The organism is Curtobacterium sp. PsM8 (genome assembly GCF_030433875.1).
GTDB lineage: Bacteria > Actinomycetota > Actinomycetes > Actinomycetales > Microbacteriaceae > Curtobacterium.
Window position 1 is genome coordinate 1 of record NZ_JARUXD010000022.1, and the last position, 48954, is coordinate 48954.

The window sequence follows — 48954 nt, forward strand, 5'->3', positions numbered from 1 at the left end:
GCCCGTGACCAGCTGGTCACGGGCCTCCCGTCATGTGGTCAGCGCGGTGCGCGGACCGTCACCGCACTCAGCGGGCGGTGCGGGCCCCGGCGCGCGGCAGGACGATGCCGAGCAGGATCATCGCGACGGCGAGCACCAGGTGCAGCACGTTGTCGGCGACGTTCAGCGGCACGAAGTTCGCGGCGCTGGCCATGCCGGCCGTGAACAGGCCGTAGATGAAGAGCACGGCGTAGACGATGCCGCCGATGAGCAGGTACTGGCGGGCGAAGCCGTGCGAGCGGGCGGCGAGCAGGCCGACGATGCCGAACAGCAGGTGGACGATGTTGTGCAGGACGGACACCTGGAAGATGCCGAGCAGCTTGGCCATCGAGTCGTTGCCGCCGACCGACATGGTGCCCATGTCCATCGTCAGGCCGGGGATGAAGCCGGCGATGCCGACGATGATGAAGACGACACCGAAGAGCAGCGCGCCCTTCTGGGTGAGCGTGGTGCCGTAGCCGGAGCGTGCGGATGCGTTGGTGGTCATCAGGGGAACCCTTCGTCAGGAGTCGACGCGGTCGGTTGCCATGCGCCTCGCAGGACATTCGGAGTGGACCAGCAGTCGGTTTGGTGGGAGAACCCAGCAGTACACGAGAAGGGGGCGTCAGGACCGGACCAGGCGCTTGATGGCCAGTGTGGCTTCCTGGATCTTCGCTTCGGCCTCGTCGCCACCCCGGGCGACCGCGTCGGTGACGCAGTGGCGCAGGTGGTCCTCGAGCAGCCCCATCGACACCGCCTGCAGTGCCTTCGTCATCGCGGACACCTGGGTGAGGATGTCGATGCAGTACTCCTCGTCCTCCACCATGCGCTGCAGTCCGCGCGCCTGGCCCTCGATCCGGCGCAGGCGCTTGCGATAGTCGTCCTTCGCGGAGATGTAGCCGTGGTGGTGCGTGGTCTCCGCTGTCTCTTCGCTCATCGGGAACAGATCCTCGTCGTCGGCGTTACGGTAGGGGTACCCCCTGAGGGTATGCGAGCAGCGTACCCGTCCGACGGGTGACACGAGGAGGACCGGATGACCGACCAGCAGACCGCGATCTACGGCATCGACGGCATGACGTGCGAGCACTGCGTCATGAGCATCGACGAAGCCTTCCGGGAGCTGCCGGGCGTCACCGACGTGCGCGTCGACCTGGTCGCCGGCGGCCGTTCCACCGCGACCGTGACCAGCACCGAGCCGCTGGACGACACCGCTGTCGACGCCGCGGTGGACGAGGCCGGCTACACCCTGGCGGAGCGCTGAGCCCGGTGGCGACGACGACCCCGGCTCCGGTCGAGCTCGCGATCGAGGGCATGACGTGCGCCTCGTGCGCGAACCGCATCGAGCGCAAGCTCAACCGGATGCCGGGCGTCTCCGCGACCGTGAACTACGCCACCGAGACCGCGACGGTCTCGCTGCCCGACGGCACCGCGGTCGACGACGCCATCGCCACCGTCGAGCAGGCCGGCTACGGCGCCCGCCGCCCCGAGCCCGCGCAGCCCGACGTGGACGCCCTGGCGCCCCTCCGCCGACGCCTGGTGGTCTCCACGGTCCTGGCGGTCCCGGTCGTCGCGCTGTCGATGGTGCCGGCGTTCCAGTTCCCGTGGTGGCAGTGGGTCGCACTCGTGCTCGCCGCCCCGGTGGCGACCTGGGGGGCCTGGCCCTTCCACCGCGCCGCCGCCCTGAACGCCCGCCACGGATCCGCGACGATGGACACCCTCGTCAGCCTGGGCATCGTTGCCGCCGGGCTCTGGTCCCTCTGGGCGCTGGTGTTCGGCGGTGCCGGCGGACCCGACATGCACATGACCTTCGCGTTCACCGCCCCCCGCGGTGCCGCCCCGGAGCCGTACCTCGAGGTCGCGGCCGCCGTGACGGTGTTCCTGCTCGCCGGCCGGTACGCCGAGGGCCGCGCGAAGACCCGGTCGAGCGCCGCCCTCCGCGCCCTGCTCGCCCTGGGTGCCAGCACGGCCCGGGTGCTCCGTGACGGCCGCGAGGTCGAGGTCCCGGCCGCGTCCCTCCGCGTCGGCGAGCGGTTCGTCGTCCGCCCCGGTGAACGCATCGCCACCGACGGCACCGTCGTCGACGGCACCAGCGCGATCGACACCAGCGTCATGACGGGGGAGAGCGTCCCCGTCGAGGTCGGCCCGGGCACCGCGGTGACCGGTGCGACCGTCAACGTCGGCGGCCTGCTCACCGTCGAGGCCGTCCGGGTCGGCGCGGACACCGAGCTCGCCCGGATCGGCACGCTCGTGACCCAGGCGCAGACCGGCAAGGCCGACGTCCAGCGCCTGGCCGACCGGGTCTCCGGCGTCTTCGTCCCCGTCGTGCTCGGACTCGCCGCCCTGACCCTGGTCGGGTGGCTCGTGCTCACGGGTGACGTCGAGGCTGCCCTGACCGCCGCGGTCGCGACCCTCGTCATCGCCTGCCCCTGCGCGCTCGGGCTCGCGACACCGACCGCGCTGCTGGTCGGCACCGGTCGTGGGTCGCAGCTCGGCATCCTGATCCGCGGGCCGCAGGTCCTCGAGGCCACTCGCCGGATCGACACCGTCCTGCTCGACAAGACCGGCACGGTCACCACCGGCACGATGCGCGTGACCGAGGTCCTGCCCGCCGCGGGCGAGGACGCCGACGCCGTCCTCCGTGCCGCGGCCGCCGCCGAGTCCGGGTCCGAGCACCCGATCGCCCGCGCGGTCGTCACCGCAGGCGCCGCGGGCACTGACCGCCATGGCTCCGAGGCCCGTCCCGAGTCCTTCGCATCCACCGCCGGACTCGGTGTCCAGGCGCTCGTGGACGGCGTGTTGGTCCTGGTCGGCCGCCCGTCCTGGCTCCGCGATGCCTGGTCGGCCACCATGCCCGGGTCCCTGTCCACCGCGGCGACCGAGACCGAGACCGCCGGACGGACCACCGTCGCCGTCGCCTGGGACGGCCGGGTCCGCGGGCTCGTCGTCGTCGAGGACACCGTCGCGCCCGGAGCCGCCGAAGCCGTCCGTCGGCTGCACGAGCTCGGCCTCGACACCATGCTCCTCACCGGCGACGCCGCCGGGGTCGCGGAGCGCGTCGCTGCCGAGGTCGGCATCGACCGGGTCACCGCCGGCGTCCGACCCGAGGACAAGTACCGGATCGTCACCGAGCTGCAGGCGGCCGGCCGGACCGTCGCGATGGTGGGCGACGGCGTGAACGACGCCGCCGCACTCGCCGCCGCGGACCTCGGCATCGCGATGGGCACCGGGACGGACGCCGCCGTCGAGGCCGCCGACATCACCCTGGTGCGTGCCGACCTCCGGGCCGCGGTGGACGCCGTCCGGCTGTCGCGCCGGACCCTCCGCACCATCCGGACGAACCTGTTCTGGGCCTTCGCCTACAACGTCGCCGCGATCCCGCTCGCGATGGCCGGGCTGATGAACCCCGTCATCGCCGGGGCCGCCATGGCGCTGTCGTCGGTCTTCGTGCTGACCAACAGCCTGCGCCTCCGCCGGTTCCGTTCCGTCGACGGGAGCGCCCGGTGAGCGGGCACAGCGACGACATGAGCGGCCACGGCACCACCACGTGGTCGATGGCAGCCCAGGCCACCCTGCACTGCCTGACCGGGTGCGCGATCGGCGAGGTCCTCGGCATGGTGATCGGCACCGCGACCGGGCTGCACAACGTCGGCACCGTGGTGCTGTCGATCGTGCTGGCGTTCGTCTTCGGCTACGCCCTGACCATGCGCGGGGTGCTCCGCTCCGGCCTGTCGCTCGGCGCCGCACTGCGGGTCGCGCTCGCCGCCGACACCGTGTCGATCGCGGTGATGGAGGTCATCGACAACACGGTCGTGGTCGCGATCCCGGGTGCCCTCGACGCGCAGCTCGACCAGTGGTTGTTCTGGGGCTCGCTCGCGCTGTCCCTCGCCCTGGCCTTCGTCGTCACGACCCCGGTCAACCGGGCGTTGATGCGCCGAGGGCTCGGGCACGCGAAGGTGCACGCGCACCACTGAGCGCACCACCGCACCGATGACATGACGGGAGGCCCGGTACCAGCTGGTACCGGGCCTCCCGTCATGCGGTCAGCGCGTGTGTGCCGTCCGGTCAGGCGTCGGAGTCGCCGTCGGCGGCGTCCTCTTCCGGGTTGAAGTGCGAGTCGTCACCGGTGAACCCGGCCGCCACACCGCCGGGCTCGTTGGGGACGGTCCCGTCGTCGCCGAGTCCGTCCGGCTTCGGCGTGCCCTCGGGGTCGTGCGCCGTGGTGTCGTTGCTCATCGTGTGCTCCTTCGCAAGTGCTGACCGGACTCGGATCGGGCTCAGAAGGCGGGCGTGCCGCCAGCGACCGTGATCGTGGAACCGGACTGGTAGCTCGATTCTGGACTGACCAGGTGGACGTACGCCGCGGCCAGCTCGGCCGGCTGACCCGGTCGGCCGTAGGGCGCCTGCTGCCCGAAGGTCGACACCGTCTCGGCGTCGTCCGAACCCGGCTGCAGCGGCGTCCACACCGGACCCGGCGCGACCGAGTTGACGCGGATGCCCTTCGGCGCGAGCTGCTGGGCGACCGCCTCGGTGAAGAGCTTGATCGCACCCTTCGAGACGGCGTAGTCGATCTTGTCCGGCGACGGGGTGGACGCCTGGATCGAGCCCGTCGTGACGATCGTCGAGCCGGGCTCCAGGTGCGGGACCGCGGCCTTCGTCAGCCAGAACAGCGAGTAGATGTTCGTCTTGAAGGTGGAGTCGAACATCGACGTGTCGAGGGTCAGGATGTCGTCGTTGCTGTCCATCCGGCCGGCGACCATCACCAGGGTGTCCAGGCCGCCGAGCTCGTCGACGCCCTTCTGCACCAGGTCGATGCAGTACTGCTCGTCCGAGATGTCACCGGGGAACAACACGATCTTCCGGCCTTCGCCCGCGAGCAGGTCGCGGACCTCCTCCGCGTCCTGCTGCTCGTCGGGCAGGTAGGACAGCACCAGGTCGGCGCCCTCCCGGGCGAGACCGATGGCGGCGGCCCGGCCGATGCCGGAGTCGGCGCCCGTGACGATGCCGCGGAACCCCTCCAGCCGGGCCTTGCCGACGTAGCTCTCCTCGCCGTGGTCCGGCTTCGGGTCCATCTTCCAGGCGGCCCCGGGCAGCGACTGCTCCTGCTTCGGGAACGGCGGGACCGGGTACAGCGTGGTCGGATCGTGCTTCTCGTACTGGCTCATGCTCTCACTGTCCTCTCGGGGTGACTGGAGGCCTCTCGGGCTACTGCAGGGCCGTGAAGGAGGCGTCGCGGACGAGCAGCGTCGTCGCGTCGCCGTCCACGGCCTGGTCGGGGTCGCTCGACAGGCCGAGGGACCAGGTGCCGCCGCCCGGACGCTCCGGCAGCGTGAACTCGACGGTCGTCTCGGAGGCGTTGAGGAGCAGCGCGATGCTGTCGTCGCCCTGCGCGAGCACCAGGATCACGGCGCGGTTGCCGCCGTCGGTCCAGTCGCCGTCCTCGAAGCCGTTGGCGTCGGCGCGGAGCACCGACACGGTCGACGGCGAGTCGCCGGGAGCGGTGCGGTACCACTCCGGGCGCAGCGCGACGTGCTGCTTGCGGAACGCGATCGCCGCGGTCGTGAAGGCGAGCAGGTCCTGGTCCGCCGCGGCCCAGTCGAACCACGAGATCTCGTCGTCCTGGCAGTAGGCGTTGTTGTTGCCGCCCTGCGAGCGGGCGATCTCGTCACCACCGAGGATCATCGGCACACCGGCCGAGAGCAGCAGCGTGCCGAGGAAGTTCCGGCGCTGGCGGTCGCGGTAGTCGTTCACCGCGCCGTCGTCGGTCGGGCCCTCGATGCCGCCGTTGAACGAGGTGTTGTTGCTCTCGCCGTCGTTGTTGTCCTCGCCGTTCGCCTCGTTGTGCTTCTCGGCGTACATGGTGAGGTCGGCCAGCGTGAAGCCGTCGTGCGCGGTGACGAAGTCGACCGAGCAGAGCGGCGAGCGGCGGGAGCCCTCGTAGACGTCCGGGGAGCCGAGGACACGCTGCACGGCGTCACCGAGGGTGCCCTCGTCACCGCGCCAGAACGAGCGGAGGTCGTCGCGGTACTTGCCGTTCCACTCGGACCAGTCGGCTGGGAAGCCACCGACCTGGTAGCCGGCGGTGTCCCAGGGCTCGGCGATCATCTTGACGTCGCGGAGCACCGGGTCCTGGTGGATGATGTCGAGGAACGCGGAGTGCTTCTCGGCCTCGCCGTCCTGACGGGTCAGCGTGGTCGCGAGGTCGAAGCGGAAGCCGTCGACGTGCATCTCCTCGACCCAGTAGCGGAGCGAGTCCGTGATGAGGCCGAGCGCCGTCGGGTGCGACACGTTGAGGCTGTTGCCCGTGCCGGTGGTGTCGAAGTAGTTCGCCTCGTCGCCCTCGACCAGCCGGTAGTACGACTGGTTGTCGAGGCCCTTGAAGGACAGCGTCGGGCCCATGTGGTTGCCCTCGGCGGTGTGGTTGTAGACGACGTCCAGGATGACCTCGAGGCCCGCGGCGTGCAGGGCCTTGACCATCTCCTTGAACTCCGCGACCTGCTGGCCTGCGGTGCCCGAGGCGGCGTACTCGTTGTGCGGGGCGAAGAAGCCGATGCTGTTGTAGCCCCAGTAGTTGCGGAGGCCCTTGTCCTCGAGCGTGGAGTCCTGCACGAACTGGTGGATCGGCAGCAACTCGACCGCGGTGATGCCGAGGTCGGTGAGGTGCTTGATCGCGGCCGGGTGCGCCAGGCCCGCGTAGGTGCCGCGGATCTCCTCGGGCACGTCGGGGTGCTGCTTGCTGAAGCCCTTCACGTGGACCTCGTAGACGACGGTGTCGGCCAGCGGGGTCTCGAGGCGGGTGTCGCCGTCCCAGTCGAACGAGCGGTCGGCGACGATCGAGCGGGGCATGGCGGCGGCCGAGTCGGACTCGTCCATCTGCTCCGGCTCGTCCATGTCGTGGCCGAACAGTTCCTGGCCCCACTGGTACCCGCCGTCGATCGCGGTGGCGTAGGGGTCGAGCAGGAGCTTCGCCGGGTTGTGGCGCAGGCCGTTCGCCGGGTCCCAGGCGCCGTGCACGCGGAAGCCGTAGCGGGTGCCGACGGTGACGTCCGGCACGACGTCGTGGAAGGTGTAGCCGGTGCGGTTCGTCAGCTCGGTCCGGTGCTCGGTGCCGTCGTCGTCGAACCGGCAGAACTCGATGCGCTCGGCGGTGCTGGAGAAGACGGCGACGTTGGCGCCGCCGTCGACGAGGGTGACGCCGAGGGGGTTCCGCGTGGAGGAGGTCATGACTCCTTCTACCGGTCGGCGACTGTGCCCGGCACCGATCGGCGTACCCCGGCGTCGCCCCCGGTGCCGGCCGACGCGACGCACCGGGTGCTCGCGCACGACGGACAGACATGGGAACATCAGGGCGTGACCCATCTGCGCCCGAGCTCGGGGACCCCCGACGGCTTCCGTGCCGTCCGGTTGGCGGGGACGAGTGCGACCCGACCCGCGAGTCTCAGCGACACGTACGGTACCGGCGGCGGCATCGGCGACGAGCGCTCGGCGTTCCGGTACACCGGCGCCGGTGACGCCGACCTGTCGCTCCGCGGATCCGCGGTCGAGGGCCGCCGGACCGGCACGATGGAGCCCCGCGCCGACCACATCGTCTTCTGGATCGGGGACGGCAGCGCGGTCATCAGCGACCAGGACGGTGTCCGCACCACGGTCCGCCCCGGCCAGCCGTTCCTCATCGCCGCTGCGTTCCGCTACGAGTTCGAGGCCGCCACCGGCCGTGTGTCGATGCTGCACCTGTCGGACCGGCTCCTGCGGTCGGCGCTCGCCGCCGAGGGCATCCAGGTCGCCGGTCCGCTGCGGTTCCGCCGGACCGAGTCCGACGCCGACCTCGCCGCACTGCGGTCGGTCCTGCAGGAGCTCGGTGCCGCGATCACGGACGAGTCGGTCGTCGGCCGCGAGCGCGCCGAACTGAACGCCCGGATCGCCCGGACCGTGGTCGCCACGTTCCCGGTGGACGCCCCCGCGACCACGAGCAGCGAGCGACTCCGCGTCGCGCTGACGTACATCCAGGAGCACGCGCACGGGGTGGTCACGCTCGCGGACATCGCCGCCGCCGCCGGGATGAGCCCGCGCGGGCTGCAGCAGTCGTTCAACCGGTCGGTCGGGGTGTCTCCGCTGGCGCACCTGCGGAACGTCCGGCTCGACGCCGTGCACGAGGCACTCCGGTCCGCCGACCCGTCGACCGCCGCGGTGGCCGAGGTCGCCCGGGAGTGGGGCTTCGCCCACCTCGGTCGGTTCTCCGGCGCGTACCGGGCACGGTTCGGCGAGCTGCCGAGTGCGACGCTGCGGAGCGGCGTGCACGCGGACTGACCGCGAGCTCGCTGCGCGGCCGGGCGCGGCCGGGCGCGACAGGCCGCGGCCGGGAGGCCCGGATCACCCCCGCCCCGCCGCCTCCGTCAGCCGCGGTGCGCGTCCACCGCGGCCCGCGCTGCCCGCACCACCTCGGCGTCGGTCTCGAAGTGCCCGGTGCCGGAGTCCCCGGCGCCCATGGGCACGCCCCCGTGCGCGGTGTCCGCCAGCCGCTTCGCCGAGAGGTGCACGGCGGCGGCCCCGGTCCCGAGCAGCACGGGCACGTCCGCGGGTGTGACGCCGGCGCCGGCCATCACCTGGACGGACCCGGCGGCCGCGACCATCCGCGCGATGGTGTCGGCGCCGGCGAGGGCGGTCGGGGCGCCGCCGGAGGTCAGGACGCGGGTGAACCCGAGCTCGGCGAGCGTGGCGGCGGCGGCGACGGGGTCGGCGGCGTGGTCGATCGCCCGGTGCAGGGTGACCTCGGCGTCGGACCGCTCGGTGCGGGCGGCGGCCACGAAGCGGGTCAGGGCGTCGGTGTCGAGCGTGCGGTCGGGGCGGAGGGCTCCGACCACGACGCCGGTCGCCCCGGAGCGCAGCACGGCGACGAGCTCGCGTTCCATCAGGTCGAGTTCGTCGGCGTCGTGCACGAAGCCACCCGGACGGCAGCGGACCAGGACGTGCACGGGCAGGCCGGTGGCGACGGCGGCCTCGACGAGCCCCTGCGATGGGGTGAGGCCGCCGAGCTCGAGCGCGCTGCAGAGTTCCACGCGGTCGGCGCCCCCGGCCAGGGCGGTCGCGGCGCCGGTCGCCGAGGTGACGGCGATCTCGAGCGACGGCGAGGTGCTGCGTCCGGTCATGCGTGGGCTCCGAGGGGTCGGTCGGACGCCGGGATCACCCGGGCGGTCAGGTCGGGCTCCGGGAAGGTCCGGTCGAAGGGGTACACCGGCCGTTCGATCCGGTGGTGGCCGAGGCGTTCGAGGTCCTGGTCGACACCGCCCGGGGTCAGCGCGAGCATCCAGTCGGCGGCCATGTCGTAGAGCTCCGGTTCGAGGTACCCGATCTTCACGACGACCAGGTCGGCGCTGCGCGGGTCGAGGTCCAGGTCGGTGAAGTCGTGCTCGTGGTGGTACGGCTTCCGCAGCTCGGTGAGGATCGCGAAGACGCTGCCGACCTGCAGCACGACCTCGGTCCGGGCGTCCCGGTCGCCGGTCTTCACCGCGTGCACGCGTCCGGTCATGGTGAGCGGTCCGGCGTGCAGGTCGTCGACCTCGGCACCGGCGGTCACGGTGACGGTCGCGCCGACGCCGGCTGCGACGCACGCGGCGACCGCGGCGGGGCCGGGGACGCTGGCGTAGAGGACGACCGGGCCGTCGGCGCTCCGGAACTCGTCGCGCGCGAGCAGCTGCGTCAGGCCCCAGGTCATGTCACCCGAGCCGCCGGCGGTCGGGTTGTCGCCCGAGTCCGAGACGAAGTAGGGGCGTGCGGCACCCGGGGCGAGGGCGGCGGCCAGGCACTCGTCGAACGAGCCGGCCGGGGCGACGAAGGCGAAGTCCTCGCGGGCGTCCCAGAACGACCGGGCCAGGCGTTCGGCACCGGCACTGACCGCGTCCTCGTCCCAGCCGGTGACGACCGTGACGGCGCGGTTCCGCGGCTGGTCGGCCCAGGCGTAGCCGACCCAGATCGCGGCGTCGAGCACGCCGTCGGTCGACTCGACCTCGGCGACCTGCCCGTACACGGACGCGGCCGGCTCGATGCGGGTGGAGGTCTTCTCGCCGGGCAGCAGGACCGGCACCGGGATCCAGGCCTTCACCGGGCGCTGTGCCCCGACCGGTCGGGTGGTGAGCACGTCGACCAGGTTGCGGACGGCGCGCTCCTTCGTCTCGAGGGCGTCCTCGTGCGGGGCCAGCCGGTAGCAGGTGATGAGGTCGCACTGGTGGGCGAGGCCGCGCGAGACGTTGCCGTGCAGGTCCATCGACGCCGAGACGACGACGTCCGGGCCGATGACCGCGCGGATGCGTTCGAGCAGCGTGGTCTCGGCGTCGTCGAGCCCCTCCACCACCATCGCGCCGTGGATGTCGAACCACAGCCCGTCGATCGTGGTGTCGGCGGCGATCGCGGACAGCCGGTCGGTGATCTCGGCGCTGAGCTCCTCGAATGCCTCGCGCAGGACGACCCCGCCGGGCAGCGCGTGGCCGATCAAGGCGCCCCGGAAGTCGGCGCGCTCGGCGAGCGGTCCGAGGAAGTCGTACCGGGCGACGACCTCGTCGCCACGGTCCGGGTGGAAGGCGGCGGCCGGGGTGCGGGTCGGCGTGAACGTCGACGTCTCGATGGCCAGGCCGGCGATCGCGATGACCGGGCGTCGGGCCTCGGCGGTGGTTCCGGTGTCAGACACGGGTGCTCCTGTTCCTGGTGGTGCGCAGCGGGACGGGGGTGGACAGCTCCTCGAGCGATGCCGCCAGGCCGCGCTGCAGGGCGAACTGGCCGGCTCCGACCAGTCCGGCGTCGGCGCCGAGCGAGGCCCGCTCGATGACGAGGTGCTGCGTCACGAGCGGGTGGCAGCTCTCGTAGAGCTGGCTCCGCACGGCGGCGACGAACGGCTCGAGGGTGGACAGGATGCCGCCGAGGGAGACGGCGTCCGGGTTGAAGAAGTTCACGTTGGCGGCCAGGACCTCGCCGAGGTACCGCCCGGCCAGGCGGACCGCGCGGGTGGTCTCCGGGTGCGCTTCGAGCGCCAGCCGGACCACGTCCTGGGTGGTGCTGACGTCGACGCCGGCCTCGCGCAGGATCCGGACGAGCGCGGCCCCGGACGCCACGGTCTCGAGGCAGCCGGTGTTGCCGCACGAGCACGGGGTGTCGCCGGCGGCGTCGATGCGCACGTGCGTGATGTCCCCGGCGGCCCCGGTCGACCCGCGGTAGAGGTGGCCGTCGATGATGATGCCGGCGCCGATCGCCGACCCGGCCTTCACCGTGATCGCCTGACGTCGGGTGGACGGCTGCACGGTCTGCTCGCCCGCGGCCATGCAGTTCGCGTCGTTGTCGATCGCGGCCGGCACCCCGAAGTGCTCGGTGAGCCACGCGGCGACCGGGAACCCGTTCCAGCCGGGCATCCGGCTCGGCAGGTCGACGACGCCCGCCTCGACGTCGACGGGACCCGGGAGGCTCAACCCGACCCCGCGCAGACCGTCGCGTCCGCGTTCGGTCACCAGCGCGTCGAGGAGCTCCGCCAGGGCGGCGAGGCCGGCCGTCGGACCGTCGGCGAGCGCGAACGGGACGGTCGAGACGGACTCGAGCGCGCCTCCCGGCAGGACGATGCCGATCCGGACGTGACCGCCACCGACGTCCGCGGCGACCGCGTACTCGTCCGAGCCGCCGATCCGCAGGACCTTGCGGGGTCGGCCGCCGGTGGAGACGTCAGTGCCCTCCTCGGCCAGGATGCCGTGGCCGAGGAGCTGTCCGACGACGTGCGACACCGTCGACGGCGCGGCACCGAGGAGCTGGGCGATCTCGGTCCGGCTCGAGGCCTGGCCACTGGCGATGAGTTCGAGCACGCGCGCACTGAGGTCCGGCACGACTTTCTCCAATCGGCGTCAACCGGGCGCGGTGACCGCCCGATGGGACCGAGCCTACGGGGCAGAAGGACCGGTCCGCGCTTTCCGCCGTTCCGCAGAAACAGACTATTTACACGAGAACGTTTGTTTTTCCAATGACTTCGGCCATTGACTGTGCACGTGCCACCGGGGCCTGGTCCTGGTCACACTCCCGTCCCTCCACCACGCCGACGATGGCGTCCTCGCGCAAGGAGTCACGCATGACCAAGCCCCGTCGCTGGGCCCTCCTCACCGGAGCCGCGCTCGCGGTGAGCGCCCTGCTCGCCGGCTGTTCCGGGGGCGGTTCCGCCACCACCGGCTCGTCGTCCGACGAGATCAACTACGCGCTGCCGGCGAACTTCACGCCGAACTGGATCCTGCCGATCGGCACCGCCGCGCACCTCAACACCAACAACGGCTCCATCGCGCAGTCGCTGTACGAGCGCCTCATCGCCTACGACGGGTCGACCGGCAAGATCGCGTGGGACAAGCCCGGCTCCGTCGCCACCGCGGCCGACTTCGCGTCCGACAGCAAGAGCGTCACGATCACGCTCGGCGACCGGCACTGGTCCGACGGCAAGCCGATCACCAGCCGTGACGTCGAGTTCTGGTTCAACCTGATCAAGGCGAACGCGAAGGACTGGGGCTCGTACTCGGCGGGCAAGGCGCCGGACAACTGGACGTCCTTCAAGACGGTCGACGACACGCACTTCACGATCACGTTCGACAAGGCGTACAACAAGGACTGGATGCTCGCGAACCAGCTGAGCTACATCATCCCGCTGCCGCAGCACGCCTGGGACAAGACCAGCGCCTCCGGCCAGGTGAGCGACGCCGACCGCACCACGACCGGGGCGAAGCAGGTCTGGAAGTACCTCAACACCGCCGCGGGCAAGATCGCCGACTACGACTCGGACGACCTGTGGAAGACGATCTCCGGCCCCTACGGCCTGTCGTCGTTCACGACCGCCGGCAAGGTCCAGCTGACCGCGAACCCGAAGTACGACGGCGGTGAGAAGGCGTCGATCAAGACCGTCAACCTGCTGCCCTTCACCACCGCGGACGCCGAGACGAACGCCCTGCGCTCCGGTGCGGTCGACTACGGCTACATCAACGCCACCGACCTCGACCAGAAGGACTCCTTCACGTCGAAGGGCTACGAGGTCGACCCCTGGACCGGCTGGGCGATCACGTACATGCCGTACAACTTCAACAACCCGGACATGGGCGCCGTCTTCAAGCAGCTGTACGCCCGCCAGGCCGTGCAGATGTCGATCGACCAGAAGTCGCTGTCGAAGGTCGTCTTCAACGGCACCGCCACCTCCACCTACGGCCCGATCCCGCAGGCGCAGGAGTCCGACTACGTCTCCGACGTGCAGAAGGACAACCCGTACCCGTTCAGCACGGAGAAGGCCGCGGCACTGCTGACGAGCCACGGTTGGACGAAGCAGGGCGGCACCATGGTCTGCACCGACCCGGGCACCTCGTCCAGCCAGTGCGGCGAGGGCGTCGCGGCGGGCACGAAGTTCGCCATGAAGGTGCTCTCGCAGTCCGGCTCGACCGTCACCGACAACATGATGAGCGCCATCCAGTCGTCGCTCGAGAAGACCGGCATCGGCTTCTCGATCAAGACGGCCCCGGTGTCGAGCGTCCTGTCGCAGACGCCGACCTGCACCGCCGACGAGTCCAGCTGCGACTGGGATCTGTCCTTCTTCGGCACCGCCGGCAGCTGGTACTTCCCGGCCTACCCGACCGGTGAGTCGCTGTTCTCCACCGGCGGCTCGGCGAACTTCGGCAGCTACTCGAACAAGCAGGTCGACTCGCTCATCGACGCGACGACCACCTCCACCGACGCGAGTGCCGTGCAGGACTACAGCGCCGCGGTCGCGAAGGACCTGCCGGTGATCTGGCTGCCCAGCCCGGACTACCAGATCTCCGTCAAGAAGAGCGGCCTGACCGGGTTCGACCAGGACTCGCTCGCGAACTTCCACCCCGCCCAGTGGAAGTGGAGCAAGTAGCACCGTGACCACGGACGGCAGGCGCGGCGCGCGTCCGACGCGCACCGCGCCTCCCGTCCGCCCCACGTCCCGGACCCGACCATCGGAAGCAGCATGACCACTGCCCTCTACCTCACCCGCCGCGTCCTGCAGGCGCTCGCGGTGATCCTCATCGTGACGATCGTCGTGTTCTGCCTGCTGCACGCACTGCCCGGCGGACCCGCCCGCGGCGTGCTCGGCGTCTCCGCGACCCCCGCCCAGATCGCCGCGTTCAACCAGGCGCAGGGCCTCGACCAGGCGCTGCCCGTGCAGTACCTCCGGTTCCTCGGACGGCTGCTCACCGGCGACCTCGGCACCTCGTACACGCTCAACGAACCGGTCTCGCAGCTCATCCAGGAGCGCATCCCGAAGACCCTCGTCCTCACCGGACTCTCCGCCGTGCTCGGGATCGTCATCGCGATCCCGGTCGGCATGTGGCAGGCAGCGCGACGCAACGGCGCGATCGACTACGCCGCCACCGCCCTGGCGTTCGTCTTCTACTCGACGCCCGCGTTCTTCCTCGGCCTCGTGCTCATCATCGTCTTCAGCCAGCAGCTGCCGTGGCTGCCGTCGCAGGCACCGAGCGGCACCACCCTCGCCGAGGTGTTCCAGCAGCCGGCCGGCCTCGTCCTGCCGGTGCTCACCGGCGCCCTCGCGATGATCGCCGTCTTCAGCCGGTACATGCGCGCGGCGACGCTGGAGAACCTCCAGGAGGACTACGTCCGCACCGCCCGCGCCGGGGGCTCGTCGACGGCGACGATCCTCCGGCGGCACGTGTTCCGGAACTCGCTGACGCCCGTCGTCGCGATGCTCGGCTACTACCTGCCGGTGCTGTTCGGCGGTGCGCTCGTCACCGAGCAGCTGTTCAACTACCCCGGCATGGGGCTGCTGTTCTGGAACGCGGCGCAGACGTCTGACTACCCGACGCTCCTCGGCTGCGTGCTCGTCATCTCCGTCGCCACCGTCGTCGGCACGCTCCTCGCCGACGTGGCACAGTCCCTGATCGACCCGCGAGTGAAGGCAGGCCGCGCGTGACCACCGTCCAGTCCCTCATCGACACGTACCGGACGAGCACCGTGAAGGCAGGCCGCGCATGACCACCGTTCAACTCGCCCCCGAGACGCCCGGCGCACCGGTCACGGTCGCCGCCACCGGCTTCCGGCTGGCCGCCCGCCGCTTCCGGCACAACACCCTCGCCGTCATCGGCCTGGTCGTGCTCGTCGTCATCGTGCTGTTCTGCTTCGTCGGTCCGTTCCTGTACCCGACCGACCAGACGCACACCATGCTCCAGCAGGCGAACCAGAGCCCCGGCGACGCCCACCTGCTCGGCACCGACGCCGTCGGCCACGACGTGCTCGGTCGGCTGATGTACGGCGGCAAGGTGTCGCTCATGGTCGGCATCGCCGCCGGGATCCTGGCGACCGTCGTCGGCACGCTCTGGGGCTCGGTCGCCGGGTACGTCGGCGGCTGGGTCGACGCGGTGATGATGCGCATCGTCGACGCCGGCATCGCGATCCCGGCGCTGTTCATCCTGCTCGTCATCTCGGCGATCACCACCCCGGGCGTCTGGGGGCTCATCGTGATCCTCGGGTTCGTGTCGTGGCTGGTGCCCTCCCGGCTCATCCGCGCCGAGACCCTGACGCTGAAGAACCGCGACTTCGTGCTCACCCTCCGCGCCATCGGCGGCTCGCACGCCCGCGCCATCGGTCGGCACCTGCTGCCGAACTCGGTGTCGACCATCGTCGTCGCCGCGACGTTCCAGGTGGCCGACGCGATCCTGCTCGTCGCCTACGTCTCCTACCTGGGCCTCGGCGTGCAGCCGCCGGCGACGGACTGGGGCGGCATGCTCTCGGCGGGTCTCACCGCTGCCTACTCCGGTCGCTGGTGGCTGATCGTGCCGCCGGGACTCGCCGTGATCCTCGTCGTCTGCGCGCTCAACGCCGTCGGCGACGGACTCCGGGACGCATTCGACGTGAAGGGCCGCGGATGACCGCCACCGAACCGATCCTCGCCGTCGACGACCTCGGCGTGCACTTCAGCACCGAGTCCGGCGACGTGCACGCCGTCCAGGGCGTCTCGCTGACCGTCGCACCGGGGGAGACCCTCGCGCTCGTCGGGGAGTCCGGCTCCGGCAAGTCCACCGTGGCGCTCGCCGCGATGGGGCTGCTCTCCGGCAACGCCACCGTCACCGGCAGCGCCGTCGTCGACGGACAACAGGTCGTCGGTGCCTCGGAACCGTCCCTCCGTGCCCTCCGTGGCCGGACCGTCTCGATGGTGTTCCAGGAACCCGCCACCGCCCTCGACCCGCTCACCCGGGTCGGGAAGCAGATCGCCGAGGTCATCCGGAACCACCGGCCGGTGTCCGCGGCCGCAGCCGCGGCCGAGGCCGTCGAACTCCTCCGCCGCGTCGGCATCCCGTCGCCCGAGGACCGCGCGAAGGCCTTCCCGTTCCAGCTGTCCGGCGGGCAGCGGCAGCGCGTCGTCATCGCGATGGCGATCGCCAACGAGCCGGCGCTCCTCATCGCCGACGAGCCGACGACCGCGCTCGACGTCACGGTGCAGGCCGAGATCCTCGAGCTGCTCCGGGCGCTCGCCGCCGACACCGGCACCGGCGTGCTGCTCGTCACCCACAACATGGGCGTCGTCGCGGACTTCGCCGACCGGGTCGCGGTGATGCTGCAGGGCTCGATCGTCGAGACCGGCGGTGTCGAGGACGTCTTGCTCCGGCCGCAGCACGAGTACACCGAGCGCTTGCTGGCCGCGGTGCCGCGCCTCCAGACCGCCGCATCGCCGGCGGAGCGGCCCGTGGTGACGGACCGACCGACGTCCGCCGACGAACCGGACGGGAGGCCCGCCTCCACCCCGGTGGTCGACCTGCGTGACGTGTCGGTCACCTTCAGCCGTGGCGCCCGCGCGGTGCACGCCCTGCGCGGCATCGACGTCGTCGTGCACGCCGGCGAGACCGTCGGCCTGGTCGGTGAGTCCGGCTCCGGCAAGTCCACCGCCGCCCGCGTCGCCCTCGGCCTGGTCCGCCCCACCGCCGGCAGCGTCCGACTGTTCGGCTCCGACCTCCGCCGCACCCGGGGACGGGACCGCCTGGCCCTCCGCTCCGGCATCGGCGTCGTGCTGCAGGACCCGGTGGCCTCGCTCGACCCGCGGATGTCCGTCGGTGAGTGCATCGCCGAACCGCTCGCCATCCACCGTCGACGGACTTCGGCCGCCGACCGTCGTCGCCGGGTGGACGAGGTCCTGGACGCCGTCCGCCTGCCCCGCGCCCTGGCCACCCGTGCCCCGCGGGAGCTCTCCGGTGGGCAGCGGCAGCGCGTCAGCCTGGCCCGGGCGCTCGTGCTCGACCCGCGGCTGCTCGTCGCCGACGAACCGACCAGTGCCCTCGACGTCAGCGTGCAGGAAGCGGTCCTCGAGGTCCTCACCGACCTGCAGGCCGACCTGGGCTTCGCGTGCCTGTTCGTCTCGCACGACCTCGCCGTCGTGCAGCAGTTCGCCGAACGGGTCGTCGTCATGCGCGCCGGTGCGGTCGAGGAGCAGGGGCCGACCGGCGAGACCCTGCTGCACCCGACGACCGACTACACCCGACGCCTGCTCGCCGCCGTCCCCGTGCCCGACCCGGTGGTGCAACGGCAGCGTCGGACGGAACGCCTGGCCTCCCTCGCCGCGGTGACCCCGTGAGTGCGGAGGTCCTCGCCGGCATCGACGTCGGGGGCACGAACACGAAGGTCCTCGTCGCCACCACCGACCTCGAGGTCCTCGACCGGATCGACCTGCCGACACCGGCACACGACGGCGGTGACGCGATCCTCGACGCGGCCGAGGCGGCGGTGCGGTCCCTGCTCGACCGGCACCGGGCCTCCCTGGCGGGTGTCGGGGTGGGCGCTGCCGGTGTCGTCGACCCGACCACGGGCACGGTGCTCGTCACCGCGAACTCGTTCACCGGCTGGGCGGGCTACGGCGTCACCGAGGCGGTCACCGCACGGCTCGGGGTGCCGGCGACGCTCGACAACGACGTCAACGCGTTCCTCCTCGGCGAGGTCGCGGCCGGCGCCGTCGCGGGGGAGCCCGACGTGCTCGGCATGACCCTCGGCACCGGCGTCGGCGGGGCGCTCGTCCTCGGCGGCACCCTGTTCGGCGGCCCGCACGGTGCCGCCGGCGAGATCGGCCACGTCCCCGGGTTCGGCGACACCCCCTGCACCTGCGGGCAGCACGGCCACCTCGAGACCGTCGCCGGCGCCCGTGGGATGGCCGACCGCTACGCGGCGCGCACCGGCCGACGCCTCGGCACCCACCAGGTCGCCGAGGCCGCACGCGCCGGCGACCCCGACGCCCAGGCCGTGTTCGCGACTGCCGGGTGGGGCGTCGCCCGGGCCGTCCTGCTCACCGCGGGGATCCTCGACGTGACGACGGTCGTCATCGGCGGCGGGGTCGCCCGGTCGTGGGACCTGCTCGCGCCGGCCATCGCGTCGGCGCTCGCGGACGAGCCGCCGGTCAGCGGAGCGGCGATCCGTGTCGAACCCTCCACGCTCGGGCCGGACGCCGTGGCGCTCGGGGCGGCGGCGCAGGTGCGGCGGCTCGTCGTCCCGGTGTGAGCCCCGCGCTGCTGAACGCTCTCTGATCTGCCGGGCGGGACTCCCGGCACGACAGCAGCACACAGCCTGAGAGGATCATCGGATGACCGACGCGCCTGTACCGACGCCTGCCCGCCGGGAGCGCACGCCGAGCGGCATCCTCGTCCGGACGTCCTACCCGCTCGCGACCATCGCGATCGCCCTCGGCACCGTGATCGTCATCACGATCGTCGGGTTCGTCCTCGGTGACGTCGACTTCGGTCTCGCACACGCGCTGAACTCCCTGCACACCGGGGCGCTCGGGGCGGTCACGACGGCGGTCTACCACGTGATCAGTCCGGCGCCGGCGATCGGCATCACGGTCATCGTCACCGGTGTGCTCTGGGCCGTGCAACGCGACATCCGCCCGGCCGCCGCGTTCGCCGGGACGGTCGCGATCACCTGGGTGCCCTCGGACCTCGTCAAGGAACTCGTCCACCGCCCCCGGCCGGACACCTCGCTGCTGCCGCACCCGTTCGCGACACAGCCCGACCCGTCGTACCCGAGCGGGCACACCGTGTTCATCGTCGCCATCGTCATCGCGCTGACGTGGGTGCTCCGCGACACCCGGTGGCACACCCTCGCGGTGACGCTCGGCACCGTGGTCGTGGTGGTGGTCGTGCTCTCGCTCACCATCGACGCCGTGCACTACCCGACCGACACCGTCGCGTCCGTGGTGTGGGCGCTCGCCGTCGCCCCGGCCGCCCGGCTGGTCTGGGTGGACTGGGCGATGCCGCGCATCCCCGTCCTGCGCCGCCCGGCACTGACCGCACGGCGCACCGCACGGCACTGACGGTGCAGCACTGACCCGGCCCGGCCGAGCGGGCTGCCCGCCAGCGGGGGTTACGGTGCGGGGATGACCTCTCCGACCTCCGACGACGCGCTGGCCCGACTGGCGGACGCCGTCCTCAGCGTCGCGCGGGAGCTCGACCCGACCGGACCGCGGGCCGTCGACGTGGTTCCCCTCACCGGCACCGAGGTCCTGGTGATGCGCTGGGTCGACACGAACCCGGGGACGACACCGAGCGCCACGGCGGACGCGACCGCACTCCGGCGGAGCAACCTCAGCGTCGCGCTCGGATCGCTCGTCGCGAAGGGCATGGTCGAACGACGGGCGCACCCGGACGACGCCCGGACCGCACAGCTGTACCCGACGGCACTCGCGGCCGAGAGCATCGCTCTGCTGCGGGCCCGGTGGGCGGAGACGCTCAGGACCGCCCTCGACGCGCAGGGCATCGACGCTGCGGGCGTGGTGTCCGCCGTCGGCCTGCTCGAGCGGCTGGAGGAGGGGCTCAGGCCGTCGCGCGACGGATGAGCTCGGCGACCGTCTGCTCGTCGGTGTCCGAGAACTCCGGCGTCACCGCGAACGAGGTCGGCCAGAACGACCCGTCGTCCAGCGTCGCCGGGTCCTGGAACCCGAGCGTGGAGTAGCGCGCCTTGAACTTGGCGGCGTCCTGGAAGAAGAACACGACCGCGCCGTCCTTCGCGTACGCGGGCATGCCGTACCAGAGCTTCGGTGCCAGGTCGGGTGCGGCCTCGAGCGCGATGCGGTGGATGCGCTCCGCCAGGCCCCGGTCGGGTTCGGGCATCGCGGCGATCTTGTCGACCACGGCCTGGGCGTCGAGCGCGGCCTTCTCGGCCTTCGTCGTCCCACGCTTCCGGCTCGCCTTCACCTCGGCCGCGTGCTCGCGCATCGCGGCGCGCTCCTCGGCGGTGAACGTGGTCTCGGACGCGTCGTCGCGTGCTGCCATGGTGGGCTCCCTCGTCGGTGCGACCCACGGTAGCGCCGTGGCAGGCTCGGGTCCATGACCTACACCGCGGCCGACGACCGCTACGACTCGATGACCTACCGGCGGACCGGCCACTCGGGCCTCGACCTGCCGCTGCTCTCCCTCGGCTACTGGCACAACTTCGGCGACGACGTCCCGTTCGAGACCCAGCGTGCGGTGAGCCGCCGGGCGTTCGACCTCGGCATCACGCACCACGACCTGGCGAACAACTACGGCCCGCCCTACGGTGCCGCCGAGCTGAACTTCGGCAAGCTCATGCGCGAGGACTTCGCGCCCTACCGCGACGAGATGGTCGTCTCGACGAAGGCCGGCTGGGACATGTGGCCCGGCCCCTACGGCCAGGGCGGCGGTTCCCGCAAGTACGTCCTCGCTTCGCTCGACCAGTCGCTGCGCCGCACCGGCCTGGACTACGTCGACGTGTTCTACTCGCACCGGCTCGACTCCTCCACCCCGCTCGAGGAGACGATGGGCGCCCTGCACACCGCCGTCCAGCAGGGCAAGGCGCTGTACGTCGGGATCTCGTCCTACGACGCCGAGCGCACCCGCCAGGCCGCCGCGATCCTCCGCGACCTCGGTACACCGCTCCTCATCCACCAGCCGTCCTACTCGATGCTGAACCGCTGGATCGAGACCGAGGGGCTGCTCGACGCGGCGGGTGAACTGGGCTTCGGCGTGATCGGGTTCACCGCCCTGGCGCAGGGCCTGCTCACCGGCAAGTACCTGGACGGCGTGCCCGAGGGTTCCCGCGCCGCGGCCGGGAAGTCGCTCGACCCGTCCTCGATCACCCCCGAGGTCGTCGAGCACCTGCGCGCACTCAACGCCGTGGCTGAGTCCCGCGGACAGACGATGGCGCAGCTCGCCCTGGCGTGGGCCCTGCGGGACGAGCGTGTCACGTCCCTGGTGATCGGCGCCTCCCGGGTGGAGCAGCTCGAGGACAACGTCGCCGCGCTCGCGAACACGTCGTTCTCGGACGACGAGCTCCGCACCATCGACGAGCACAGCATCGGGATCACCGACGTCGACCTCTGGGCGGGTGCCCGCTCCGGCGAGGTCTCCTGACGGGAGGCCCGGCGCCGGTCCTTGGATGCGCCGTGCGTCCGGCAGGTACCCTGGACACGCAATCCAGCAACAACCGTGTATCTACCGGACGCCGGCACCCCGGCGGACAGCGGCGGCACCCGATGGGTCCGCTCCACGCGAGTGGGCCGAGAAGGCACACCCCCACCATGCTCCAGGCGCGTTCCTCCGGCGCTTCCCTGATCGCCCTCGCCGGGCGGTCCTACTTCCCCATCGCCTTCGTGGCGCGACTGCCGTTCGCGATGATGGTCGTCGGCGTGCTGACGCTCGTCGTCGCCGCACGTGACTCGGTCGCCCTCGGTGGCATCAACTCCGCCTCGGTCGGCATCGGCTCCGCGCTGTTCGGACCGCTCGTCGGTGCCGCAGCCGACAAGTACGGGCAGCGTGCCGTGCTCGTGCCCGTCGGCCTGGCCAACGCGGTGCTGCTCGGCGCGCTGCCGTTCGTCGTGCAGGGCAGTGCCCCCGACCTGGCCGTCCTGGCGATGTCGTTCCTCATCGGGGCGAGTGCTCCGCAGGTCGCGCCGATGTCCCGCACCCGGCTCGTCGCCATCATCCGGAACCGGATGGAACCGAAGCGGCACGAGCGTGTGCTCAGCGGCACGATGGCGTACGAGTCCGCCGCCGACGAGACCGTCTTCATCGTCGGACCGTTCCTGGTCGGCGTCCTGGCGAGCGCGATCGCGCCGTGGGTCGCGGTCGCCGGTGCCTCGGTCCTGACGTTCGTCTTCGTCACGGCGTTCGCCCTGCACCCGACCGGTCGGCTCACCCTCGGGCACGCGTCCGACCCGCGTCCGGCGCCGGCCCGGCAGCTGCTGCGGCCCCGGCTGGTCGTCGTGGTCGTGGGCATCCTCGGCATCGGGTTCTTCTTCGGCTCGACGCTGACCGCGCTGACCGCGTTCATGGCGGACCACGGCGGGTCCTCGCGGGCCGGGCTGCTCTACGGCCTGATGGGCATCGGCTCGGCCGGGCTCGCGCTCGGTTCGGCGGCGTTCCCCCGGGCCTTCCGGCTCGGCTGGCGGTGGCTGCTCTTCGGCGTCGTGCTGCTCGGGTCGGCGATCGTCTTCGCCAGCGCGAGCTCCGTGCTGGCGGTCGGGATCGTCCTCGCCGTGATGGGGATCGGCATCGGCCCCACCCTGGTCACCCAGTACAGCCTGGGGTCCGACCGGTCGCCGGTGGGCCGTTCGGCGACCACGATGACGATCCTCGGCTCGGCGGTCATCGTCGGGCAGTCGATCGCCAGTGCGGTCGTCGGCGAGGTCGCCGAGCGTGCCGGCACCCCGGCCGCGATGGCGTTCCCGGCGTTCTCGGCCGCCGTCGTCGTGCTGGCGGGTGTGGCGAACCTGGTGCTGTCCCGCCGCGACGCGCTGCGCTGACGCCGCTCCGGCGTCACTCGGTGTCGTCGACCAGCAGGTCCTCGTGCCGGTAGTCGCCCGAGCGCAGGCCGGCGCGGGCGATCATGTGTGTGGACACCGGCACGAGTGCGAGCTGGAACACCATCGCCGGGATCACCATCCACAGCACGGACCAGGTCCACACCGCGACGACGACGGCCGCCAGGCAGCAGGCCAGCCCGAGCACCTGCGGCTTCGACATCGCGTGCAGTCGGACCAGCGGGTCGGGGAAGCGGACGATGCCGATCGCCGCGCCGAGTGACAGCGCGGCGCCGACGAGCAGCAGGCCGAGCGCGATCCACGCCCGGATACCGGCGTCGTCGAGGAACGCCTGCAGCATGTCGGTCATCTCGGTCATCTCGGTCATCGCTGGCCTCCTGCGGTGTGGCCGTCGTCGGTGGCGTGCGCGTCGTCCGCCTGCCCGGCGACCGTGGCCTCGTCGGTGGCCTCTGCGGCGTGCTCGGGGGTGGTGGCGTCCATGCCCTCGTCCTCGGGGTCGGTCGACGGGGTGACGGCACGGGCGACCGCGACGGTCGCGAAGACGCTCGTGGCGGCGATCACGACCAGGACCGGCACGGCGCTCGGGTCCTGCCGCACGACGATCGCGGCGGCGATGACGAGCAGGACGGTGGTGAGCACCATGTCCGACCCGATCATCCGGTCGAGGATCGTCGGGCCGCGGACGATCCGCCCGACCGCCAGCACGAGGGTGGCACCGAGCAAGGCCAGGACCAGGGCGATGCCGACGGCCAGGACGATCACGGCGGCGCTCACCGGACGACCTCGGGCAGCGGCTCGGACAGCTCGGAGACGTCCTGGGCGGAGCCGATCGCCCGGATCACGAGGGCCTCGATGCGCAGGGCCTCCCGGCGGGCGTCGTCGACCTGTTCGACCCGTTCGGTGTCGAGCACGTGCAGCAGCAGGCGTCGGCGGCGCAGGTCCTCGTCGATGACGTAGGAGCCGGGCACGAGCGAGATCGCGATGGTGGACAGGGTGAAGGTCATCTCCGAGGTGGTGTGCAGCTGGACCAGGACGATCGAGCTCTTCCGGACCCCGCGCGGCCGGATCGCGACCCAGGCGACCCGGAAGGAGGCGACCACGACGTACCCGGCCCAGACGAGCAGGAACCAGAGGACGTGCAGGACCGAGAACCGGGCGGACAGCGGCACCGGCGGCAGCGGCAGCGACTGGGTGACGAGCAGGGCGACGACGACCCCGCACAGCAGCGTCAGCGGGGTCCAGCTGCCCCAGAGCAGCGCCCACAGGACGGTGAGCCCGAGCACGAGCGGCACGTCGTACCGCCACGCCAGCGCCATCCGACGGGCGTTCGTGAACCGCTTGACGTCGCTCATCGGGTCGTACCGCCCAGGACGGCCTGCACGTACCGGTCGGGGGACTCGAGCGACTCGGCCGCCCGCGTCGCGTAGCCGTAGAGGGGGCCGGCGAGGACCGTCAGGGCCACCGAACCGAGCACGGCGATCGTGGTCACCGCGACGAGCATCGGCGGCAGTTTCGCCCGTGCCTCCTCGTTGGTCGGTGCGCTGCCGTGGCGGTGGGCGTCCGACCGTGTCGGGTCGTCGAGCGTCGCGACCGACCCGTCGCCGGCCGGGGCGCGGACGACCGCAGCCGGCGTACCGGAGTCGGCGGAGCCTCCTGTCCGACCGTCGGTCTCCGTCTCGGGGACCGTGACCGGCGCGGGTTCCGGCGCGCGCAGGTGCTCGTGCGGCTCGGCGACGCTGGCGTGCGGGGCGGCGGCCTCGGCCGCGGGCTTGGGCCGCCAGAAGGCCGCGTCCCAGACGCGCATCAGGGCGTACAGGGTCAGGAGGCTCGTCACGACCCCGGCACCGATCGTCACGTACGCGAGTGGGGAGCCGTCCTCGGCCGCGGCGCGGAACAGCCCGAGCTTGCCGATGAAGCCGGAGAACGGCGGGATGCCACCGAGGTTGAACGCCGGGATCAGGTAGAGCGCCGCGAGCAGGGGAGCCGCCTTGAGGAGGCCGCCGAGCGAGCGCGTGGACGTGGTGCCGCCGACCCGTTCCATCAGCCCGGAGACCAGGAACAGGGTGGTCTGCACGACGATGTGGTGCACCGTGTAGAACACCGCGGCTGCGGTGCCGACCACCGACCCGAGCCCGATGCCCATCACCATGAACCCGATGTGGCTGATGAGCGTGAAGGACAGCAGCCGTTTCACGTCGGTCTGCGACACCGCGCCGAGCACCCCGACCACCATCGTCAGGACGGCGACGACGAGCAGGACCCCGTTGAGCTGTGGGCCGGGGAAGATGATCGTCTCGAGCCGGATGATCGCGTAGATGCCGACCTTCGTGAGCAGACCCGCGAACACCGCGGTGACCGGGGCGGGGGCGGTCGGGTACGAGTCGGGCAGCCAGAACGCCAGCGGGAACACGGCGGCCTTGATGCCGAACCCGATGAGCAGCATGGTGTGCAGCAGCAGCTGGACGTGGTCCGGCAGCTCCGCGACCCGCTGGCTGATCTGCGCGATGTTCACGGTGCCGGTCGCGCCGTAGACCAGGCCGATCGCGGCGAGGAAGATCGACGACGCGATGAGGCTGGTGACGATGTACGTCGTGCCGGCGCGGACCCGCTGCACGCTGCCGCCGACGGTGATGAGCACGTAGCTCGCCACGAGCAGCATCTCGAACGCGACGTAGAGGTTGAAGAGGTCACCGGCGATGAACGAGTCGAGCACGCCCGCCGCCAGCACCAGGTAGGTCGGGTAGAAGATCGTGACCGGGGCGTCCTCGTCGTCGTCGGCCAGGCCCTGACCGATCGAGAACAGCAGGACGACGAGCAGCACCGAGCTCGACACCGTCAGGAGCAGGGCGCTCAGCCGGTCGACGACGAGCGAGATGCCGTACGGCGCCTGCCAGCCGCCGACCTGCACGACGATCGTGCCGTGCCGGTCGACCAGGACCATGAGCGTGACGGCGACCGCGACGGCGATGACGAGCACCGCGACCGTGATGGCGCGCTGCAGCTGCTGGTGTCGGAGCAGGCCGAGGGCGACGGCGGCACCGAGCAGCGGGACGAGGACCAGGAGCGGGACGAGGAAGGTCACGTGCGGGGCCTGCTCTCGGTCTCGTGCGGGGCGGTGTGCGGTGCGGTGTCGTGCGGTGTCGTCTCGTGCGGGTCGTCGGCGTCCTCGGGGGACTTCGGGTCGTGCCGCCTCGGGCTGTCGTCCTCGGCGAGCTCCGGGTCGTCGTCGGCGGGGTCCTGGCGGTCGGTGCGGATCGCGACGTCGGCCTCGTCCACCTGGACCTCGTCGGCGCGGGACAGCCGCCACGAGCGGTGGATCAGGGCCAGCAGGAACGCACTGACCGCGAAGGTGATGACGATCGCGGTGAGGGCGAACGCCTGCGGCAGCGGGTCGGTGATGCCGTCCGCCGTCTTGCCGATCGGCGGGTTGCCCGCGGCGCCGGACATCGTCAGGAGCAGCAGGTTCAGGGCGTTGCCGAGCAGCAGGAACCCGAGCAGCATCCGGGTCAGGGAGCGTTCGAGGAGCAGGTAGACGCCGCACGAGAACAGCACGGCCATCGCGATGACGAGGACGAGGGTGACGGTCATGCGGGTCCCTCCAGGGTGTCGGCGGTGGGGACGCGGCGGTCCTCGAGGCGCTGGCGGTCGACCTCGGCCCCGAGCGAGCGGAGCACGTCGAGCACGAGTCCGACGACGACCAGGTACACGCCGATGTCGAAGAACGTGGCGGTGACGAACTCGACGTGCCCGAGGACGGGGACGGTGGCCTCGAAGAACTCGGAGTACAGCGCGTCCTTGCCGAAGAACATCGGCGTGATCGCGGTGATGCCGGCGGTGGCGACGCCGAGGCCGAGCAGTCGACCGGCGCGGATCGGTGCCGCGGCCCCGAGTTCCGCCGGGCCGCCGGCCAGGTAGCGGGCGGCGAGGGCGATGCCGGCGACCAGGCCACCGGCGAACCCGCCACCAGCCGAGTTGTGACCGGCGAACAGCAGGTACACCGACAGCACGACCAGGCCGTGGAACAGCAGACGGACGACGATGTCGAGCAGCGCCGAGCGTCCGGTCGGGATCGCCGCGCTGGTCGGCAGCCAGGCGCGCGGCTCACCGTCGGCCCGGTCGTCCCCGCTCGCCACCGAGGACGGCATGTCCCGGAGCCGGGGCAGGGTGTCCTCGCGGGAGCGGACGAAGATCAGGCTCGCGACGCCGGTCGCCGCAGCGACGACGACGGTCAGCTCGCCGAGGGTGTCCCAACCGCGGAGGTCGACCAGGGCGACGTTGACGACGTTGAGGCCGTGCCCGAACGAGCTGGTCAGCGCCGGCAGGTCCGGCCAGAGCGGCTCGGCGGTGCGCGCGGACGCGGCGACGACGACCACGATCGCCAGGGTCAGCCCCGCGAGCGCGGCGAACAGTGCGCGGAGCACCCGGAAGCGCGACGGGTTCGCGGTGCCGATCCGCGGGGGCAGCCGGCGCAGCACGAGGACGAACGCGATGAGCGTGACGGTCTCTACCACGAGCTGGGTGAGGGCGAGGTCGACGGCGCCGTGCAGCAGGAACAGGATCGCGGTGCCGTACCCGGTGACCCCGACCAGGACGGCGGCGGCGAACCGGGTCTTCGCGGCGAGGACGGCGATCGCGGCCATCGCCATCACGACGACGACGGGCAGCTGGCCCCAGGTGTCGGCGAAGCGGATGTGGAACGCCCAGGGACCGCCGACGACGAGGTTCGCCAGGGCACCGGCGACGAACACCGACAGGATCACGGTCAGGTAGTAGGGCAGCGAACCGCGCTGCAGGCTGGCGGTCAGCCAGGTCGCGAAGCGGTCGAGGCCGCGCATCAGCCGTCGGTAGTTGGCGGAGGCGGACGGCGACCCGGCCAGGCGGTGCTGGACGGCCTCGACCCGGGTACGGAGCAGGAACAGGACGCCACCGCCGACCAGGGTCAGGGCGGAGATGCCGAGCGCCGGCTCGAACCCGTGCCAGAGCGCCAGGTGCGGGACCTCGGCGCTGCCGTGCCGTGCGGCCGTGGCGGCGGACTCGAACCCGTGCGCGACGAACGGGGTGGCGAGGCCGAGCACGAGCCCCGCGACGCCGAGGACGGCGGGGACGACCCAGAGCCCGTGCAGCGCGTGCGGCTCGGTCTGGGCGACCCCGGACTTCCGGGCGAACGTGCCCCAGAAGAACCGGCACGAGTACGCCACGGTCAGGACCGACCCGACCGTCACGCCGACGAGCGCGACCCAGGCCCAGCCGGCGTCGGTGCCGTGCAGTTCCTCGAGGAAGCCGCCGAGCACGGCTTCCTTGGCGACGAAGCCGATGAGCGGCGGGATGCCGGCCATCGACGCGAGGGCGAGCACCGCGACGACCGCCAGCCCGGGCAGCCGTCGACCGACACCGCTGAGCTTCCAGAGGTCCCGGGTGCCGCTGACGTGGTCGACCGTGCCGACGACCAGGAACAGCGTGGACTTGAACGTGGCGTGGGCGACGAGCAGCACGACCCCGCCGAGGGCGATCTCCGGCACGCCCCAGCCCGCGGCGAGCACGAGGAACCCGAGCTGGGCGACCGTGCCGTACGCCAGCAGCAGCTTGAGGTCGGTCTGCCGGAGTGCCCGGTACCCGCCGACGAGCATGCCGAGCACGCCGAGCACCGTGATGGTCTCGCGCCATCCGTCGAGCAGCGCGAACGCCGGGGCCAGCCGGGCGACCAGGTAGATGCCGGCCTTCACCATCGCGGCGGCGTGCAGGTACGCGCTCACCGGGGTCGGCGCGGCCATCGCGGCGGGCAGCCAGAAGTGGAACGGCACGATCGCCGACTTGGTCAGCGCGCCGACCAGGACGAGGATCACCGACACCGTGACCGCCGTGCCGGTCGGGGGCGCGGCGATGATGCCGGAGAGCGAGGTGGTGCCGGCCGCGACCGAGATGACGACGAGCCCGGCCAGCATCGCGAGTCCACCGGCCGTGGTGACGACGAGTGCCTGCATGGCGGCGGCCCGGCTCGCCCGCTTCACGGCGTCGTGCCCGATGAGCAGGTAGGAGAAGACCGTCGTGGCCTCCCACAGGACGAAGAGCACGATGACGTCGTCGGCGATCACCAGGCCGTACATCGACCCGGCGAACGCGGTCAGGACGCCAGCGAACCGACCGAGACCCGGCTCGTCGTCGGCGAAGTACGAGGCGCAGTAGACCAGCACGAGCGCACCGACCACGGTGACCACGAGGGCGAGCACCCAGGACAGGGCGTCCACCCGGAACGCCAGGTCGAGGGCGAGCTGCGGGATCCAGCGGACGCGTTCCGTGACGCCGTCACCGAGCGCCGGAGCGGTCTGGGTCAGCGTGAGGACCGCGGCGGCGGCGGGTGCGAGGGCGGCGACGAAGAAGACGCGACGCCCCAGCAGGGGAGTGAGTGCGGGGACGACGAGTGCGATGACGCCGAACGCGATGAGGACGGTGAACACAGGGGCACCTCCTCGGGGGTCGGGCTGCAGTCCGGCTCTCTTGGCACCTCACAGCCTACGGAGAGCCGCATGGGCAGATCCTGTGCGAGCGGACAGGGTCCGTCGCGATGGTCCACACTGCCTCCGACTCTGCCCGCTCGCCGGCAGAACTGCCCGGCCCGGTTCAGTCCTCGTACGCGCGCGACGGGATCTGGGTCGCGAGCTTGCCGCCGGACACGTCGAGCAGCGTCCCCGTCACGTACCCCGCCAGGTCGCTCGCCAGGAACAGCAGCACGTCCGCGACGTCGTCCGGTGTCTCCCACCGCCGGATCGACAGGGTGTCGAGCAGCCGGTCTTGGTCGGCGGTCGGCATGGTCGCGAAGCCGTTCATCGCGGTCGGCACCATCCCCGGCGCGTACGCGTTCACGGTGATGCCCCACGGCCCGAGCTCGGACGCCAGGACCCGGGTGAACTGCACGACGGCCGCCTTCGACGCCGCGTACGCTGCACTGCCGACGCTCGGCACGATCGCCGCGAAGGACGCCGCGTTGATGATCCGGCCGCGCCCCGCCCGCTGCATCACCGGCGCCACCGCCTGGCTCATGAGGAAGGTGCCGCCGAGGTTCACGTCCATGCACCGGCGCCACGCGTCCCACTCCAGGTCCGCCACCCGGCCCTCGACGTTGATGCCCGCGTTGTTGACGAGGACGTCGACCGTGCCGTGCCGGGCGACGACCGCGTCGACGGCGGCGCGCACCGACGCCGGGTCGGTGACGTCGCAGGCGAGCACCTCGAGCGCGTGGGCCCCGACAGCCGCGGCCTCGACAGCGTTGGCCCCGACAGCGTGGGCGCCGTCGGGGACGCTGGGCGGGCCTCCCGGCTGGTCGTCCGCCGCGCGGTCCGCGAGCGCCGCGGCCAGGTCGAGCGCGACCACGTGCGCGCCCTCCCGGCGGAACCGCTCCGCGATGGTCCGGCCGATCCCGCGGGCGCCGCCGGTGACGACCACCACCCGGTCGCTGAGGTCGAGGTGCATCGGACGCTCCTTCGTGGCGTCCGTCGACGCCGACGCGTCTACTGTCCCACCCATGACGGACGAGCGCACAGCAGACCGGAGCACGACGGACGACCGCGTCCTCTGGGTCACCGGCGGTGGCAGCGGCATGGGGGCTGCGGCCGCGCAGGTGGCGGCACGGTCGGGCTGGAGGCTCGTCCTCAGCGGCCGTCGCACCGAGCGTCTCGAGGCGGTCGCCGCCGGCATCCGCGCCGAGGGCGGCACCGCGGACGTCCTGCCCCTCGACGCCACCGACCCCGAGGCTGTGACCGCGGCCCGGGACACCCTCCTCGGACGCCACGGGCGGATCGACGGACTCGTGCTGTCGGCCGGGCTGAACTCCCCGCGGCGGCGCTGGGACGACCAGAGCATGACGGACCTCCGCGCCGTGATCGACACCAACCTGACCGCGGTGGTGCAGGTCGTCGACGCGGCCCTCCCCGCGCTCCGGCGCTCCGGTGGGGTCGTCGTCGTGGTGTCATCGTACGCCGGGTGGTCGTCGCAGCCTGGTGCCGGGGTGGCGTACTCGGCGAGCAAGACCGCGCTCGGTCCCGTCGTCCGCACGCTGAACCAGCAGGAGGCGCAGCACGGCGTCCGCGCCACGCACCTGTGCCCGGGTGACGTCGCGACGGACTTCCTCGAGCAGCGCCCGAGCGTGCCGGACGCCGCGGCCCGTGCGGTCATGCTCACGCCCGAGGACGTCGGTCGGGCGATCGGCTTCGTGCTCTGCGCTCCGGCACACGTGCGGATCGACGAGCTCGTGCTGTCGCCGGTGTCACAGCACTGACGAACCGGGCCGGGGACCGCACCGGCGCGCAGCCCGCTCGCCGACCTGAGATGATCGACAGCGGCGCGTCAGGCTCGTGCCGTGGAGGGTGCGCAGTGGACGCAGCAGAACAGGTGGTGCTGCAGCTCGTCGGCACCCCGTGGGCGTTCCTGGTCGTCGGCCTCGTGCTCGCCGTCGGCAGCATCGCGGTCTTCCTGCCCAGCCAGGCGATGGTCGTCGCGATCGGCACGCTCCTGGTCGGCGGTGACGGGGGACTCCTGCCGGTGCTGCTCCTGGTCGTCGCGGCCACGATCGGCATGGTGCTCGGCGACCTGGCGCTCTACCGGCTGGCCCGGTCGGTCGACCTCGGCTCGAAGTCCTGGTTCGCCCGGCCGAAGGTCCGGAAGGCCCGGGAGTCCATCGACGAGCGGTACCGCGCGGCCCCGGGTCGCATCGCGGTCCTCGGGCGCTTCATCCCGATGGGTCGGCTGACGACGAACCTGGTCGGCGCCGACAGCGGGCTCGACGTCCGTCGGTTCCTGCTCAGCTGCGCGCTCGCCGACGTCGTGTGGGCCGTGTACTGCGTCGGGATCGCCGCGGCGACCGGACACTGGAGCCGGGAGCAGCCGTTCCTCGTGACCGTGCTCGCCGTCGTGGCGTCGATCCTGCTCGGCCTGGGGATCTCGGCGATCGAGAAGGCCGTGCGGCGACGCAGCGAGGCGGCGGCCGCGGCGGTCTGATCCGTCCCCGGTGCCCGCGCACTAGCGTGGTCGCACCGTCCGAAGGAGCACCCGTGCCGAGCCTCACCGACCTCGTCCCCGACCCCACCGCGCTCGAGACCCTGCACACCGGCAGCACCTGGGCCGAGGGGCCGTGCTGGGTCCCCGCGACCCGGACCCTGCGGTGGTCGGACATCCCGGGGGACCGCGTCCTGCAGTGGTCGGCGGCCGACGGCTCCGTGTCGGTGTACGCCAAGGGTGTCGAGTTCACCAACGGCCGGACCCTCGACCACGACGGTTCGGTGGTGCAGTGCTCGCACGGGCGCCGACGGGTGGAGCGCGACCGGGACGGCGTGGTCACCCCCATCACGACCCGGTGGGGCGCGGTGGCCTACAACTCCCCGAACGACGTCGTCGTCGCCCGGGACGGCAGCGTCTGGTTCACCGACCCGGCCTACGGCATCACCCAGCCGCGCGAAGGGCACCCGGGCGAGCGGGAGTACGGCGACCACTGGGTGTTCCGCTGCGGCCCGGACGGCGAGGACCTGCGCCCGGTCGTCCTCGACGTCGACGAGCCGAACGGTCTGGCGTTCTCGCCCGACGAGCGGGTCCTGTACGTGGCGAGCTCGGACGGCGACCGCCCGGTGATCCGCGCCTACGACGTCGACACGGACGGTCCGGCCGCGCCCGGCGTCCCCGGGGTGCGGGTGAAGAACGGCCGTGACCTGGTGCGCTTCGCCCCGGGCGAGGGCGTGCCCGACGGCCTCCGCGTCGACGAGGCCGGGCGGATCTGGACCTCGGCCGCCGTCGGGGTGTTCGTGCACGAGCCGGACGGCACCCGGATCGGCGTGGTCCCGGTGCCCGAGACCGTCGCGAACCTCTGCTTCGGCGGCGACGACGGCCGCGACCTGTTCATCACGGCGACCACCTCGGTGCACCGCATCCGGACCACCACCCGGGACGCCGCCCGCCGCTGACGTATCCTGACTCGGCCATGCAGTGCGACTACTTCGACCGCGGGGTCTGCCGGTCGTGCACCCTGATGGGTCAGCCCTACGGAGACCAGGTCCTCGACAAGGAGCTCCGCACCCGCGAACTCCTGCACGACGCCGTCGACGCGGCCGGCGGCCCGGGGGCGGTGGAGTGGCTGCCGGCGGTCACCAGCCCGGAGTCCGGCTACCGCAACAAGGCGAAGATGGTCGTCGGCGGCACGGTGCAGCAGCCCACCGTCGGGATCCTCGACGAGCGGCAGCGCGGGGTCGACCTGCGCCACTGCGGCATCTGCACGCCGGGCATCCAGCACGCGCTGCCGGTCCTGGCCGACTTCGTCGCGTCCGCGGGGCTGATCCCGTACGACGTCCGGCAGCGCCGTGGTGAGCTGAAGTACGTGCTCGTCACCGAGTCGCCCGACGGCGAGCTGATGGTGCGCTTCGTCCTCCGCAGCGAGGGGCAGCTGCCGCGCCTGCGTGACCGGCTCGGCGAGCTCCGCCGAGTCCTGCCGCAGGCCGTCGTGGTCACCGCGAACCTGCTGCCCGAGCACAAGGCCGTGACCGAGGGGGACCGGGAGGTCGTCCTCACCGAGCAGCAGACCCTGCCGATGCGCCTGGGGCCGGTGACGATGCACCTGCGCCCGCAGAGCTTCTTCCAGACGAACACGTCCGTTGCGACGCAGCTGTACGCGCAGGTGTCGGCGTGGATCGACGAGGTCGACCCGGCCTCGATGTGGGACCTGTACTGCGGTGTCGGCGGGTTCGCGCTGCACGCCGCACGTCCGGGTCGTTCGGTCACCGGCATCGAGACCAGCCGCGAGGCCATCGTGTCCGCGAAGCAGTCCGCCCGCGAGGCCGGCCTGACCGACGTCCGCTTCGCCGCCGACGACGCCACCGCCCACGCACTGCGGGCCCGCCCCGGTACCGCCCCGGAACTCGTCGTCGTCAACCCGCCGCGTCGCGGGATCGGCGCCGAACTCGCGGGCTGGCTCGAGACGTCCGAGGTCCGGCACGTCGTCTACTCCAGCTGCAACCCGGTGACGCTCGCCCGCGACCTCGCGGGGATGCCCTCGTTCCGGCTGCGGCGCGTCCGCGTGCTCGACATGTTCCCGCAGACGGGGCACCTCGAGGCCGTCACGCTGCTGTCGCGGGACTGACGGACGGGAGGCGCGGTGCGGGCCCGCCCCGCGCCTCCCGTCCGTCGTCGGGTCGCCGGATCCGCGATTGCCAGGGAACTCGGAAGGTCGTGTACCCGGGTACGTACGATCGCCGCGTCCATGGGCATCGCGACGTACAGGGTTTGACTGGGGTACATAGCACTGCTGGGTAGAACCGTTGGTCTCAGTTTGATAACGGGCGTGAGTTTCCTATGGTGGCCCACCGTGACGCCGGCGCGGAGGCTGCCCCCGGCGACACCATCAGACTGACCGCGATCGGTCGGGGTGGGCAGCCGACGTCGGGAACGACGACGCGACCCCGGTGGAGCAACGACATGAAGAACCACACCCGAACTCGCGCCCTCGTCGGCGGACTCGCCTTCGCCGGCATCGCCGCAACGGGCGTCGGTCTCGCAGCTGCACCGGCCAGCGCGGCCGACGGCTCGACCTGGGACGCCCTGGCGGCCTGCGAGTCCAGCGGCAACTGGGCCGCGAACACCGGCAACGGCTACTACGGCGGACTGCAGTTCACGCAGAGCACCTGGACCGCCAACGGCGGCACGGGCAGCCCGGCCGGCGCGAGCCGTTCGACGCAGATCGCCGTGGCCGAGAACGTCCTCGCCTCGCAGGGCTGGGGCGCCTGGCCCGCCTGCTCCGCGAAGCTCGGCCTGAGCGGCACGAGCGGCGCGGCCCCGGCGCCCGTCGCCCAGCCGGCGGCTCCGGCACCGGCTCCGCAGGCGGCGGCCCCGGCGGCACCGACCCGTCAGGCGGCTCCGGCACCGCAGGCCACGGCACCGAAGGCCGTCGCGAGCACGCCGGCCCCGTCGGCGACCGCGACCAAACCGGCCGCCGTCCCGACCAGCGGCAAGACCTACAAGGTGGCCTCGGGCGACACGCTCGACACCATCGCGACGAAGCTCGGCGTCGAGGGCGGCTGGAAGCAGCTGTGGGCGGCGAACACGTCGACCGTCGACGACGCGAACCTCATCTACGCAGGACAGACCCTGCAGCTCCCGGCCTGACGCACCGCGTCTCGCGCCGATCGGAAGCGCCCCACGACCTTGGTCGTGGGGCGCTTCGTCATCCGGCGGCGTGGGTCGCGAGCCAGCCGGACACGTCGTCGGAGCGGAGCGCGATCGACAGGCTGGAGACGGCCGACCGGTCGATCCGGACGTAGGACTGCCCGTCGTCGCTCGTGCCGCCACCGGCCGACGGCAGCGTCGTGGTGGCCAGGCCGGCGGCCCGGAAGTCGCGCAGGGACCACCCGAGCCCGACGAGTGCCGAGAAGTCCAGGCCGGGGTCCACCGAGAGGTACTCGCTGCTCGAGGACACGAACTGCCGGATCCGCCCCGGGCTCGTCAGGGTGTCCTCGGACACGACCCGCTGGACGAGGGCGCGCATGAACGCCTGCTGGTTCCGCACCCGGGTGTGGTCGGCATCGGCGAAAGCGTACCGTTCACGCACGAAAGCGAGGGCCGCGTCGCCGTCCATGCGGTTGGGGCCGACCGTGAAGTGGTGTCCCCCGGCGTCGAACGCGGTCGACGAGTCGACGGTGACGCCTCCGAGCGCGTCGGTCATGCCGGCGAAACCCGCGAAGTCCATCTCGGCCACGTGGTCGACCCGGACGTCGAGGAGCTGTTCGACGGTCTGCACCGTGAGGGCGACACCGCCCCAGGAGTACGCGGCGTTGATCTTCGCGGTGCCGTGGCCGGGGACGTCGACCCAGGAGTCGCGGAGGATCGAGATCAGCGAGACCTGCCGGCGGTCCGCTGACAGGTGCGCGAGCATCAGCACGTCCGCACGGCCGCCTGCTGCGCCGTCGTGGTCCGGGTCGAGTCGGGCACGGGAGTCCGAGCCGATGAGCAGGACGTTCATGGCGCCTCCGCTGGCGCTCGGGCGCGCACCCGTCGGGAACGGGGAGTCGATGACGGTCCGCCCTGCGTCGTAGCGGTGTGCCAGGCCACCGATGAACGCGCTGACGACCACGGCGAGGACGATCGTCACGAGCGTGAGCAGCCCGACGGCGATCAGCAGCGCACGACGGACGGGGCGCCGGCGGTGGCTCCGGGCGAGGGCACGACGGCCGGACATGGGACTCCCTGGGGGCAGGCCGGCCTGGTCACCGACTCATCCAGGGTGACACATCTCACATATCAGGTGCAAGTACCTCGTCAGGATCGGACCGCCGCACGCCGGCCACGATCGCGCCGAGCCGTGCGCGGAGCTCCGGGTCGTCCGGCAGGACCTCGCGCTCGATGTGCCGTGCGGTGTCCCACATCCGGCGCCCGTGCTCGGTCACGGTGACGAGTCGCCGACGGCCGTCCTCCGGGTGGGGGCTGCGCTCGATCATCCCGTCGCGCTCCAGGCGCTCGAGGGTGCGGGACATCGTCTGGGGCTGGACGCGGGCGGTGCGGGCGATGACGTCGGCGCCGGTCGGGCCCGTGCGCAGGGCGATGTCGAGTGCGATGAGGGCCGCGTGCTGCAGCCCGATCGCCCGGAGGCGCTCGTCCCACTCGCGTTCGACGGCTCGGGACGCAGCGGCGAGCAGGCGTCCGATCGGCCACTGCGCGGACTGGTCCTCCATGCCCCGAGTCTACGGTGGAGCAGTGCACTGGCCCTGGCCCTCGGAAAAGTGTTCAGCATGCTGACGATCGGTGTACGCTCGCCGTCGTGCCCCGCTCCCTCCGCATCGCGATCCCCGCCCTCGTCATCCTCGTCTGGCTGGTCGTCGCCTCGGTCGGCGGCCCCTTCTTCGGGCGGATCTCCGAGGTCTCGACGAACGACCAGACCTCGTTCCTGCCGGCCTCCGCCGACGCCACCGCGGTGCAGGACCGCAGCAGTGCCTTCCGGGACGCCAGCGGGGCGCCGGCCATCGTCGTGCTCGAGCGGGACGGCGGGCTGACCTCCGCCGACACCGCCGCCGCCGACCGGATCGCCGAGGCCCTCGGGGACCGGGACGACGTCGACCAGGTCAGCCCGGTGATCCCGAGCCGGGACGGGGACGCGGTCGAGGTCGTCGCCACGCTGACCGCCTCGGCCGAGACCGGGGACGCGGTCGCAGCGATCCGGGCGGACGTGGACGACGCCCTGCCGGACGGGCTGCGCGGGTACGTCACGGGTCCGGCGGGCTTCACTGCCGACCTCACCGAGGCGTTCGCGGGCATCGACGGCCTGCTGCTCGGGGTCGCGCTCCTGGCGGTGCTCGTCATCCTCATCGTGGTCTACCGCTCGCCGCTGCTGCCGTTCCTGGTGCTCGCCACCGCCGTGTTCGCCCTGACCGCGTCGATCCTCGTCGTCTGGGCACTGGCGAAGGCCGGCGTCGTCACCGTGAACGGGCAGGTCCAGGGCATCCTCTCGATCCTGGTGATCGGTGCCGCGACCGACTACGCGCTCCTCTACACGTCCCGGTACCGCGAGGCCCTCCGCGACCACCGCACCGGGTGGGACGCCACCAAGGCAGCACTCCGCGGCAGCCTCGAGCCGATCATCGCCTCGGGCGGCACGGTCATCGTCGGCGTGCTGTGCCTGCTGCTGTCGGACCTCAACTCGAACAAGGCGCTCGGCCCGGTCGCGGCGATCGGCATCGCCTTCAGCGTGCTCGCCGCCCTCACCCTGCTGCCCGCGCTCCTCCTCTGCTTCCGGCGTGCCGCGTTCTGGCCGCTGCGCCCCGCGTTCGGCTGCGCCCACCCGGTGCTCACCGGCCCGGACGCCCGGGGACTCTGGGCCCGGGTGGGCCGGCTCGTCGGGCGGCGCTCCCGGGTGGTCTGGATCGTCTGCACGGTCGGGCTCCTGGCGATGAGCACGGGCCTGCTCGGGCTGAGCGCTGACGGGGTGCCGCAGAGCGACCTGGTGATCGGGCAGTCGCAGGCCCGCGACGGCCAGACCGTGCTGGCGGACCACTTCCCCGGCGGCTCCGGCAGCCCGGCGCTCGTGCTCGGCGACGCGGACCGGATCGACCGCCTCGCCGACGCGGTCACCGGGGTGGACGGGGTCGACGGCGTCACCGCGGCCGCGAAGGACGCACCCTCCGGCACCACTCCGGTCGGCGCGGACGCCGCCGCCGGCACGACGACCGGCACGACGCCCGGCACCGCGACCGGCGCCCCGGCTGCCGACCCGACCGTGTCACGCGGCCAGGTGCTCCTCGAGGCGACCCTCGCCGACCCGGCCGACTCCGCCGCGGCCGAGCGGACCGTCCGGCAGCTCCGCACCGCGGTCGAACGGGTCGACCCGGGTGCCCGCGTGGGGGGCGTCACCGCGACCGCGATCGACACGAACGACACCGGCATCCGCGACCGCACGCTGATCATCCCCGTCGTCCTGGGCGTGATCCTGCTCATCCTGATGCTGTTGCTCCGGAGCATCGTGACACCGCTCGTCCTCATCGGCAGCGTCATCGTGTCCTTCGCGGCTGCGCTCGGCGTCGGCGCGCTCGTCTTCGACCACCTGTTCCACTTCCCTGGAGCCGACCCGTCGGTGCCGCTGTTCTCGTTCGTGTTCCTGGTGGCGCTCGGCGTGGACTACAACATCTTCCTCATGACCCGGGTGCGGGAAGAGACGCTCCGCCACGGTCCGCGCGAGGGCGTGCTGCGCGGGCTCGGGGCCACCGGTGGGGTGATCACCTCTGCGGGGGTCGTGCTCGCCGCCACCTTCGCGGCCCTCGGTGTGATCCCGATCCTGTTCCTCGTGCAGATCGCCTTCGTCGTCGCGTTCGGGGTGCTGCTCGACACCGTGGTGGTCCGGTCCCTGCTCGTCCCGGCGCTCGTGCTCGACCTCGGTCGTCGGGCCTGGTGGCCGTCGCGCCTCTCGCGCCGACCGCGTGACATGTGACACGCTGAGCGCATGCCCGTACCCTCCACGCAGCCGGCCGCCGAGCGCAAGCTCCTCCGTGACACCGTCCAGGACAAGATCCGCGACGCGATCATGGACGGCACACTGGAGCCCGGCGAACGCCTCAACGACGACGACCTGATCGCCTGGCTCGGTGTCTCCCGCACCCCGATCCGCGAAGCGCTCGCCGAACTGGCCCGCGCCGGACTGGTCGAGATGGCGCCGAACCGGTACACCCGGGTCGCCGCCCCCACCAAGACCGAGCTGCTCGACGCGTACCAGACCCTCGGCGTGATCTACGGCGGTGTCGTCCGGCTGGCGGTCCCGCGCTTCACCGACGCCGAGCGCCGCCGGGTCGTGGCGACGCTCGACCAGGTGCTCACACGACTCGGCAAGGGCGAGCAGGCGGCCCTGGCGCACGACGGCGCCGACGTCTACGCGATGTGGGCGGACGCGTGCGGCAACGCCTCGCTCGCGCAGCTCTGCAAGGCGACGACCGACGGACTGTCGTTCAAGCTCCGCGTGCCCGAGATCGCCGAGGTCGTGCCCGTCGACGTCGTCACACCCCGGATCGCGGACCTCCGTGACGCGGTGCGTGCGAAGGACCCGATCGCCGCCGAGCTGGCCATGGAGGCCGTGCACCTGCTGCCCGAGCGGAGCTGAGACGTGGGCTCCGAGCGGAGCTGAGCGGCGGGCGGTCGCTCAGGCCGGCAGGACCCCGGTCGCGAGCCCCACGCCCCACAGCACCACGATCGCCGCGAGTGCCCCGAGGTGCCACCACCCGTGCATCACGAGCACGGCCGCGAACTCGCGGAGGAACGCACTCGGCACCGACTGCCTGGCCGTCGGTGCCCCGAGCACCCGGGCGTCGAGGCCCGTCCGGCGTGCCGTCATCGCGGTGCGCATCACGTGGTAGTCGTTCGTGACGACGAGCGTCCGGCCGTGCACCCCGGCGTCGCGCAGTACGTCGGCGGAGTACCGGAGGTTCTCGCGGGTGTTCGTCGACCGGCCCTCGCGGTGAACGAGTCCGGCGGGCACACCGTGCGCGACCAGGTACTCCGCCATCGCGTCGGCCTCGGTGCGGTCCTCGTCCTCGCCCTGGCCGCCGGAGGGCACCACGACCGGCGTGCGGCCGGCGGCGACGGAGCGGTGGAACACCTCGAGCGTGCGGTCCAGGCGGGACCGCAGCATCGGCGAGACCGCACCGTGCACGAGCCCGCAGCCGAGGACGACCAGTGACTCGGCCTCCTCCGTGACCCGGACGTGGCCGTACGCGACCGCGGCGCCGAGGAAGACGGCGAACACCAGCGCCAGGTACCCCGTCAGTGCCAGGACCAGCACGAGCAGCGCCGTGCTCACCGTGGTCCCGACGGCTGCGAGGACCGCGACCAGGACGCCGAGCGCCAGGACGGCCAGCCCGGCGACGAGCGCCAGCAACCGGGTCAGGCTCCGTGCGCCGCGCCGGAACGCACGGGCCCCGTTCACCAGCAGGGGGGCCGCCACGGCGGCGCAGCAGACGGCGACGACGGTCAGGAACACGCGACCGACAGTACGGGGCGAGCATGGGTGGACGGGAGGCGGTGCGCACGTCCGGCACCGGGCCTCCCGGAACGGTGCGTACAGGACGTCCAGGCGGAATCCATGTCATCTGCGCGCTCCACGGTTATGGTTCTCCCCGTGACGAACGCACCCGAGGAGACCAGGCCACGCCGGGCCGATCGCGCCGTGCCGCCCCGCCACGGACGCCGCAAGCGCCACTGGGGAGTCGTCTTCCCTGCGCTCGCCGGCGTCCTCACGATGGCCGTGCTGCTGAGCGGCGGGTACGCGGCGTACGCGTACAACCGCCTGGCCAGCAGCGTCACGAAGGTGGACGCGATCGGCAGCGCGCCGCCCGCGAAGGACGACGTCGACGGCCGCGCGATGAACATCCTGCTCGTCGGCGACGACCACCGTCCTGACAACGCGACGCCGGAGCAGATGGCGGAGCTCAACACCCAGTCCGACGGCGGCGCGACCAACACGGACACGATGATCGTGCTGCACATCGCCGCGGACGGCCGGAGCGCGACGATGATCTCGTTCCCGCGCGACTCGTACGTGGACATCCCGGGCGTCGGCAAGGGCAAGCTCAACAGCGCGTTCTCGTACGGCACGATGAACGGCGGTGGGGACACCGGCGGTGCGAAGAAGCTCATCGCGACGATCCAGGGCCTCAGCGGGCTGACGATCGACCACTACGTGCGGGTCTCGCTGCTCGGGTTCTACGAGATCGTCAAGCAGCTCGGTCCGGTGAACGTCTGCCTGAACCAGGCTGCCCAGGACGACTTCTCGGGTGTCGACCTGCCGGCCGGTGTCTCGGAGCTCAACGCGGCGCAGGCCCTGTCGTTCGTCCGGCAGCGGCACGGTCTGCCGAACGGTGACCTCGACCGCCAGGTCCGCCAGCAGTACTTCCTGTCGCAAGAGGCCCGGAAGATCCTGTCCGCCGGCACCCTGCTCAACCCGGTGAAGACGACGAACATCATCGACGCGATCGGCAGCTCGGTGGAGACCGACCAGGGGCTCGACATGCTGACCCTGGCCCGGCAGATGAGCAACCTGCGCCCGTCGAACATCAAGTCGGCGACGATCCCGATCCTCGGCACCCCGACGATCTACCCGAACGGTTCGGCGCTGTCGATCGTCGAGGTCGACACCGCAGGCATGCCCGCGTTCGTGCAGAGCCTGGTCGGCGAGCCGCCGGCGTACACGCAGGCGACCGCGGCTGCGGCCGGGTCGGTCTCGGTGACGGTCTCGAACGGCAGCGGCGTCACGGGTGCCGCGGCCGCCGCTTCCGCGGTGCTCGCGGGTCGTGGCTTCCAGGTCGGTGCCCCGGGTTCCTCGGACACCACGGCGACGACGATGGTGCAGTACCCGGTCGGCATGGAGGCGCAGGCCAAGGCCCTGGTCGCCGTCGTGCCCGGCGCGGTGCCGGTCCAGAGCACCGCCGTGCAGGGGGTCACCCTGGTGCTCGGCACCGACGGCAAGACGCCGCAGGCCGCCGCCCAGCCGGGCACGTCGACGCCCGCCCCGGCGGAGCCGTCGAAGGAAGCCGCCGCGCCGAAGCCGACGACGGCGCCCGCCGAGCCGAGCCCGTCGTCCACCGCCGTCCACGAGTACGGCCAGGAAGGCGTCTGCATCAACTGACGCCGGCTCGTCCGCCGCGTCTCGCCGCTGTCATCCAGACTGGCATGTCACATTACAGGACGTGGATGACGAGCTGCGCCGACGACGGGACGAGGAGCGCGCCCTGCTGCTGCGGGTCGCCGCGGGGGACCGGGAGGCCTTCCGCCGGATCGACGAACGGTTCCGGCCGCTCGTCCTGCAGGTCGCCCGGCGCCAGCTGCACGACGCCTGGCTCGCTGAGGACGTCACGCAGGACGTGATGCTCGAGGTCTGGCGGCTCGCTCCCCGCTACGACCCGTCACACCCGGTGATCGCCTGGATCCGGACCATCGCGACCCGGCGGGCGATCGACCGGGTCCGGAAGGCCCAGGCGGACCGCGAGCGGGACCGGCGTCTGGGCATCCGCGACCACGAGGCACTCGACCACAGCTCACTGGACCGCGCCGAGGCCGTGCTCGACCGACAGGCGCTCCGCCGGGCACTGGGCACGCTGCCGGAGCGACAGCGGCACGCGGTGGTCCTGCGCTACCTGGCCGACCTGTCCGGCCCGGAGCTCGGGCGGGCGCTCGGGGTCCCCACCGGCACGGCGAAGTCGCGCGCTCGGGACGGCGTGCTGACGCTCCGGCGGACCCTGGTCGGTCCGGCAGGCGAAGGCAGCGAGGGCTCCGGGCGCCGCCTGGGTAGGTTCGAGGGGTGACCAGCACCGCACGCCCGATCACCCTCATGACCTACAACATCAAGAACCCGGACCCGGTGCACGACTGGCCCGCCCGACTGCCCGTCGTCCTCGACGTCATCCGCCGCCACGACCCCGACCTGCTCTGCGTGCAGGAGGCCTTCGACCACCAGATGGACGCCCTCCGCCAAGGCCTGCCGGACCACGACGCCGTCGGCCAGGGACGAGAGGGCGGTACGGCGGGCGAGCACGCCGCGGTGTTCTACCGGCGCGACCGGTTCCGCCCCGTCGACTCCGGATCGTTCTGGTTGTCGGACACCCCGGACGAGCCCGTCTCGAACACCTGGGACAGCCTGTACCCGCGGATCGCGAACCACGCTCGGTTCCTCGATGCCGAGGGTCCGGCGTTCACCCTGCTGACCACGCACATGGACCACGAGCAGGGGCCGCACGGCGACGAGGTCCGCGCCCGCAGTGCGGCGCTCGTCGTGCAGCGGCTGTCGGTCGTCGACGGCCCGGTGCTCTTCGCGGGGGACTGCAACGAGCCGGCCGGGGCGGGTGCGGCCTCGCAGGTGTTCGCGGACGCGGGCTACACCGACGCCTGGAGCGTGGCGGGGGACCCGGACGACCACACGGCGTCCTTCAACGACTGGCAGCCGCCGGTGGCGACCGGGGAGCGCATCGACTGGGTGTTCACGCGTGACGTCACCGCGGTCGACCGGGTGCGGATCGACCACGACGGGCCGGAGACGTGGTTCGCGAGCGACCACTTCCCGGTGATCGCGACGATCCGGGTCTGAACCGCAGCTGCCGCGGGGCCTCAGCAGCCGCGGGCGGGGCGGATCGGCATCGGCGACCCGATCACGGTGACGGTGGAGTCGTCGGTCAGGACGGAGACGCCGTTGGCACCGTCGCCATCGGCCCCGTCATCGTCGGCGCCCTCCGCACCGTCGGTGCCGCGGTGGCCAGCGGTCCCGCGGTCGTCAGCGTGGTCGTCATCGTCGGTCCACCCGCGCTGCAGCAGGAGCTGCCACGCCTGGGCGTCGTCCGACCCGAGGGACTCGCGGTCGCTCGCCGGTGCGTCGTCGATCTGGTCGGAGACGTCGTCACCGACCTGGACCCCGTCCGGCCCGGAGAGCTCGATGACCGCGCCGAGACGGGAGCGGACGTGGTCGCGGAGCACGCGGACCTCGACCCGGTTGCCGGCGGTGCCGGGCTCCGCCAACGCGGCGACGCGGATCGCACCACCCCACGTCGAGGTCGTGCTGGCCGGCACGCAGCGACCGGCGTCGCCGACCGCGGTCTGCGTGCGTGCGGGGGTGCCGAGGATGCGGTTGAGGACCGAGACGGTGTGCTTGGCGTCGCGCATCGACACGGTCGTGACGGTGTGGTCGTCGGAGCGGAACACGATCGACTCGGCACGGAGCTCGACGGCGTCGACGGACTTCAGCGCGCCGGACGACACCGGACGCCAGGTCGGCACGGGATCGGCGGTGCGGGTCGCGGACGCGGTCGGCTCAGCGGCAGCAGCGCGGTCGGCATCCTGGCCGGACCAGTGGTCGACCGCCTGGCCGTTGCCCACCACGAGGGCGAGCGCCACGGCACCGATCGTCATCACAGTCCTGGGAGTCACTCGCTCGACCGTAGCCGCCCCTCCCGGGCTGGGCGACGGGTGTTACCGAAACGGTTCCGCACCGTCACCGGACCGTGACATTGCCGGAGCCCGGGCCGGACGGCGTCGCCTCGCGTACCGTCGGACGCATGGCGGAGTACGTGGTGGACAGCACCGGAGACAACGCGGCGCACGGCGTCGACCTGATCGACGGCGACGAACCGGCGGTGCGGATGATCGTGCACGGCGACCTGCCGGCGACCATCGACCACGACGGCCGGACCTGGTCGCGGACCGGTGACGCCGAGGACCAGGGTGACGACGCCCCGCCGATCGCGGTGTACCGCCCGGTCTGAGGGCGGCCCACTGCGGGTCCACGCGGCAGCAGCCGGTCTGCGCGGCGGGGGACAGCCTCCTGAACGGGGACCGGAGCGGCCGTGCGTACCGTCGCAGCCATGACGGACCAGCGGATCGACCAGTACACCATGCAGGACCCGACGAAGCTCTACGCCGACAAGAAGCCGGACGAGCAGTACCTCGAGGGCGCCGGCACCGACGCCGAGATGGCGGAGAACGTCCCGGCCGACCACGGCGAGGACACCTACCGCGGCTCCGGCCGTCTCGAGGGTCGCAAGGCGCTCATCACCGGCGGCGACTCCGGCATCGGCGCGGCCGTCGCCATCGCCTACGCCCGTGAAGGCGCCGACGTCGCGATCGGCTACCTGCCCGAGGAGCAGGAGGACGCCGACCGCATCGTCGCCCTCATCGAGGCCGCCGGTCGCAAGGCCGTCGCCCTGCCCGGGGACATCAAGGACCTGGCGTTCTGCGAGCAGCTCGTCGAGACGGCCGTGCAGGAGCTCGGCGGCCTCGACATCCTGGTCAACAACGCCGGCAAGCAGCAGAACGTCGACGACATCACGAAGATCTCCGACGACGAGTTCGACGAGACCTTCAAGACGAACGCGTACGCGACGTTCCGCATCACGAAGGCCGCCGTGCCGCACCTCAAGCCGGGTTCGACGATCATCAACACCACGTCGATCCAGGCGTACGCACCGTCCCCGCACCTGGTGCACTACGCCGCAACGAAGGCGACCGTGAACAACCTGGCGAAGGGCCTGGCCGCGCAGCTCGCGCCGAAGGGCATCCGCGTCAACGCCGTCGCACCGGGCCCGATCTGGACCCCGCTGCAGCCCGCCGGCGGCCAGCCGTCCGACGCGCTGCCGTCCGCAGGCGAGCAGACCTACCTCGGCCGCTGGGGCCAGCCCGCCGAGCTCGCGCCGGCGTTCGTGTTCCTCGCCAGCGGGGAGTCGTCCTACGTGGTCGGCGAGACGCTGCACGTCGACGGCGGCATGCCGACGCCGTAGTCGGTCACCCGGCGGCGACGCCGCGCATGACGGGAGGCCCGTGGCTGCTCAGCCACGGGCCTCCCGTCATGCGGTCGGACCGGCCGCGTGTCGGCGGACCGTCAGTGCGTGCCGCAGGTCCGCGCCATCGACTCGAGCAGCTCGCGCGCCGCGAGGGCGGCGGCCAGCTCGACCTCGACGGGGTTGATGCCGACGGCCTGTTCGAACTGCCGACGCCGGGCCTGCAGCGCGACCGGTACCTCGGGCCGCTGCGGCAGGACGGCGATCGCGGCGGCGGCGGCCTCGAACGCTCCCTCCGGGCGGCCGAGGTGCTCCCACATCGTGCGGACGTCGTGCGCCACCTGCTCCGGGGTGCTCGCGAACTCGAACCCGGCGGACGCCATGGTCGCCAGGCCCTGTGCGGTGGAGTCGTTCGGGGACATCCCGGCATCGTCACACACCCCGCCGCGGACACGCCCAGGCAGTGGCCGCCGAACGCCTCCGCTTGTCCCCCATGTTGCCGACCCCCGGACCGGGGATGCGCTTGACCCCCGATCTCCGCCAAGATCGACATGCGGACAGGACGTCCGCACCGCCTGGACGCGACGGCCACGACCTGACCGTGCGTCCCGGACACGGAGGGCACGATGCTCGAGGACACCAGCGCCGACACGATGGCTGCCGCTGCGGCTGCGGCGACCCTGCACCTGCGGATCAGGATCGTGGGTGCCACCGTCGACCTGCTCCGTGACGTGCCCTTCCACGAGGCACGCGCCGAACACGTCGCCGAGCGGCTGGACATCTCGACGCACGAACTGCAGCAGCACTTCCCGTCGTGGGACGGGCTCGTCCTGGCCGCCGTGGACCGGTGGAACGGCGCCCGGATGGACGAGGTCACCCGCGAGGTCGGCAACGGCAGCACCGTCGAGCTCCTCCGCGCGATCGTCGCCTCGAACGCCGACGACCCGGCACTGATGCGTCTGCTCGTCGCACTGCTCAGCGTCGCCGGCAACCCGCAGCACGCCATGTCGAACTACCTGCGGTCGCGGTACCAGCTGTTCTTCGCCCAGGTGAAGCGCGGTCTGGAACACGACATCGCGGTCGGACGAGCCCCGCACACGATGGACCCCCGCCGTGGTGCCGAGCAGCTCATCGCCCTGTACGAGGGGCTGCAGCTGCAGGCCCTCCTGCGCAGCGACCTCGACCTGGTCGCGGCCTTCGACCGGGCCGTGGCCCGCCTCGAGCGCGGCTGGATGGAACGGTACGAGGCGACCGCGCAGCGCCGGCTGTCGACCTGGGGCGACGTGTCCTGGTCCGACGACGAGACCTGGTCGGTCTGACGGAGCGGCCTCCGCCGGGACTGTCCCTGCCGGGTCGGCCCCTGCCGGGTCGGCCCCGGCCGGGCAGGCAGGGCCCGTCCGTGCTGGCCGCCGACCGCACCCGCTGGGACGTCGCCGAGGGGAGCCCGGGTACGCCGGGAAGCCCAACGGAAGGAACGATCGTGGCAGCACCGAACCCCATCCAGATCCAGAAGTACCTGAGCGGCATCGACTACCCCGCCTCGAAGGACGACGTCGTGTCGACCGCCGAGAAGGAGAACGCCCCCGACGACGTGCTCGAGGCGCTCCGTGCGATCCCGGACGGCGAGTACGACGGCCCGACCGACGTGTCGAAGGCCGTCTCGGACGCGAGCTAGCGGCTGCGGCTCCGGCTGCGGGCTGCCGAGGTTCGCGCTGGGCGACACCGCGCGCGGCCCCGTGCCCGCGTCGTGTCGCTCAGCACGAACCCCGGCGCCGCGACCGGCTCACCAGCGCGGGACGCTGCCGTTCCCCGGGTCGTAGCCGGAGTCACGGATGACCGGCAGCGCGGTGGTGTCGCTGTGCACCGAGTGCACCTCGATCCGGCGCCCGCGACGCAGCGCACGCCGTGCCCCGGGCGTCGCGAAGAGCCCACCGAGCACCAGCCCGGCCCCGATCGCGAGCGCCACGGTCACCGCCGACCCGAAGTCCAGCACCGAGCTCGACGACCCGCTCATCACGTTGAGCAGCGCGTTCGACACCGCGACGCCGGGCAGCAGCGCCCCGCAGAACGCCGGCACCGCGATCGCCGAGACGGCCGTGCGCATCCGGACGGCCGCGTAGGTCGAGAGCACGCCGAGCAGCACCGCCGCCAGGAACGTCGCACCGAGCAGCGGCAGGCCGAACTCCTTGAGCTGCCAGAGCGCCGCACCCGCCGCGACCGAGAACACCACCGCGACCGGGATCACCCGTGCGCTCGCCTGTTGCACGAAGCAGTTCGCCCCGGCCGACGCCACGGTCAGGGACAGCGACGCCCAGAGCGGCAGGGCCTGGGTGACGATGCCGGACGGCTCGACCTCGAGCCGGAGCCAATGTGTCACCGCGATGCCCGCCGGCACCCCGACGACGATCGCCGCGATGAGCATGCCGATCGTGAACGCCCGGGCGACCGCCATCGCGCGGAACCCCGAGATCGCGTCCTGCGCCCACGTCACGAGTTGCACGTGCGGCAGCAGGAGCACCACGAGGGCCGCGACCATCGTCGCCGCACCGGTCGGCGTGAGCACACCCGCCCAGATCGCGAGGGTGCCGATCACCGACGCCACCGCCCCCTGCGCGCCCGAGACGAAGAACTGCGGGTACCCGCGGCCGGTCAGCCACCGACCGGAGACGATGATGCCGAGCATCAGGACGAACGCCCCGACGCCGGCCCGCCAGCCACCACCGGCCTGCAGCGCGATCGAGGTCCCGAGCACCGAGAGCCCCACGTCGGCGAGCCACATCGGCCACCGCGGCGGCATCCGGAGCACCGCCACGAGGGCGCTCACCGCGCTGGTCATGTCCCGGTCGTCGTGGATCACGTCGTCGACGATCTGGTTCGCCCACGTCAGGCGCCCGAGGTCGGCGCCGTCGGAGCGCGTGCTGCGCATCTTGACGAGCGGCGGGCCCTCGGTCGGCGAGTACTGGATCGTCACCGAGCTGCCCGAGAAGTCCAGGTCGAGCGGTGCGAGGTTCCACTTCGTCGCCACCGCGATCACGGCGGTCTCGACGCTCCGGGTGTCCGCGCCGGAGGCGAGCATCACCTCGGTCAGGTCGAGACAGAAGTCGACGATCTGCCGTGCGGAGTACTGCTCCCGCAGTGAGCGGGTGTCGGGCGTGACGTGCTCGTAGATCGTGCCGCGCAGTCGCGCGCGGACGTCCCGCATGTCGTGCTGGGCGACGCTCCGGGCCTTCGGGCGTGGACGGGGTGGACGGCCCGGCCGGGGGCCGGGAGGGAGCGGTTCGGCCATCGGACCATTGTGCCTGGCGTCCTCGTGCGCCGCCTGGTGCCGGGTGGGACGACGGACGGGAGGCTCCCCACCGGTCCGGTGGCTGTCTCTTATACTCATAT

Annotated in this window: 49 protein-coding genes; 27 read left to right on the forward strand and 22 right to left on the reverse strand. The window is 72.3% G+C overall.

The features are described 5' to 3' along the window. Nucleotides 1-67: 67 nt before the first annotated feature. Together QCD68_RS07140 and QCD68_RS07145 are read right to left on the reverse strand one after the other, a co-directional pair. On the reverse strand, nucleotides 68-526 hold the full coding sequence (locus tag QCD68_RS07140; protein WP_111075199.1) for a DUF4383 domain-containing protein: 459 nt from the start codon (nucleotides 524-526) through the stop codon (nucleotides 68-70). A gap of 117 nt (nucleotides 527-643) precedes the next feature. Next, complete coding sequence (locus QCD68_RS07145; protein WP_301222530.1) at nucleotides 644-955, reverse strand: metal-sensitive transcriptional regulator; 312 nt, start codon at nucleotides 953-955, stop codon at nucleotides 644-646. Between the two features lie 96 nt (nucleotides 956-1051). On the opposite strand from QCD68_RS07145, the gene QCD68_RS07150 reads away from it, so the two are divergent. Genes QCD68_RS07150 through QCD68_RS07160 form a run of 3 tightly spaced genes read left to right on the forward strand, consistent with a single transcriptional unit; the run spans nucleotide 1052 to nucleotide 3989 of the window. Beyond that, nucleotides 1052-1279 carry a heavy-metal-associated domain-containing protein gene (locus tag QCD68_RS07150; RefSeq protein ID WP_301222531.1) on the forward strand — a complete coding sequence of 76 codons (228 nt, stop codon included), beginning with the start codon at nucleotides 1052-1054 and terminating at the stop codon, nucleotides 1277-1279. 5 nt (nucleotides 1280-1284) lie between these two features. Then, nucleotides 1285-3522: a heavy metal translocating P-type ATPase gene (locus QCD68_RS07155; protein WP_301222532.1), complete on the forward strand. Its 2238-nt coding sequence runs from the start codon at nucleotides 1285-1287 to the stop codon at nucleotides 3520-3522. Further along, entirely contained in the window at nucleotides 3519-3989 is a 471-nt protein-coding gene (locus QCD68_RS07160) for a DUF4396 domain-containing protein (RefSeq protein ID WP_258376726.1), read from the forward strand. The genes QCD68_RS07155 and QCD68_RS07160 overlap by 4 nt, the downstream gene beginning before the upstream one ends. A 91-nt stretch (nucleotides 3990-4080) precedes the next feature. On the opposite strand, the gene QCD68_RS07165 is transcribed toward QCD68_RS07160, so the two are convergent. Genes QCD68_RS07165 through glgX form a run of 3 tightly spaced genes read right to left on the reverse strand, consistent with a single transcriptional unit; the run spans nucleotide 4081 to nucleotide 7239 of the window. Beyond that, nucleotides 4081-4251 carry a hypothetical protein gene (locus QCD68_RS07165; RefSeq protein ID WP_181439276.1) on the reverse strand — a complete coding sequence of 57 codons (171 nt, stop codon included), beginning with the start codon at nucleotides 4249-4251 and terminating at the stop codon, nucleotides 4081-4083. A gap of 41 nt (nucleotides 4252-4292) precedes the next feature. Further along, a complete protein-coding gene (locus QCD68_RS07170; protein WP_290156248.1) occupies nucleotides 4293-5180 on the reverse strand; it encodes an SDR family oxidoreductase in 888 nt (295 codons plus the stop codon). Nucleotides 5181-5220: 40 nt separating this feature from the next. Beyond that, nucleotides 5221-7239, reverse strand: coding sequence for a glycogen debranching protein GlgX (gene glgX / locus QCD68_RS07175; RefSeq protein WP_301222533.1), 2019 nt, complete (start codon nucleotides 7237-7239; stop codon nucleotides 5221-5223). 126 nt (nucleotides 7240-7365) lie between these two features. On the opposite strand from glgX, the gene QCD68_RS07180 reads away from it, so the two are divergent. After that, nucleotides 7366-8322 carry a helix-turn-helix transcriptional regulator gene (locus QCD68_RS07180; protein WP_301222534.1) on the forward strand — a complete coding sequence of 319 codons (957 nt, stop codon included), beginning with the start codon at nucleotides 7366-7368 and terminating at the stop codon, nucleotides 8320-8322. An 86-nt stretch (nucleotides 8323-8408) separates the two neighbouring features. On the opposite strand, the gene QCD68_RS07185 is transcribed toward QCD68_RS07180, so the two are convergent. Genes QCD68_RS07185 through QCD68_RS07195 form a run of 3 tightly spaced genes read right to left on the reverse strand, consistent with a single transcriptional unit; the run spans nucleotide 8409 to nucleotide 11873 of the window. Continuing rightward, nucleotides 8409-9161: a copper homeostasis protein CutC gene (locus tag QCD68_RS07185; protein ID WP_301222535.1), complete on the reverse strand. Its 753-nt coding sequence runs from the start codon at nucleotides 9159-9161 to the stop codon at nucleotides 8409-8411. Continuing rightward, nucleotides 9158-10696 (reverse strand): M81 family metallopeptidase, encoded by a 1539-nt coding sequence (locus QCD68_RS07190; protein WP_301222536.1) that lies wholly within the window; start codon nucleotides 10694-10696, stop codon nucleotides 9158-9160. The genes QCD68_RS07185 and QCD68_RS07190 overlap by 4 nt, the downstream gene beginning before the upstream one ends. After that, nucleotides 10689-11873: an ROK family protein gene (locus QCD68_RS07195; protein WP_111075190.1), complete on the reverse strand. Its 1185-nt coding sequence runs from the start codon at nucleotides 11871-11873 to the stop codon at nucleotides 10689-10691. The genes QCD68_RS07190 and QCD68_RS07195 overlap by 8 nt, the downstream gene beginning before the upstream one ends. Nucleotides 11874-12112: 239 nt before the next feature. Between QCD68_RS07195 and QCD68_RS07200 the strand changes: the two genes are divergently transcribed. From QCD68_RS07200 to QCD68_RS07230, 7 genes are all read left to right on the forward strand, one after another. Beyond that, complete coding sequence (locus QCD68_RS07200) at nucleotides 12113-13909, forward strand: peptide ABC transporter substrate-binding protein (RefSeq protein WP_290156255.1); 1797 nt, start codon at nucleotides 12113-12115, stop codon at nucleotides 13907-13909. A gap of 93 nt (nucleotides 13910-14002) precedes the next feature. After that, entirely contained in the window at nucleotides 14003-14962 is a 960-nt protein-coding gene (locus QCD68_RS07205; protein WP_221849767.1) for an ABC transporter permease, read from the forward strand. A 58-nt stretch (nucleotides 14963-15020) separates the two neighbouring features. After that, the gene (locus QCD68_RS07210; protein WP_301222537.1) at nucleotides 15021-15917 is read left to right on the forward strand and encodes an ABC transporter permease; all 897 of its coding nucleotides are present in this window, start codon (nucleotides 15021-15023) and stop codon (nucleotides 15915-15917) included. After that, on the forward strand, nucleotides 15914-17614 hold the full coding sequence (locus QCD68_RS07215) for a dipeptide ABC transporter ATP-binding protein (RefSeq protein WP_301222538.1): 1701 nt from the start codon (nucleotides 15914-15916) through the stop codon (nucleotides 17612-17614). Before QCD68_RS07210 ends, QCD68_RS07215 begins: the two co-directional genes overlap by 4 nt. Continuing rightward, nucleotides 17611-18528 carry an ROK family protein gene (locus QCD68_RS07220; protein WP_301222539.1) on the forward strand — a complete coding sequence of 306 codons (918 nt, stop codon included), beginning with the start codon at nucleotides 17611-17613 and terminating at the stop codon, nucleotides 18526-18528. Before QCD68_RS07215 ends, QCD68_RS07220 begins: the two co-directional genes overlap by 4 nt. Before the next feature lie 82 nt (nucleotides 18529-18610). After that, entirely contained in the window at nucleotides 18611-19339 is a 729-nt protein-coding gene (locus QCD68_RS07225; protein WP_301222540.1) for a phosphatase PAP2 family protein, read from the forward strand. A gap of 63 nt (nucleotides 19340-19402) precedes the next feature. Next, nucleotides 19403-19861, forward strand: a complete 459-nt coding sequence (locus QCD68_RS07230; protein ID WP_253466299.1) for a MarR family winged helix-turn-helix transcriptional regulator — start codon at nucleotides 19403-19405, stop codon at nucleotides 19859-19861. Here QCD68_RS07230 and QCD68_RS07235 read toward each other — a convergent pair. Then, nucleotides 19839-20297 (reverse strand): iron chaperone, encoded by a 459-nt coding sequence (locus QCD68_RS07235; protein WP_290156260.1) that lies wholly within the window; start codon nucleotides 20295-20297, stop codon nucleotides 19839-19841. The genes QCD68_RS07230 and QCD68_RS07235 overlap by 23 nt on opposite strands. A gap of 54 nt (nucleotides 20298-20351) precedes the next feature. On the opposite strand from QCD68_RS07235, the gene mgrA reads away from it, so the two are divergent. Beyond that, nucleotides 20352-21395: an L-glyceraldehyde 3-phosphate reductase gene (gene mgrA, locus QCD68_RS07240; RefSeq protein WP_111075181.1), complete on the forward strand. Its 1044-nt coding sequence runs from the start codon at nucleotides 20352-20354 to the stop codon at nucleotides 21393-21395. A gap of 167 nt (nucleotides 21396-21562) precedes the next feature. Next, the gene (locus QCD68_RS07245; protein ID WP_301222541.1) at nucleotides 21563-22786 is read left to right on the forward strand and encodes an MFS transporter; all 1224 of its coding nucleotides are present in this window, start codon (nucleotides 21563-21565) and stop codon (nucleotides 22784-22786) included. Nucleotides 22787-22799: 13 nt separating this feature from the next. Here QCD68_RS07245 and mnhG read toward each other — a convergent pair whose 3' ends face one another. The 7 genes from mnhG to QCD68_RS07280 all read right to left on the reverse strand — a co-directional run bounded on the left by mnhG (nucleotide 22800) and on the right by QCD68_RS07280 (nucleotide 30271). Continuing rightward, nucleotides 22800-23171, reverse strand: coding sequence for a monovalent cation/H(+) antiporter subunit G (mnhG, locus tag QCD68_RS07250; RefSeq protein ID WP_301222542.1), 372 nt, complete (start codon nucleotides 23169-23171; stop codon nucleotides 22800-22802). Further along, nucleotides 23168-23578, reverse strand: a complete 411-nt coding sequence (locus QCD68_RS07255; RefSeq protein ID WP_301222543.1) for a hypothetical protein — start codon at nucleotides 23576-23578, stop codon at nucleotides 23168-23170. Before QCD68_RS07255 ends, mnhG begins: the two co-directional genes overlap by 4 nt. Then, nucleotides 23575-24156: a Na+/H+ antiporter subunit E gene (locus QCD68_RS07260; RefSeq protein ID WP_301222544.1), complete on the reverse strand. Its 582-nt coding sequence runs from the start codon at nucleotides 24154-24156 to the stop codon at nucleotides 23575-23577. Before QCD68_RS07260 ends, QCD68_RS07255 begins: the two co-directional genes overlap by 4 nt. Further along, the gene (locus tag QCD68_RS07265; RefSeq protein WP_301222545.1) at nucleotides 24153-25886 is read right to left on the reverse strand and encodes a Na+/H+ antiporter subunit D; all 1734 of its coding nucleotides are present in this window, start codon (nucleotides 25884-25886) and stop codon (nucleotides 24153-24155) included. Before QCD68_RS07265 ends, QCD68_RS07260 begins: the two co-directional genes overlap by 4 nt. Then, complete coding sequence (locus QCD68_RS07270) at nucleotides 25883-26392, reverse strand: Na(+)/H(+) antiporter subunit C (protein ID WP_111075175.1); 510 nt, start codon at nucleotides 26390-26392, stop codon at nucleotides 25883-25885. The genes QCD68_RS07265 and QCD68_RS07270 overlap by 4 nt, the downstream gene beginning before the upstream one ends. Continuing rightward, complete coding sequence (locus QCD68_RS07275) at nucleotides 26389-29259, reverse strand: Na+/H+ antiporter subunit A (RefSeq protein ID WP_301222546.1); 2871 nt, start codon at nucleotides 29257-29259, stop codon at nucleotides 26389-26391. The genes QCD68_RS07270 and QCD68_RS07275 overlap by 4 nt, the downstream gene beginning before the upstream one ends. Before the next feature lie 163 nt (nucleotides 29260-29422). Continuing rightward, nucleotides 29423-30271, reverse strand: coding sequence for an SDR family NAD(P)-dependent oxidoreductase (locus tag QCD68_RS07280; RefSeq protein ID WP_301222547.1), 849 nt, complete (start codon nucleotides 30269-30271; stop codon nucleotides 29423-29425). Between the two features lie 52 nt (nucleotides 30272-30323). On the opposite strand from QCD68_RS07280, the gene QCD68_RS07285 reads away from it, so the two are divergent. The 5 genes from QCD68_RS07285 (at nucleotide 30324) to QCD68_RS07305 (ending at nucleotide 34942) form a co-directional block, all read left to right on the forward strand. After that, nucleotides 30324-31076 carry an SDR family oxidoreductase gene (locus tag QCD68_RS07285; RefSeq protein WP_301222548.1) on the forward strand — a complete coding sequence of 251 codons (753 nt, stop codon included), beginning with the start codon at nucleotides 30324-30326 and terminating at the stop codon, nucleotides 31074-31076. A gap of 95 nt (nucleotides 31077-31171) precedes the next feature. Beyond that, nucleotides 31172-31795 carry a DedA family protein gene (locus QCD68_RS07290; protein WP_301222549.1) on the forward strand — a complete coding sequence of 208 codons (624 nt, stop codon included), beginning with the start codon at nucleotides 31172-31174 and terminating at the stop codon, nucleotides 31793-31795. A gap of 53 nt (nucleotides 31796-31848) precedes the next feature. Then, the gene (locus QCD68_RS07295; RefSeq protein ID WP_301222550.1) at nucleotides 31849-32751 is read left to right on the forward strand and encodes an SMP-30/gluconolactonase/LRE family protein; all 903 of its coding nucleotides are present in this window, start codon (nucleotides 31849-31851) and stop codon (nucleotides 32749-32751) included. A gap of 17 nt (nucleotides 32752-32768) precedes the next feature. Continuing rightward, the gene (gene rlmC, locus QCD68_RS07300; protein ID WP_301222551.1) at nucleotides 32769-33920 is read left to right on the forward strand and encodes a 23S rRNA (uracil(747)-C(5))-methyltransferase RlmC; all 1152 of its coding nucleotides are present in this window, start codon (nucleotides 32769-32771) and stop codon (nucleotides 33918-33920) included. Between the two features lie 335 nt (nucleotides 33921-34255). Continuing rightward, complete coding sequence (locus tag QCD68_RS07305) at nucleotides 34256-34942, forward strand: transglycosylase family protein (RefSeq protein WP_111075285.1); 687 nt, start codon at nucleotides 34256-34258, stop codon at nucleotides 34940-34942. A gap of 58 nt (nucleotides 34943-35000) precedes the next feature. Here QCD68_RS07305 and QCD68_RS07310 read toward each other — a convergent pair whose 3' ends face one another. Together QCD68_RS07310 and QCD68_RS07315 are read right to left on the reverse strand one after the other, a co-directional pair. After that, nucleotides 35001-36011 carry an LCP family protein gene (locus QCD68_RS07310; protein WP_301222552.1) on the reverse strand — a complete coding sequence of 337 codons (1011 nt, stop codon included), beginning with the start codon at nucleotides 36009-36011 and terminating at the stop codon, nucleotides 35001-35003. A gap of 55 nt (nucleotides 36012-36066) precedes the next feature. Further along, entirely contained in the window at nucleotides 36067-36504 is a 438-nt protein-coding gene (locus QCD68_RS07315) for a MarR family winged helix-turn-helix transcriptional regulator (protein ID WP_301222553.1), read from the reverse strand. Nucleotides 36505-36590: 86 nt separating this feature from the next. On the opposite strand from QCD68_RS07315, the gene QCD68_RS07320 reads away from it, so the two are divergent. After that, nucleotides 36591-38750 (forward strand): MMPL family transporter, encoded by a 2160-nt coding sequence (locus tag QCD68_RS07320; protein WP_301222554.1) that lies wholly within the window; start codon nucleotides 36591-36593, stop codon nucleotides 38748-38750. 12 nt (nucleotides 38751-38762) lie between these two features. Next, nucleotides 38763-39413: a GntR family transcriptional regulator gene (locus QCD68_RS07325; RefSeq protein ID WP_290156280.1), complete on the forward strand. Its 651-nt coding sequence runs from the start codon at nucleotides 38763-38765 to the stop codon at nucleotides 39411-39413. 39 nt (nucleotides 39414-39452) lie between these two features. Here the strand turns inward: QCD68_RS07325 and QCD68_RS07330 are convergent, their stop codons facing one another. Next, nucleotides 39453-40289 carry a YdcF family protein gene (locus QCD68_RS07330; protein ID WP_301222555.1) on the reverse strand — a complete coding sequence of 279 codons (837 nt, stop codon included), beginning with the start codon at nucleotides 40287-40289 and terminating at the stop codon, nucleotides 39453-39455. 138 nt (nucleotides 40290-40427) lie between these two features. Here QCD68_RS07330 and QCD68_RS07335 point away from each other — a divergent pair, with 138 nt between their 5' ends. The 3 genes from QCD68_RS07335 to QCD68_RS07345 all read left to right on the forward strand — a co-directional run bounded on the left by QCD68_RS07335 (nucleotide 40428) and on the right by QCD68_RS07345 (nucleotide 43388). Continuing rightward, entirely contained in the window at nucleotides 40428-41933 is a 1506-nt protein-coding gene (locus QCD68_RS07335; RefSeq protein ID WP_253466354.1) for an LCP family protein, read from the forward strand. 61 nt (nucleotides 41934-41994) lie between these two features. After that, complete coding sequence (locus tag QCD68_RS07340; protein WP_111075163.1) at nucleotides 41995-42609, forward strand: sigma-70 family RNA polymerase sigma factor; 615 nt, start codon at nucleotides 41995-41997, stop codon at nucleotides 42607-42609. Next, complete coding sequence (locus QCD68_RS07345) at nucleotides 42606-43388, forward strand: endonuclease/exonuclease/phosphatase family protein (protein ID WP_290156282.1); 783 nt, start codon at nucleotides 42606-42608, stop codon at nucleotides 43386-43388. Before QCD68_RS07340 ends, QCD68_RS07345 begins: the two co-directional genes overlap by 4 nt. Nucleotides 43389-43408: 20 nt before the next feature. Here QCD68_RS07345 and QCD68_RS07350 read toward each other — a convergent pair whose 3' ends face one another. Then, a complete protein-coding gene (locus tag QCD68_RS07350) occupies nucleotides 43409-44221 on the reverse strand; it encodes a hypothetical protein (RefSeq protein WP_301222556.1) in 813 nt (270 codons plus the stop codon). Nucleotides 44222-44349: 128 nt separating this feature from the next. Between QCD68_RS07350 and QCD68_RS07355 the strand changes: the two genes are divergently transcribed. Together QCD68_RS07355 and QCD68_RS07360 are read left to right on the forward strand one after the other, a co-directional pair. Further along, on the forward strand, nucleotides 44350-44556 hold the full coding sequence (locus QCD68_RS07355) for a hypothetical protein (protein ID WP_290156285.1): 207 nt from the start codon (nucleotides 44350-44352) through the stop codon (nucleotides 44554-44556). A 99-nt stretch (nucleotides 44557-44655) separates the two neighbouring features. Then, a complete protein-coding gene (locus tag QCD68_RS07360) occupies nucleotides 44656-45567 on the forward strand; it encodes an SDR family oxidoreductase (protein WP_111075159.1) in 912 nt (303 codons plus the stop codon). Between the two features lie 101 nt (nucleotides 45568-45668). Here the strand turns inward: QCD68_RS07360 and QCD68_RS07365 are convergent, their stop codons facing one another. Further along, complete coding sequence (locus QCD68_RS07365; RefSeq protein ID WP_111075158.1) at nucleotides 45669-45989, reverse strand: hypothetical protein; 321 nt, start codon at nucleotides 45987-45989, stop codon at nucleotides 45669-45671. A 204-nt stretch (nucleotides 45990-46193) separates the two neighbouring features. Between QCD68_RS07365 and QCD68_RS07370 the strand changes: the two genes are divergently transcribed. After that, nucleotides 46194-46886: a TetR/AcrR family transcriptional regulator gene (locus QCD68_RS07370; protein WP_221849820.1), complete on the forward strand. Its 693-nt coding sequence runs from the start codon at nucleotides 46194-46196 to the stop codon at nucleotides 46884-46886. A gap of 161 nt (nucleotides 46887-47047) precedes the next feature. Continuing rightward, nucleotides 47048-47242, forward strand: a complete 195-nt coding sequence (locus QCD68_RS07375; RefSeq protein WP_111075156.1) for a DUF2795 domain-containing protein — start codon at nucleotides 47048-47050, stop codon at nucleotides 47240-47242. Nucleotides 47243-47350: 108 nt separating this feature from the next. On the opposite strand, the gene QCD68_RS07380 is transcribed toward QCD68_RS07375, so the two are convergent. Beyond that, nucleotides 47351-48853 carry a threonine/serine ThrE exporter family protein gene (locus QCD68_RS07380; RefSeq protein ID WP_221849821.1) on the reverse strand — a complete coding sequence of 501 codons (1503 nt, stop codon included), beginning with the start codon at nucleotides 48851-48853 and terminating at the stop codon, nucleotides 47351-47353. Nucleotides 48854-48954: the final 101 nt, after the last annotated feature.

Bases quoted from the DNA above. Each gene is read 5' to 3' on its own strand.
- QCD68_RS07230 (WP_253466299.1), top strand. From the start codon at position 19,403: ATGACCTCTCCGACCTCCGACGACGCGCTGGCCCGACTGGCGGACGCC.
- mgrA (WP_111075181.1), top strand. From the start codon at position 20,352: ATGACCTACACCGCGGCCGACGACCGCTACGACTCGATGACCTACCGG.
- rlmC (WP_301222551.1), top strand. From the start codon at position 32,769: ATGCAGTGCGACTACTTCGACCGCGGGGTCTGCCGGTCGTGCACCCTG.
- QCD68_RS07215 (WP_301222538.1), top strand. From the start codon at position 15,914: ATGACCGCCACCGAACCGATCCTCGCCGTCGACGACCTCGGCGTGCAC.
- QCD68_RS07280 (WP_301222547.1), bottom strand. From the start codon at position 30,271: ATGCACCTCGACCTCAGCGACCGGGTGGTGGTCGTCACCGGCGGCGCC.
- QCD68_RS07260 (WP_301222544.1), bottom strand. From the start codon at position 24,156: ATGAGCGACGTCAAGCGGTTCACGAACGCCCGTCGGATGGCGCTGGCG.
- QCD68_RS07210 (WP_301222537.1), top strand. From the start codon at position 15,021: ATGACCACCGTTCAACTCGCCCCCGAGACGCCCGGCGCACCGGTCACG.
- QCD68_RS07145 (WP_301222530.1), bottom strand. From the start codon at position 955: ATGAGCGAAGAGACAGCGGAGACCACGCACCACCACGGCTACATCTCC.
- QCD68_RS07315 (WP_301222553.1), bottom strand. From the start codon at position 36,504: ATGGAGGACCAGTCCGCGCAGTGGCCGATCGGACGCCTGCTCGCCGCT.
- QCD68_RS07325 (WP_290156280.1), top strand. From the start codon at position 38,763: ATGCCCGTACCCTCCACGCAGCCGGCCGCCGAGCGCAAGCTCCTCCGT.
- QCD68_RS07285 (WP_301222548.1), top strand. From the start codon at position 30,324: ATGACGGACGAGCGCACAGCAGACCGGAGCACGACGGACGACCGCGTC.
- QCD68_RS07165 (WP_181439276.1), bottom strand. From the start codon at position 4,251: ATGAGCAACGACACCACGGCGCACGACCCCGAGGGCACGCCGAAGCCG.
- QCD68_RS07360 (WP_111075159.1), top strand. From the start codon at position 44,656: ATGACGGACCAGCGGATCGACCAGTACACCATGCAGGACCCGACGAAG.
- glgX (WP_301222533.1), bottom strand. From the start codon at position 7,239: ATGACCTCCTCCACGCGGAACCCCCTCGGCGTCACCCTCGTCGACGGC.
- QCD68_RS07310 (WP_301222552.1), bottom strand. From the start codon at position 36,011: ATGTCCGGCCGTCGTGCCCTCGCCCGGAGCCACCGCCGGCGCCCCGTC.
- QCD68_RS07355 (WP_290156285.1), top strand. From the start codon at position 44,350: ATGGCGGAGTACGTGGTGGACAGCACCGGAGACAACGCGGCGCACGGC.
- QCD68_RS07185 (WP_301222535.1), bottom strand. From the start codon at position 9,161: ATGACCGGACGCAGCACCTCGCCGTCGCTCGAGATCGCCGTCACCTCG.
- QCD68_RS07380 (WP_221849821.1), bottom strand. From the start codon at position 48,853: ATGGCCGAACCGCTCCCTCCCGGCCCCCGGCCGGGCCGTCCACCCCGT.
- QCD68_RS07245 (WP_301222541.1), top strand. From the start codon at position 21,563: ATGCTCCAGGCGCGTTCCTCCGGCGCTTCCCTGATCGCCCTCGCCGGG.
- QCD68_RS07150 (WP_301222531.1), top strand. From the start codon at position 1,052: ATGACCGACCAGCAGACCGCGATCTACGGCATCGACGGCATGACGTGC.
- mnhG (WP_301222542.1), bottom strand. From the start codon at position 23,171: ATGACCGAGATGACCGAGATGACCGACATGCTGCAGGCGTTCCTCGAC.
- QCD68_RS07225 (WP_301222540.1), top strand. From the start codon at position 18,611: ATGACCGACGCGCCTGTACCGACGCCTGCCCGCCGGGAGCGCACGCCG.
- QCD68_RS07205 (WP_221849767.1), top strand. From the start codon at position 14,003: ATGACCACTGCCCTCTACCTCACCCGCCGCGTCCTGCAGGCGCTCGCG.
- QCD68_RS07365 (WP_111075158.1), bottom strand. From the start codon at position 45,989: ATGTCCCCGAACGACTCCACCGCACAGGGCCTGGCGACCATGGCGTCC.
- QCD68_RS07140 (WP_111075199.1), bottom strand. From the start codon at position 526: ATGACCACCAACGCATCCGCACGCTCCGGCTACGGCACCACGCTCACC.
- QCD68_RS07170 (WP_290156248.1), bottom strand. From the start codon at position 5,180: ATGAGCCAGTACGAGAAGCACGATCCGACCACGCTGTACCCGGTCCCG.
- QCD68_RS07235 (WP_290156260.1), bottom strand. From the start codon at position 20,297: ATGGCAGCACGCGACGACGCGTCCGAGACCACGTTCACCGCCGAGGAG.
- QCD68_RS07200 (WP_290156255.1), top strand. From the start codon at position 12,113: ATGACCAAGCCCCGTCGCTGGGCCCTCCTCACCGGAGCCGCGCTCGCG.
- QCD68_RS07270 (WP_111075175.1), bottom strand. From the start codon at position 26,392: ATGACCGTCACCCTCGTCCTCGTCATCGCGATGGCCGTGCTGTTCTCG.
- QCD68_RS07370 (WP_221849820.1), top strand. From the start codon at position 46,194: ATGCTCGAGGACACCAGCGCCGACACGATGGCTGCCGCTGCGGCTGCG.
- QCD68_RS07305 (WP_111075285.1), top strand. From the start codon at position 34,256: ATGAAGAACCACACCCGAACTCGCGCCCTCGTCGGCGGACTCGCCTTC.